Origin of the sequence: Nonomuraea sp. NPDC048826, from assembly GCF_043198225.1 — a bacterium.
Classification (GTDB): domain Bacteria; phylum Actinomycetota; class Actinomycetes; order Streptosporangiales; family Streptosporangiaceae; genus Nonomuraea.
This window is the reverse complement of record NZ_JBICUQ010000005.1, coordinates 224905-281749: the sequence shown is the minus strand read 5'-3', so window position 1 is coordinate 281749 and position 56845 is coordinate 224905. Positions and strand designations below refer to the sequence as shown.

General features: G+C 72.0%; 50 protein-coding genes and 1 pseudogene (2 of these 51 running past the window's edge). 22 read left to right on the top strand and 29 right to left on the bottom strand.

Annotated features, from left to right (window positions below; translation table 11 throughout):
• The 6 genes from ACGFI7_RS19625 to ACGFI7_RS19600 form a co-directional block, all read left to right on the top strand.
• A protein-coding gene (locus tag ACGFI7_RS19625) for an ArsR/SmtB family transcription factor (RefSeq protein ID WP_393406179.1) crosses the window boundary here: on the top strand, positions 1-625 show its 3' portion. 362 nt of this gene lie to the left of the window's left edge; the window shows 625 of its 987 coding nt (coding positions 363-987); its start codon lies off the left edge, out of view; it ends in the stop codon at positions 623-625.
• Positions 626-753: 128 nt separating this feature from the next.
• The gene (locus ACGFI7_RS19620; RefSeq protein ID WP_393406177.1) at positions 754-1704 is read left to right on the top strand and encodes a sugar-binding transcriptional regulator; all 951 of its coding nucleotides are present in this window, start codon (positions 754-756) and stop codon (positions 1702-1704) included.
• A gap of 224 nt (positions 1705-1928) precedes the next feature.
• Positions 1929-3401 carry an FGGY family carbohydrate kinase gene (locus tag ACGFI7_RS19615; protein ID WP_393406175.1) on the top strand — a complete coding sequence of 491 codons (1473 nt, stop codon included), beginning with the start codon at positions 1929-1931 and terminating at the stop codon, positions 3399-3401.
• Positions 3398-4864 (top strand): FGGY-family carbohydrate kinase, encoded by a 1467-nt coding sequence (locus ACGFI7_RS19610; protein WP_393406173.1) that lies wholly within the window; start codon positions 3398-3400, stop codon positions 4862-4864. Before ACGFI7_RS19615 ends, ACGFI7_RS19610 begins: the two co-directional genes overlap by 4 nt.
• Positions 4861-5487, top strand: coding sequence for a histidine phosphatase family protein (locus ACGFI7_RS19605; protein WP_393406171.1), 627 nt, complete (start codon positions 4861-4863; stop codon positions 5485-5487). The genes ACGFI7_RS19610 and ACGFI7_RS19605 overlap by 4 nt, the downstream gene beginning before the upstream one ends.
• A gap of 2 nt (positions 5488-5489) precedes the next feature.
• A complete protein-coding gene (locus tag ACGFI7_RS19600) occupies positions 5490-6527 on the top strand; it encodes a 2-hydroxyacid dehydrogenase (RefSeq protein ID WP_393407136.1) in 1038 nt (345 codons plus the stop codon).
• Here ACGFI7_RS19600 and ACGFI7_RS19595 read toward each other — a convergent pair.
• Positions 6490-6723: pseudogene (locus tag ACGFI7_RS19595) on the bottom strand (carbohydrate ABC transporter permease); the annotation flags it as partial. The gene ACGFI7_RS19600 and the pseudogene ACGFI7_RS19595 sit on opposite strands and share 38 nt — an antisense overlap.
• Before the next feature lie 70 nt (positions 6724-6793).
• On the opposite strand from ACGFI7_RS19595, the gene ACGFI7_RS19590 reads away from it, so the two are divergent.
• A complete protein-coding gene (locus ACGFI7_RS19590) occupies positions 6794-8656 on the top strand; it encodes an ABC transporter ATP-binding protein (protein WP_393406169.1) in 1863 nt (620 codons plus the stop codon).
• Between the two features lie 21 nt (positions 8657-8677).
• Here ACGFI7_RS19590 and ACGFI7_RS19585 read toward each other — a convergent pair whose 3' ends face one another.
• Together ACGFI7_RS19585 and ACGFI7_RS19580 are read right to left on the bottom strand one after the other, a co-directional pair.
• The gene (locus tag ACGFI7_RS19585; RefSeq protein ID WP_393406167.1) at positions 8678-9565 is read right to left on the bottom strand and encodes a hypothetical protein; all 888 of its coding nucleotides are present in this window, start codon (positions 9563-9565) and stop codon (positions 8678-8680) included.
• 112 nt (positions 9566-9677) lie between these two features.
• Positions 9678-10037, bottom strand: a complete 360-nt coding sequence (locus tag ACGFI7_RS19580) for a MerR family transcriptional regulator (protein WP_393406166.1) — start codon at positions 10035-10037, stop codon at positions 9678-9680.
• A 130-nt stretch (positions 10038-10167) separates the two neighbouring features.
• Here ACGFI7_RS19580 and ACGFI7_RS19575 point away from each other — a divergent pair, with 130 nt between their 5' ends.
• On the top strand, positions 10168-11088 hold the full coding sequence (locus ACGFI7_RS19575) for an aldo/keto reductase (protein ID WP_393406164.1): 921 nt from the start codon (positions 10168-10170) through the stop codon (positions 11086-11088).
• A gap of 63 nt (positions 11089-11151) precedes the next feature.
• Here ACGFI7_RS19575 and ACGFI7_RS19570 read toward each other — a convergent pair whose 3' ends face one another.
• Complete coding sequence (locus tag ACGFI7_RS19570) at positions 11152-12084, bottom strand: helix-turn-helix domain-containing protein (RefSeq protein WP_393406162.1); 933 nt, start codon at positions 12082-12084, stop codon at positions 11152-11154.
• 203 nt (positions 12085-12287) lie between these two features.
• Here ACGFI7_RS19570 and ACGFI7_RS19565 point away from each other — a divergent pair, with 203 nt between their 5' ends.
• Both ACGFI7_RS19565 and ACGFI7_RS19560 read left to right on the top strand, forming a co-directional pair.
• Complete coding sequence (locus ACGFI7_RS19565; RefSeq protein ID WP_393406161.1) at positions 12288-13181, top strand: ABC transporter ATP-binding protein; 894 nt, start codon at positions 12288-12290, stop codon at positions 13179-13181.
• Positions 13178-14026, top strand: a complete 849-nt coding sequence (locus ACGFI7_RS19560; RefSeq protein WP_393406159.1) for an ABC transporter permease — start codon at positions 13178-13180, stop codon at positions 14024-14026. The genes ACGFI7_RS19565 and ACGFI7_RS19560 overlap by 4 nt, the downstream gene beginning before the upstream one ends.
• Before the next feature lie 21 nt (positions 14027-14047).
• Here the strand turns inward: ACGFI7_RS19560 and ACGFI7_RS19555 are convergent, their stop codons facing one another.
• On the bottom strand, positions 14048-14686 hold the full coding sequence (locus ACGFI7_RS19555) for a TetR/AcrR family transcriptional regulator (protein ID WP_393406157.1): 639 nt from the start codon (positions 14684-14686) through the stop codon (positions 14048-14050).
• A gap of 78 nt (positions 14687-14764) precedes the next feature.
• Between ACGFI7_RS19555 and ACGFI7_RS19550 the strand changes: the two genes are divergently transcribed.
• Entirely contained in the window at positions 14765-16084 is a 1320-nt protein-coding gene (locus ACGFI7_RS19550; protein WP_393406155.1) for a GH1 family beta-glucosidase, read from the top strand.
• Here the strand turns inward: ACGFI7_RS19550 and ACGFI7_RS19545 are convergent.
• Complete coding sequence (locus tag ACGFI7_RS19545; protein ID WP_393406153.1) at positions 16073-16963, bottom strand: hypothetical protein; 891 nt, start codon at positions 16961-16963, stop codon at positions 16073-16075. The genes ACGFI7_RS19550 and ACGFI7_RS19545 overlap by 12 nt on opposite strands.
• Before the next feature lie 202 nt (positions 16964-17165).
• Between ACGFI7_RS19545 and ACGFI7_RS19540 the strand changes: the two genes are divergently transcribed.
• Both ACGFI7_RS19540 and ACGFI7_RS19535 read left to right on the top strand, forming a co-directional pair.
• Entirely contained in the window at positions 17166-20180 is a 3015-nt protein-coding gene (locus tag ACGFI7_RS19540) for a M14 family zinc carboxypeptidase (RefSeq protein WP_393406151.1), read from the top strand.
• Positions 20181-20291: 111 nt separating this feature from the next.
• Complete coding sequence (locus ACGFI7_RS19535) at positions 20292-21725, top strand: aldehyde dehydrogenase (protein WP_393406149.1); 1434 nt, start codon at positions 20292-20294, stop codon at positions 21723-21725.
• A gap of 196 nt (positions 21726-21921) precedes the next feature.
• Here the strand turns inward: ACGFI7_RS19535 and ACGFI7_RS19530 are convergent, their stop codons facing one another.
• Complete coding sequence (locus tag ACGFI7_RS19530; protein WP_393406147.1) at positions 21922-22683, bottom strand: alpha/beta hydrolase; 762 nt, start codon at positions 22681-22683, stop codon at positions 21922-21924.
• Between the two features lie 165 nt (positions 22684-22848).
• On the opposite strand from ACGFI7_RS19530, the gene typA reads away from it, so the two are divergent.
• A complete protein-coding gene (gene typA, locus ACGFI7_RS19525) occupies positions 22849-24699 on the top strand; it encodes a translational GTPase TypA (protein ID WP_393406145.1) in 1851 nt (616 codons plus the stop codon).
• A 320-nt stretch (positions 24700-25019) separates the two neighbouring features.
• Entirely contained in the window at positions 25020-27545 is a 2526-nt protein-coding gene (locus tag ACGFI7_RS19520; RefSeq protein ID WP_393406143.1) for a hypothetical protein, read from the top strand.
• Here ACGFI7_RS19520 and ACGFI7_RS19515 read toward each other — a convergent pair whose 3' ends face one another.
• The 4 genes from ACGFI7_RS19515 to ACGFI7_RS19500 form a co-directional block, all read right to left on the bottom strand.
• Positions 27546-28199, bottom strand: coding sequence for a DUF2461 domain-containing protein (locus ACGFI7_RS19515; protein ID WP_393406141.1), 654 nt, complete (start codon positions 28197-28199; stop codon positions 27546-27548).
• A 30-nt stretch (positions 28200-28229) separates the two neighbouring features.
• Complete coding sequence (locus ACGFI7_RS19510; RefSeq protein WP_393406139.1) at positions 28230-29063, bottom strand: polysaccharide deacetylase family protein; 834 nt, start codon at positions 29061-29063, stop codon at positions 28230-28232.
• Between the two features lie 30 nt (positions 29064-29093).
• Positions 29094-29399 (bottom strand): hypothetical protein, encoded by a 306-nt coding sequence (locus ACGFI7_RS19505; protein ID WP_393406137.1) that lies wholly within the window; start codon positions 29397-29399, stop codon positions 29094-29096.
• Between the two features lie 120 nt (positions 29400-29519).
• A complete protein-coding gene (locus ACGFI7_RS19500; protein WP_393406135.1) occupies positions 29520-30095 on the bottom strand; it encodes a helix-turn-helix domain-containing protein in 576 nt (191 codons plus the stop codon).
• Positions 30096-30187: 92 nt separating this feature from the next.
• On the opposite strand from ACGFI7_RS19500, the gene ACGFI7_RS19495 reads away from it, so the two are divergent.
• Together ACGFI7_RS19495 and ACGFI7_RS19490 are read left to right on the top strand one after the other, a co-directional pair.
• Positions 30188-31021: an EamA family transporter gene (locus ACGFI7_RS19495; RefSeq protein WP_393406133.1), complete on the top strand. Its 834-nt coding sequence runs from the start codon at positions 30188-30190 to the stop codon at positions 31019-31021.
• A 27-nt stretch (positions 31022-31048) separates the two neighbouring features.
• The gene (locus ACGFI7_RS19490; RefSeq protein WP_393406131.1) at positions 31049-31993 is read left to right on the top strand and encodes an anti-sigma factor RsbA family regulatory protein; all 945 of its coding nucleotides are present in this window, start codon (positions 31049-31051) and stop codon (positions 31991-31993) included.
• 3 nt (positions 31994-31996) lie between these two features.
• Here ACGFI7_RS19490 and ACGFI7_RS19485 read toward each other — a convergent pair whose 3' ends face one another.
• Positions 31997-32581: a sigma-70 family RNA polymerase sigma factor gene (locus ACGFI7_RS19485; RefSeq protein WP_393407133.1), complete on the bottom strand. Its 585-nt coding sequence runs from the start codon at positions 32579-32581 to the stop codon at positions 31997-31999.
• Between the two features lie 246 nt (positions 32582-32827).
• Between ACGFI7_RS19485 and ACGFI7_RS19480 the strand changes: the two genes are divergently transcribed.
• Positions 32828-33901: a PLP-dependent cysteine synthase family protein gene (locus ACGFI7_RS19480; protein ID WP_393406130.1), complete on the top strand. Its 1074-nt coding sequence runs from the start codon at positions 32828-32830 to the stop codon at positions 33899-33901.
• A 12-nt stretch (positions 33902-33913) separates the two neighbouring features.
• Here the strand turns inward: ACGFI7_RS19480 and ACGFI7_RS19475 are convergent, their stop codons facing one another.
• From ACGFI7_RS19475 to ACGFI7_RS19450, 6 genes are all read right to left on the bottom strand, one after another.
• Positions 33914-35500, bottom strand: a complete 1587-nt coding sequence (locus ACGFI7_RS19475) for a tetratricopeptide repeat protein (protein WP_393406128.1) — start codon at positions 35498-35500, stop codon at positions 33914-33916.
• A 375-nt stretch (positions 35501-35875) separates the two neighbouring features.
• On the bottom strand, positions 35876-37054 hold the full coding sequence (ftsY, locus tag ACGFI7_RS19470) for a signal recognition particle-docking protein FtsY (protein ID WP_393406126.1): 1179 nt from the start codon (positions 37052-37054) through the stop codon (positions 35876-35878).
• A gap of 52 nt (positions 37055-37106) precedes the next feature.
• Positions 37107-40784, bottom strand: coding sequence for a chromosome segregation protein SMC (gene smc / locus ACGFI7_RS19465; RefSeq protein WP_393406124.1), 3678 nt, complete (start codon positions 40782-40784; stop codon positions 37107-37109).
• Between the two features lie 199 nt (positions 40785-40983).
• Entirely contained in the window at positions 40984-41178 is a 195-nt protein-coding gene (locus tag ACGFI7_RS19460) for a hypothetical protein (protein ID WP_049556952.1), read from the bottom strand.
• 191 nt (positions 41179-41369) lie between these two features.
• Positions 41370-41645, bottom strand: a complete 276-nt coding sequence (locus ACGFI7_RS19455) for an acylphosphatase (protein ID WP_393406122.1) — start codon at positions 41643-41645, stop codon at positions 41370-41372.
• A 221-nt stretch (positions 41646-41866) separates the two neighbouring features.
• Positions 41867-42769, bottom strand: coding sequence for a LysR family transcriptional regulator (locus ACGFI7_RS19450; protein ID WP_393406120.1), 903 nt, complete (start codon positions 42767-42769; stop codon positions 41867-41869).
• 91 nt (positions 42770-42860) lie between these two features.
• Here ACGFI7_RS19450 and ACGFI7_RS19445 point away from each other — a divergent pair, with 91 nt between their 5' ends.
• Positions 42861-44039, top strand: a complete 1179-nt coding sequence (locus ACGFI7_RS19445) for an MFS transporter (protein WP_393406118.1) — start codon at positions 42861-42863, stop codon at positions 44037-44039.
• On the opposite strand, the gene mutM is transcribed toward ACGFI7_RS19445, so the two are convergent.
• The 8 genes from mutM to ACGFI7_RS19405 all read right to left on the bottom strand — a co-directional run bounded on the left by mutM (position 43987) and on the right by ACGFI7_RS19405 (position 51761).
• The gene (gene mutM, locus ACGFI7_RS19440) at positions 43987-44832 is read right to left on the bottom strand and encodes a bifunctional DNA-formamidopyrimidine glycosylase/DNA-(apurinic or apyrimidinic site) lyase (RefSeq protein ID WP_393406116.1); all 846 of its coding nucleotides are present in this window, start codon (positions 44830-44832) and stop codon (positions 43987-43989) included. The two genes, ACGFI7_RS19445 and mutM, sit on opposite strands and share 53 nt — an antisense overlap.
• Position 44833: 1 nt before the next feature.
• Positions 44834-45553 (bottom strand): ribonuclease III, encoded by a 720-nt coding sequence (gene rnc / locus ACGFI7_RS19435; RefSeq protein WP_393407130.1) that lies wholly within the window; start codon positions 45551-45553, stop codon positions 44834-44836.
• A 211-nt stretch (positions 45554-45764) separates the two neighbouring features.
• Positions 45765-45944 (bottom strand): 50S ribosomal protein L32, encoded by a 180-nt coding sequence (rpmF, locus tag ACGFI7_RS19430; RefSeq protein ID WP_082535183.1) that lies wholly within the window; start codon positions 45942-45944, stop codon positions 45765-45767.
• Position 45945: 1 nt separating this feature from the next.
• Positions 45946-46515: a YceD family protein gene (locus ACGFI7_RS19425; RefSeq protein ID WP_393406114.1), complete on the bottom strand. Its 570-nt coding sequence runs from the start codon at positions 46513-46515 to the stop codon at positions 45946-45948.
• Positions 46516-46565: 50 nt separating this feature from the next.
• Positions 46566-47042: a pantetheine-phosphate adenylyltransferase gene (gene coaD / locus ACGFI7_RS19420; RefSeq protein ID WP_393406112.1), complete on the bottom strand. Its 477-nt coding sequence runs from the start codon at positions 47040-47042 to the stop codon at positions 46566-46568.
• 28 nt (positions 47043-47070) lie between these two features.
• Positions 47071-47634 carry a 16S rRNA (guanine(966)-N(2))-methyltransferase RsmD gene (gene rsmD, locus ACGFI7_RS19415; protein WP_393406110.1) on the bottom strand — a complete coding sequence of 188 codons (564 nt, stop codon included), beginning with the start codon at positions 47632-47634 and terminating at the stop codon, positions 47071-47073.
• 355 nt (positions 47635-47989) lie between these two features.
• The gene (recG, locus tag ACGFI7_RS19410) at positions 47990-50176 is read right to left on the bottom strand and encodes an ATP-dependent DNA helicase RecG (RefSeq protein ID WP_393406108.1); all 2187 of its coding nucleotides are present in this window, start codon (positions 50174-50176) and stop codon (positions 47990-47992) included.
• 34 nt (positions 50177-50210) lie between these two features.
• On the bottom strand, positions 50211-51761 hold the full coding sequence (locus ACGFI7_RS19405) for a DAK2 domain-containing protein (protein WP_393406106.1): 1551 nt from the start codon (positions 51759-51761) through the stop codon (positions 50211-50213).
• Between the two features lie 192 nt (positions 51762-51953).
• Between ACGFI7_RS19405 and rpmB the strand changes: the two genes are divergently transcribed.
• Positions 51954-52139 carry a 50S ribosomal protein L28 gene (rpmB, locus tag ACGFI7_RS19400; protein WP_043618345.1) on the top strand — a complete coding sequence of 62 codons (186 nt, stop codon included), beginning with the start codon at positions 51954-51956 and terminating at the stop codon, positions 52137-52139.
• 233 nt (positions 52140-52372) lie between these two features.
• On the opposite strand, the gene thiD is transcribed toward rpmB, so the two are convergent.
• The 3 genes from thiD to ACGFI7_RS19385 all read right to left on the bottom strand — a co-directional run bounded on the left by thiD (position 52373) and on the right by ACGFI7_RS19385 (position 56391).
• Positions 52373-53158: a bifunctional hydroxymethylpyrimidine kinase/phosphomethylpyrimidine kinase gene (thiD, locus tag ACGFI7_RS19395; RefSeq protein WP_393406104.1), complete on the bottom strand. Its 786-nt coding sequence runs from the start codon at positions 53156-53158 to the stop codon at positions 52373-52375.
• Between the two features lie 65 nt (positions 53159-53223).
• A complete protein-coding gene (locus ACGFI7_RS19390) occupies positions 53224-54852 on the bottom strand; it encodes a hypothetical protein (protein ID WP_393406103.1) in 1629 nt (542 codons plus the stop codon).
• A gap of 300 nt (positions 54853-55152) precedes the next feature.
• A complete protein-coding gene (locus ACGFI7_RS19385; protein WP_393407127.1) occupies positions 55153-56391 on the bottom strand; it encodes an AIR synthase related protein in 1239 nt (412 codons plus the stop codon).
• A gap of 143 nt (positions 56392-56534) precedes the next feature.
• Between ACGFI7_RS19385 and ACGFI7_RS19380 the strand changes: the two genes are divergently transcribed.
• Both ACGFI7_RS19380 and ACGFI7_RS19375 read left to right on the top strand, forming a co-directional pair.
• Positions 56535-56768, top strand: coding sequence for an Lrp/AsnC family transcriptional regulator (locus tag ACGFI7_RS19380; protein WP_138708324.1), 234 nt, complete (start codon positions 56535-56537; stop codon positions 56766-56768).
• 11 nt (positions 56769-56779) lie between these two features.
• Positions 56780-56845: the 5' portion of a DUF3515 family protein gene (locus tag ACGFI7_RS19375; RefSeq protein ID WP_393406101.1), read on the top strand. It continues 363 nt past the right edge of the window; 66 of the gene's 429 nt are visible here — the first part of the coding sequence; its start codon is at positions 56780-56782; its stop codon lies off the right edge, out of view.

Here is a 56845-nt window from a genome sequence, read left to right as displayed (position 1 = left end):
GCCCGCGTACCGGGACCTGCTGCTCGGCCCGGACGTGGTGCGGCTGGTCGCGGACGCGTACGAGGCCCTCTGGACGGAGATCGTGTCCAGGACGTGGCCGCATTATCAGGCGATCCTGGAGCGTGACGTGGTGCAGCGGGCCGGGCGGCTGGCCGCCTACGGCTGGGCGGCGGCGCTCGACGGCCTGAGCGACCGGGTGCGCTGGCACCACGACGGCCACATCGAGGTGGCGATCGGCGCGGGGGTGGAGCGGCGCCGGCTGGGCGGCAGGGGCCTGCTGTTCCTGCCGTCGGCGTTCATCGGCAATCTGGGCGCCTACCTCGCGGAGGCGTGGCCGTACGCGCTGGTCTACCCGGCGCGCGGGATCGCGGTGGGCCCGTCCGCGCCGGGTCCCGGGCTGGCGCGGCTGATCGGGCGCACCCGGGCCCGCATCCTGGAGGAGCTGGCCGTCCCGGCGACGACCACCCAGCTGGCCGCGCTGCTCGGGCAGAGCCTGGGCAGCGCGGGCGGCCACGTGGCGGCGCTGCGCGAGGCGGGCCTGATCAGCGGCACCCGGACCGGCCGCAGCGTCCTGTACGCGCGGACCGCGCTGGGCGACGCCCTGTGCGCGGGCGCCGTTCCCTGACGAGCCGGGCCGGGCGGCCGTGATCCCGGACCCGCCCGGGATCGCTAGCCTTTCCTCGGGCGGCGCGGAGGTAGAGTCGAGCGCACCCGTTCAGCACAATCGTTCACAGGATCCCAGGGAGCGCGCGCATGAACGCCGACGCCGCACAGGAAGCCCGCTTCCCCCAGGAGTTGATGTACGCCGCGGCGTCGCAGTACTACCTCCACGACGCCACCCAGGCCGACATCGCCAAGCGCCTCGGCGTCAGCAGGGCGACCGTGAGCCGGCTGCTGACCGAGGCCCGCAGGCAGGGCATCGTCGAGATCAAGGTGCACCGCCCCGAACTCCTGTCCGGTGGTCACCTGGCGAGCCAGGTCGCCGACGTGCTCGGCCTGGAGCGCGTCCACCTGGCGCCCGGGGTCAGCGGCCCGGCGCTGGGCCCGTGGCTGGCCCCCGGCCTGGCCAGGGCGCTGGCGGCGGTGGGGCTGGAGTCGGGCGACGTGGTCCTGGTGTCGTCGGGAAGCACCGTGTACGAATGCGCGCGCGAGGGGCTCGGCCGCTTCCCCGGGGTGCGGATCGCCCCGGCGGTCGGCGGGCAGCAGGACCCGCAGCCCTGGTTCCAGACCAACGAGACCACCCGGCTGCTCGCCGAGCAGGTCGGCGGCGTGCCCCACTATCTGTACGCGCCCGCGCTGCCGGGCCCCGAGCTGTTCTACTCGCTGCAGCACGAGCCGTCGGTGCGCCGGGTGATGGACCTGTGGGCGCAGGCCCGGTGCGCGGTCGTGGGCGTGGGCTCGCCGCCGCTGATGCGCCAGGTGGTGCCCGCCTTCGTGCCGCGCGACGAGCCCAGCCTGCGCCGGGCCGTGGGCGACGTGTGCTCGCGCTTCTACGACCGCGACGGCGAGCCGGTCGGCTATCCGGGCAGCGAGCGCCTGGTCGCGGCCGGGCTGGAGGAGCTGCGGCGGATCCCGCACTCGATCGCGGTGGCGGTGGGCGCGGAGAAGGTCGTCTCGATCATCGCCGGGGCGAAGGGCGGCTACTTCAACCGGCTCGTCACCGACGCGCTGACCGCCGAGAGCATCCTCGCCGCGGCACGCTGACTCGCTCGCCGTGATGCCCGGCCCTCACAGATCACGCCGTGAACACTCGTGCTGGACAATTGTTCCGAGAGGGCGCTAGCGTGGACGCGCGTAGCGGGACATCGCATGGTGGAGGGGGCTCACGGCGAGGACATGGACGTGATGGCGCGGGCGCACGGCGAGGACATGGACGTGGTGGAGCGGGCACGCGACGGCGACCTCGGCGTCCTCTGCGGTGAGGTGTGATGGGGGCCATCTGTGTCGACGCCGGCACCACGGTGATCAAGGCGGTCGGCTACGACGGCGGCGGCGCCGAGTCGGCGGTGGCCAGGCGGCCCACGACCGTCTCCAGGCCCGCGCCCGGCCACGCCGAGCAGGACATGGCCGCGGTCTGGGACGCCGTCGCCGCCACCGTCCGCGAGGTGGCCGCCGCGCTCGGCGAGCCGGTCGACTTCGTGGCCGTGACCGCGCAGGGCGACGGCTGCTGGCTGGTCGACGCCGCCGGCGAGCCGACCGGCCCGGCCATCCTGTGGAACGACGGCCGGGCGGCCGCGATCGTGGACGACTGGACCCGGTCGGGGCGGGCCGCGCGGGCGTTCCGGGTGAACGGCTCGTCGGCCGCCTCCGGGCTGCCGCACGCGATCCTGACCTGGCTCAAGGAGCACGACCCCGAACGAACGGCCCGCTCCGCCGCCGGCCTGACCTGCGGCGGCTGGATCTTCGCGCGGCTGACCGGTGAGCTCGCCGCCGACGAGTCGGACGCCTCCGCCCCGTTCATGGACCTGCGCGCCCGCCGCTACGCGCCCGAGCTGCTGGAGCTGTTCGGGCTGGAGTGGGCCGGGCGGCTGCTGCCCGAGGTGCGCGACGACGCCCGGCGGACGGCCGGACTGTCGAGACCGGCTGCCGACCTGCTCGGGCTGGAAGAGGGCACGCCCGTGGTGCTGGCCCCGTACGACATCGTCACGACCGCGCTCGGGGCGGGCGCGGTGGACCCCGGGCAGGCGTGCGGCATCCTCGGCACCACGCTCTGCGTCGAGACCCTGGTCGAGCGGCCGGACCTGGACGGCGACCCGGTCGGCATCACGATCGCGGCGCCGGGCGGCTACCTGCGCGCCTTCCCCACCTTCGCCGGCACCGAGGTGATCCAGTGGGCCTGCCGGCTGCTCGGGCTGGACCGGCCGGACGAGCTGGGCGACCTGGCCGCGCGGAGCGAGCCGGGGGCGCGGGGGCTGGCGTTCCTGCCGTACTTCTCCCCCGCCGGTGAGCGGGCGCCGTTCTCCGACCCGCTCGCCCGGGGCGCCTTCCTCGGCATGTCCGTCGAGCACGGCCGCGAGCAGGTCGCCCGGGCCGTGCTGGAAGGACTCACGCTCGTCGTCCAGGACTGCCTGGCCGCCACCGGCGCGGCCCCGCGCGAGCTGCTGGTCTGCGGCGGCGGCTCGGCGAGCCGACTGTGGCTGCGGCTCATCGCCGCCGTCACCGGGCTGCCGGTGCGGCGTCCGGCCGACGCCGAGGTCGGCGCCCGGGGCGCCTTCCTCGTCGGCCTCGCCGCCACCGGCGCCGCGACCCTCCACGAGGCCGCCGCCCGGCACGTGCGGCTCGGGGACCCGGTCGAGCCCGAGCCCGGCCCGTACGCGGGCGCGTACCGCGACTTCCTCACCCTGCGCGAGCAGGCGGCCCGCTCCTGGCCGGTGCTCGCCGGGATGCGGGGCCGGTCATGAGCGCGTGGCTCGGCATCGACCTCGGCACGCAGAGCGTGCGCGCGATGGCGGTGGACGCGGACGGACGGGTGCTCGGCGCGGCCGTCCGCCCGCTGACCAGCCACCGCGACGGCGTCCGGCACGAGCAGGACCCGGAGGAGTGGTGGCGGGCGCTGGCCGCCGCCACCCGCGAGGCGCTGTGGAGGGTGCCCGCCGGGCGGATCGAGGGGGTCGCGGTCGACGCCACCTCCGGGACGATCCTGCTCACCGCGCCCGACGGGACGCCGCTGACGCCCGCGCTCATGTACGACGACCGGCGCGCCGCGGGCCTGGCCGACCGGGTGAACACGGTGGGCGCTGCGGTCTGGGAGCGGCTGGGATACCGGCGGATGCAGGCCACCTGGGCACTGCCCAAGCTGCTGTGGCTGCTGGGTGACGCCCCCGCGGGGGCGCGGGCGGTCCACCAGAGCGACTTCGTCAACCGGCGGCTGACCGGACACGAGGTGCCGACCGACCTGAGCAACGCGCTCAAGACCGGGGTCGACCTCGTGGACGAGCGCTGGCCGTCCGACGTGCTGTCCGCCCTCGGCGTGCCGGACGGGACACTCCCCGCCGTGGTGCGCCCCGGCACCCGCGTCGGCGGCGTCTGCCCGGAGGCGGCCGAGGCCACCGGCATCCCCGCGGGCACCCCGGTGATCGCGGGGACCACCGACGGGTGCGCCGCCCAGCTCGGCGCGGGCGTCCTCACCCCGGGGAGCTGGAACTCGGTGCTGGGCACCACGCTCGTGCTCAAGGGCGTCACCCGCGAGCTGGTGCGCGACCCGCTCGGCGTCGTCTACTCGCACCGGGCCCCGGACGGCTCCTGGCTGCCCGGCGGCGCGTCGAGCACCGGCGCCGGAGTCCTGTCCCGCGAGCTGCCGGGCCGCGACCTCGGCGCGCTCTCCGACCAGGCCGCCGGCCTCGGCGGGGATCCGGCGGCGCTGCCGATCACCTATCCGCTGGTCTCGCGGGGTGAGCGGTTCCCGTTCTCGGCCCCGGACGCCGAGGGGTTCACGCTCGGGGAGCCCGCCGACGACGTGGAGCGGTACGCCGCCGTCCTGCGGGGCGCGGCCTTCGTCGAGCGGCTCTGCTTCGACTACCTCGACCTGCTCGGCGCGCCCGTCGACGGCGAGATCGTGCTCACCGGCGGGGCGACCCGCGGCGGGTACGGGAACCGGCTGCGCGCCGACGTCCTGGGGCGTCCGGTGACCCTGCGCGAGAACGCCGAGCCGGCGCTGGGCATGGCCGTCCTCGCCGCCGGCGCCCCGGGAGCCGCCGCGCGCATGGTCCGCACCCGCGAGGTCGTCGAGCCTTCCGGCGCCGACCTGCGCGAACCGTACCTGCGTTTCGTCTCCGCCCTGGAGGAACGCGGCTGGCTCCCCGAGCCGGTCGCCGCCCACGCCCGGGAGAGGAGCGGCGCCCCCGCGACCAGGAGGCCGTCATGACCCCCATCCCCGCGACGCTGGTGCTGGCGCGGCACGGTGAGACCGGGTGGCACGCCGAGAACCGGTACGCCGGGATCAGCGACGTCGAGCTCACCCCGCGCGGTCATGAGCAGGCGCGGCTGCTGGCCGAGTGGGCCGCCGGGGCGGGGCTGAGCGCGGTGTGGTCGTCCACGCTGAGCCGGGCCGTGATCACCGCGCGGGCCGCCGCCGAGGCGGCCGGGGTGCGGCCGCGTACGGACGAGCGGCTGCGGGAGCTGGACTTCGGCCGGGGCGAGGGGCTGACCGCGCGGGAGATGCGGGAGCGCTTCCCCGAGGCCCGCGCCGCCTTCGAGGCCGACCCCGCCGCCCACCCGCTGCCGGGCGGCGAGGACCCGGCGGCGGCGGCCGAGCGGTTCACCGCCGCGCTGCGCGACCTCGCCGCCGCCTCACCCGGCGGCCGGGTGCTCGTGGTGGCGCACACCACCGCCATCAGGATCGCCCTGTGCCGGCTGATCGGCGTGCCGCTCGGCGAGTACCGGCGGCTGTTCCCGCGCCTGGACAACTGCGCGCTCACCGAACTGCGCCTGGACGGCCCCCGGACCGCGATCCTGCAGTACAACTCCCCGATCGGAGCCGTTCGTTGACCATCCGCGTGCTTGCCGCCGGCGACCATTTCGTCCGCAACGACCTGCTGGCGGACGCGCTGCGCCGCGAGGTCCCCGGCGACCTGGCGATCAGCGAGCTCACGCTGCCGTGGCCGGTCGTCCCGTTCGGGCGGGTGGGCGAGGTGGACGAGGCGTCGGACGTGGAGGAGGAGCTGATCGCCGCGCTGCGCGGGGTGGAGGTGTGCGTGACCCAGATGGCGCCGCTCACCCGGCGCGTCCTCGACGCGTGCCCCGAGCTGCGGCTGTTCTGCGTCGGCCGGGGCGGCCCGGTCAACGCCAACCTGGAGGCCGCCACCGAGGCGGGGGTGGCCGTCACCTTCGCGCCCGGCCGCAACGCGGTGGCCACCGCCGAGCACACGCTGGCGCTGCTGCTCGCCGCCACCCGCCGGGTCCCGCAGACGCACGCCGACCTGGCCCGCGGCGTCTGGCGGGGCGACTACTACGCCTTCGACCGGGTCGGCCCCGAGCTGGAGGGCAGCACGGTCGGCCTGGTCGGCTACGGGGCGATCGGCAGCCGGGTGGCCAGGATGCTGGCGGGCTTCGGGGCCGAGGTGCTCGTGCACGACCCGTACGTGGACCTGCCCGGGCGGGTGGAGCTGGACGAGCTGCTGCGCCGGTCGCGGTTCGTGTCGCTGCACGCGCGCGCCACGCCCGAGACGACCGGCATGATCGACGCCGGCCGGCTCGCCCTGATGCCGCGCGGCTCGGTGCTGGTCAACTGCGCGCGCGGCGCGCTGCTCGACTACGACGCGCTCTGCGACGCGCTGGAGAGCGGCCATCTGTTCGGCGCCGCCGTGGACGTCTTCCCGGAGGAGCCGATCCCGGCCGGCTCCCGGCTGCTCACCGCGCCGAACCTGGTGATGACCCCGCACCTGGCCGGGGCCAGCAAGGAGACGGCCGCGAAGGCCGCCGCCATCGTGGCCGCCGACGTGGCGCGGTACGTCCGCGGCGAGCCGCCGGCGCACTGCGCCAACCCCGAGGTCACCCCTTCAGCGCGCCGGCCATCAGGCCGCGCATGAAGAACCGGCCGAGCAGCACGTAGATGAGCATCGTCGGGATCGACGCCAGGATCGCCGCGGCCATCTGCTGGCTGTAGGGGGTGGCCTGGGCTCCGGCGATGTTGTTCAGCATCACCGTGGCCGGCCAGCTCTGCGGTCCGGTGCGGAAGACGGCGAACAGGAAGTCGTTCCAGAGCGAGGTGAACTGCCGGACGATCACCACCGCGATGACATGTGAAGGAACATCGCATGCGCAAGCACCGGTGCCGCAGGGAACACTTCCCGGCATGGCCGATGAGCCCCTCGAACTGGGCGAGATCTCGCTCTCCGACTGGCACGCGCACACCGACAAGATGGCCGAGGTCGGGTTCCTCACCATCGCCCGACGGCTCCCCTCCCTCATCCGCCAGGCCATGGGCATGGCCTGGCAGGCCAGCCCCCGCGACACCCTGGCCACCGTCTCGCTCAACCTGCTGGGCGGCGTCTTCACCGCGTTCGGGCTCCTGGCGACCACGGGCGTGCTCAACGCCCTGTTCAGCGAGGGGCCCACACCCGACCGGGTGATGGCGGCGCTGCCCAGCCTGATCCTGGTCGCCACCGCCGCCGCGCTGCGCACCGCTGTCACGGCGGGCGCCGGCTGGGCGCAGGCCCGCCTCGACCCCCAGGTCACCCGGCTCACCGAACAACGCCTCTACGGGCTGACCAGCCGCGTCGAGCTCGTCGCCTACGACGACCCCGAGTTCCACGACGCGCTCCAGCGGGCCCGGCTGCGCGGCGTGGCGATGGCCGACTCCGTGGTGACCTCCGCCATCGACGTGGTGACCGCCGCCGTGGGCATCGCCGCCGTGGCCGGCGTGCTCGGCGTGCTCCACCCGATGCTGCTGCCGCTGCTGCTGCTCGCGGTGGTGCCCGACGCGTGGGCGGCGGTACGCAGCGCCAGGATGCGCTACGCCACCATGTTCGCGCTGATCCCGGTCATCCGGCGCAAGTGGATCATCGCCGAGCTGCTGGCCGAGCGCGACCCGGCCGCCGAACTCCGCTCGTTCACCATGCGCGGCTTCCTGCTGCGCGTGTACGACGCGGTCGCCAAGGCGGAGCAGGAGGTGATGCTCCGGCTGGCCAAGCGGCAGACCATCGCCAAGCTGGTCGGCGAGGCGCTCGGCGGGCTCGGCAGCGGCCTGGTCTACGTCGCGCTGGGCATCCTGCTGGCCGCCGGCGCCATCCCGCTCGCCGTCGCCGGCACCGCCGTGCTCGCCATCCGCTCCGGCTCCCAGTCGCTGGGCAACCTCATGTACGCCACCAACCGGCTCTACGAGGAGGGCCTCTACTTCACCGACTTCGTGGAGTTCTGCGCCGACGCGGAGCGGCGCCAGCCCGACCCGAGCCGCTCCCCCGCTCCCGAACGCTTCGAGCGCGTCAACGCCCAGGACGTGACCTTCACCTACCCCGGCTCCGAGGAGCCCGCGCTGCGCGGCGTCAGCGTCGAGATCAAGCGGGGCGAGGTGATCGCCTTCGTCGGCGAGAACGGCTCGGGCAAGACCACCCTCGCCAAGATCCTCTCAGGCCTGTACGAGCCCGACACCGGCAGCGTGCTCTGGGACGACGTCGACCTGCGCGGCGTCAGCCCCGAAGACCTGCGCCTGCGCACCGCCGTGATCGCCCAGGACCACACCCGGTGGCCGCTCGCCGCCCGCTACAACATCACCATGGGCACCGGCAAGGGAGAGCCCGCCCTGCACGCGGCGGCCGCCGTGGCCGGGGCCGACGAGGTGATCGCCGGACTGCCCCACGGCTACCGCACCCTCCTCGACCGGCGCTTTAAGGACGGCCAGGAGCTGTCGGGCGGCCAGTGGCAGCGCATCGCCGTCGCCCGCGGCTTCCACCGCGAGGCCGAGCTGCTCATCTGCGACGAACCCACGGCCGCGCTGGACGCCCGGGCCGAGCATGCCCTCTTCGAACGCATCCGCAACCACTCCGACGGCCGCACGGTCCTGCTGATCACCCACCGCCTGGCCAGCGTCCGCTACGCCGACCGCATCTACGTCCTCCAGCACGGCAAGGTGACCGAGCAGGGCGACCACGAGACCCTCATGACCCTCGACGGCCTCTACGCCGAGCTCTACACCCTCCAGGCCTCCGCCTACCGCTGACCGGGCCAACGGCGCGCTGGTTCAGTCGTCGAACATGCCCTGGAGCGTCTGCGCGGTGGCCGCGCGGACCACCCATGCCTCCAGCCGAGCGAGGTCCGTGCAGGAGGAGATCCGGGCCCGGGCGTCGTCCGGAACCTCCAAGCCCCGGGCCTCCAGCACGAGCAGCACCGACCGAGCAGCCTCCTCGGCCTTGCCCTCGACCTTGCCCTCGACCTTTCCTTCGGCCTTGCCCTCGACCTTGCCTTCGGCCTTTCCTTCTTGGAGGCCGCGGCCGTAGTGTTCGCGGGCCCAGGGCGTGTAGACGGGCCAGTCGGTGGACGTCATGATCTCCTCCATGAGGCGACGAATCTCGGGGGCGGCCATGCTGTATGCGTATTCAGTGTACTGCGTAGCGTGATCATCGGAGGTGGCGGACATCCCCTGAGCGAAAGCCTCGACCACCTTGCGTTCACGACCGTGAACCATGAGCGACAAGGCCGCCATTCCGGGATCGGCGGCGACCTCCTGGGGATCGGTGATGAACGGGACGTTGTCGGGGCCCAGCACGTGGGGCCGGAAGCAGCAGCCCTTCAGCCCCGTCTTGATCGGCTTCGCGTAAAAGGCGGCGGTGCCGCGATCAGGACAGATAACCAGAACCGTGACATCGCAGCGCAGCTGCAGCCAGAGGGCGGCGGCGTACCGGGCGAGTTGCTGCGGATTCTTGGACTGGTCCTGCTGGATCTCCACGATGACGGCGTGCGCGATGTTCTGCGGAGGGCCCAGGGTGAAGACGAGGTCCGAGGCGATGTCCTCGGAGTTGCGCGTGTTGAAGCTGGCGTTCTCCCGCCGGATCAACGGCGTGTCAGGCAGATCGACCCCCAGAAGGTCACGCAGGATCTTCAGGACCAACTGGGGGCCGTCGGCGAACATCTTGACCAGAGAGTCATGTCGGGGGGACGGCATGACACGGAATGCTACCGGACGAACACGATACGTGATGCAGGTTCACGTAGCCGTACGGGCGGTCTCCGTCCGGGCGGCGTCAGAGGACGCTGCGGTAGTAGGAGACCTTGTTGCGGATGTAGCGCTTGCGTTCCAGGAGGTTCTCGATCTGACCCTCGACGCGGCGGTCGTGCTCCTCCAGGAGCCTGATGCGGTCCGGGATGGTGTGGTCGCCGGCCCGGGTCAGCTCCGCGAACCGGAGCATCTGGGCGATCGGCATGCCGGTGTCGCGCAGGCAGCGGAGCATGCCGAGCCAGCCGATGTCCTGCTCGCTGAAGCGGCGCTGGCCGGCGGCGTTGCGTTCGACGCGTTCGAGCAGGCCGATCTTCTCGTAGTAGCGCAACGTGTCCAGGGTGAAGCCGGTCTCCTCGACGACTTCGGCAGGTGTGTAGACGCTCACGGGCACGAGCATGTCACCTGGAGCGGACTCCAGGTCAAGCTCCAGGTCGATTCGTCCCGAAATATGCTGAGAAGTCAGGTTAAAAGGGGCGATTGACATGGAGTGCGCTCCAGACTCCATCGTCGTACGCATGAACATCGCACTCGGCACCATCCCGTTCGGCACGACCGTCAGCGAGAAAGACACCTTCGCCATCCTCGACCGCTTCGTCGAGGCCGGCGGCCGGATGCTCGACACGGCCGACAACTATCCGTTCTGGGTGCCCGGTCGCACCGGCGACGAGAGCGAGCTGGCCATCGGGTCCTGGCTCGCCGCCCGGGGCAACCGCGACCAGGTGTACCTCAGCACCAAGGTGGGCGCGCGGCCGACCGTGCCCGGCGACACCACGCTCGACTCGGCCGAGGGCCTGTCCGCCGCGGCGATCCGTACCGCGGCCGAGGGCAGTCTGCGCAGGCTGGGCACCGACCGGATCGACCTGTACTGGGCGCACATCGAGGACCGGTCGGTGCCGCTGGAGGAGACGCTGGGGGCGTTCCACGAACTGGTCGACAGGGGCGAGGTGATGGCGATCGGGGCCAGCAACCTGCCGTCGTGGCGGCTGGAGCGGGCCAGGAACGTCTCGGCCGCGCACGGCTGGACGCCCTACACGCACCTGCAGCTCCGGCACACCTACCTGCGCCCGCGCCCGTACACCAGGCCCGCCGAGGCCGGTCACACGCTCACCACGGACGAGCACCTGGAGTATCTGAAGGACACCGGGATGACGCTGTGGGCGTACAACACGCTGATGTTCGGCGCCTACACCCGCGAGGACCGGCCGATCCCGGACATCTACCACCACCCGGGAACCACCCACCGCCTCGACGTGCTGCACGAGGTGGCGCGGGACCTCGGCGCGACCCCGAACCAGGTCGTGCTGGCCTGGCTCCTGGCGGACGGCCACGTGCCCATCGTCGGCGTCAGCAGCCTGGCCCAGTTGGAGGAGGCCATCGGCGCGACCGGGCTCAAGCTGGACGACGACCTCAAGGCCCGCCTCGACGCCCCCCGCTGAGGATCGCCCAGGGGCGGGCCAGGGGTGGGCCAGGGCCTCGCGCTGGGCCGCGGTGAGGATCGCTCAGGCGTGGGCCAGGGCCTCGCGCTGGGCCGCGGTGAGGCGGCCCGGCCGCACGGTGAAGGTGTACGCGTCCGGGCCGGCCGGCTGGAAAGCGATCGGATCGGCGACGGCCGGATGGCGCCGGGCGTCGTCCAGCGCGGCGGCCACCCGCTCCGGCGGCCAGCCGAGCGCGCCGGCCAGGCGGCCGGAGGTGAGCGGACGGCCCGCGTGGACCAGGGCGGCCGCGAGGGTGAGCACGTCCTCGGCCGCCTGCGGGCCCAGGCCCCCGCTCATGTCCTGCCCGAGCTCGGCGAAGAACCGGCTCATCTGCCGCATCCGGCTCCCCGCGGGCGTGCCGGGGCCGAGCAGGGCGACGCCCTCACGCGCCGCCTCCGCCCAGTCGGTGACCTTGCGCGAGCTGGCCGACCAGGCGCCGAACCACACGTCGTCCTCGATGAGGTAGCGCTCCCGGCGCGGCCGGGCGTCACGCTCGCGCCGCACCATGCCCAGCCCTTCGAGATAGCCGATCGCCTTGGAGACCGACGCGGGGCTCACTTGCAGCCGCCGCACCAGGCCGGCGGCGGTCAGGCTGGCGGAGTCGGTGGCGAACAGGCAGGCCAGCACCCGCGCCGCCATCCGCGGCAGGCCCGCCTCCACCATCACCGCAGTGAACCGCTCGACGAAGCGCCGCACCGCCTCGGGATCGCGCCCGTGCGGCTCGTCGGCGGGCTCCCCCGGGGGCGTGGCGGGCCCGCGCCTGCGGGCCCGCCACCCGGTCGCCTGGTGGGCGTGGTCGGGCCGGTACGCGCCGGGACCGCCGTTGCGGGCCACCTCCCTGCTGACGGTCGAGGTGGGCCGGTCGAGCCGCCGGGCGATCTCCGCGTATCCGAGCCCTTCCGCCAGACCGGTGGCGATGCGCCTGCGGTCCTTCAAGGTCAGTCTGCTTCCCGGCATCCGCCCTCCCCGTGGCCAGTATGCGTTCGCCACCAGCTCATTGCAACACCGCACGGGTCTTGGCTTGCGTTCACCGTCATCGCCGTTGCAACGATCAGCGGGTTCGGCCCGATAAAAGGGCGAAATATCCGGCTGGTTCGTTGCCGTTGATGGAAACGCAACGTAGCTTCACGCCTGACTGAACGATCGGGAAGGGCGATGGGATGGACACAGCGGAAGAGACCGCGCTGGACGTGGAAGACCTGCGGATGCGCTACGGCGCCACCGACGTCCTGCGCGGGGTGACGTTCCGGGCGCGGCACGGGGAGGTGCTCGCCCTGCTCGGCCCGAACGGCGCGGGCAAGACCACGACGATCGAGATCCTCGAAGGGTTCCGGCTGCGCTCGGCGGGCCGGGTCGCGGTGCTCGGCGCCGACCCGGCGCGCGCCACCGAGGGCTGGCGGGCCAGGATCGGCGTGGTCCTGCAGTCGTGGCGGGACCACGGCAAGTGGCGGGTCCGCGAACTGCTCGCCCACCTGGGGACCTTCTACGCCGCCTACGCCACCGAGCGGATCGCGCGGCCGTGGGACGCCGACGAGCTGATCGCGGCGGTCGGCCTCACCGGACACGCGGACCAGAAGATCCGGATGCTCTCCGGCGGCCAGCGCCGCCGGCTGGACGTGGCGATCGGCCTGGTGGGCCGGCCCGAGCTGCTGTTCCTCGACGAGCCGACCGCCGGGCTCGACCCGCAGGCCAGGCGCGAGTTCCACGAGCTGGTCCGCGGGCTGGCCGAATCGCGCGAGACCACGGTCCTGCTCACCACGCACGACCTGGACGAGGCGGAGAAGCTGGCGGACCGCATCCTCATCCTCGACGGCGGCCGGATCATCGCCGACGGCACCGCCGAGGAACTCGCCCGGCGGATCACGGGCGAGGACGAGGTGCGCTGGACGCTCGACGGGCAGCGGTTCGCCCGGTTCACCCGCGACTCCACCGCGTTCGTGTTCGACCTGTTCCAGCGGCACGGGAGAGAGGTCGGCGAGCTTGAGGTCCGCCGGTCCTCGCTGGAGGACACCTACCTGGCCCTGGTCCGGCAGGCGGAAGGGGCGTCGCGATGAGCCCGGCGGCCACGGCGGTGCGCGCGGGGTGGACGCGCGGCCTGATCGAGCTGCGGCAGTCGTTCGCCAACGGCGCGGAGCTCGTCTCCCACTTCCTGTGGCCGGTGCTGACGCTGGCCGTGGCGTGGTGGCTGAGCGACGTGCCGTTCGGTGACAGCGGCTACCCGCTCGGGACCCTGATCCTGCCGAGCGTGCTGGGCATGAACGTGGCCAACGGCATGATCGCCATGAGCCAGCAGCTCACCGCCGAGCGCGAGGACGGGACGCTGCTGCGGGCGAAGGCGGTGCCGCACGGCATGCTCGGCTACCTGACCGGCAAGATCGTCTCGGTGGCGGGCGGCACGGTCGCCGATCTCGCGATCTTCCTGATCCCCGGCATGCTGATCATCTCCGGCCTGGTGGTCGGCGACCTGGACTCCTGGCTGACGCTGGCCTGGGTGGTGGCGCTGGGGCTGGTGGCGACCCTGCCGGCCGGGGCGGTGCTCGGCTCGGTGTTCGGCAGCGCGCGGGCACAGGGCCTGATCACGCTGCCGTTCCTCGGCCTGATCGCGATCTCCGGGATCTTCTACCCGATCAGCTCGCTGCCCGGGTGGCTGCAGGGCGTCGCGCAGGTCTTCCCGTTCTACTGGCTGGGGCTCGGCACGCGCTCGGCGCTGCTGCCCGACAGCGCCGCGGCCCTGGAGATCGGCGGGTCGTGGCGGCACCTGGAGACGGCAGGGGTGCTGGGCGTGTGGGCCGTGCTCGGCCTGGCACTGGCGCCGGTCGTGCTGCGCCGGATGGCCAGACGCGAGTCGGGGTCGAGCGTGGCCGAGCGGCGCGAGCGCGCGCTGCGCCGGATCGGCTGACCCCCGAGCTCGACGTCATGCTCAGGGCAGGTGGGCGCTCAGGTAGCCGCGGACGAGCCGTTTGCACTCGTCGACCAGATCGGGGTCGCCTTCGGGGTCGACCCGGAAGGCCAGTTTGAGCACCGCGTCGGCGGCCTCGACCGCGACCAGGATCGCGCGGTCGAGGGCCGGCCCGGCGGGGGCGTCGAGCAGGTCGACGGTGATGGCGCGCAGCCGGTCGGCGACGATCGCGTTGTTCTCCAGGGCGGCGTCGAGCATGCGGTTGGTGCCCTCGATGGCGGGGCCGCCGGGGGCACGCAGGATCTCGCCGAAGTCGACCACCGCGAACCCCGGCGTGGCCCGCTTCATCGCCACGAACTCGTCGATCGCCAGGTCGACCAGGTCGGTCCAGTGGCCGAGGTCGGCGCCGGTGAGACGCTCGGTGACGCGGCCGAGGAACGCTTCGAGGTTGCGCAGCGCCAGGGCCTTGACCAGCCCGTGCTTGTCGGGGAAGAACTGGTAGAAGGTGCCGATCGGCACCTCGGCGCGGCGGGCGACCTCCTTGGTCGTCAACGCCTCGTAGCCGATCTCGTCGAGGAGGTGCGCGCACTCGTCGAGCATCCGCTCCACCCGCTCCAGGCTGCGGCGCTGAGCCGGACGGCGACGCAAGGTACTCGTCATGCCCCCATCCTGACGCACTACCGGCAGGTAGCGAGCACCTCGGTTAACATGAGCCGGACTCAAGCAGAGGAGCACGGCATGTTCCTGTGGGGCACGGCGACGGCCGCGTACCAGATCGAAGGCGCGGCGGACGAGGACGGCCGGGGCCCGTCCATCTGGGACACGTTCTCCCGCGAGCCGGGCCGCACCAGGAACGGCGACACCGGCGACGTCGCCTGCGACCACTACCACCGCTGGCCCGAGGACGTCGCGCTGATGGCGGACCTCGGCGTGAACGCCTACCGCTTCTCCGTCGCCTGGTGCCGGATCCAGCCGTCCGGGAGCGGCCCGGTCAACCCGAAGGGCCTCGACTTCTACGACCGGCTGGTGGACGCGCTGCTGGCGGCCGGGATCACGCCGGTGCCGACGCTGTTCCACTGGGACCTGCCGCAGGCGCTGGAGGACGGCGGCGGCTGGCTCGCCCGGGACACCGCCCACCGCTTCGCCGAGTACGCCGCGCTGACCGCCGGGCGGCTGGCCGACCGGGTGCGCATGTGGATCACCCTCAACGAGCCGGTCGTGCACATGGTCTACGGGTACGCGATGGGGATCCACGCGCCGGGCCGGGCCCTGATGCTCGACGCGCTGCCGGTGGCGCACCACCAGTTGCTGGGCCACGGTTTGGCGGTGGGCGCGCTGCGGGCGGCGGGGGCCGGGCAGGTGCTGATCACCAACAACTGCACGCCGGTCTGGCCGGCGTCGGAGTCGGAGCAGGACCTGGCGGCGGCGGACGCGTACGACACCCTGCACAACCGGCTGTTCAACGACCCCGTCCTTACCGGCAAATATCCCGATCTGTCGGCGTACGGCGTGCGGACCCTCGACTGCGTGCGCGACGGCGACCTCGACGTCATCGCCACCCCGCTGGACGGGATCGGGATCAACTACTACAACCCCATCCGGATCGCCGCCCCCTCCTCCGACGGCCTGCCGTTCGAGGACGCCGGGATCACCGGCTACCCGACGACCGCGTTCGGCTGGCCGGTGGTGCCCGACGGGCTGCGTGAGCTGCTCGTACGGCTGAAGGACCGGTACGGCGAGGCGCTGCCGCCCGTCTACATCACCGAGAACGGCTGCTCGCAGGAGGACGTGCCGGGGCCGGACGGCGTGGTCGACGACCAGGGCCGCATCGCGTTCCTGGAAGGACACGTCGAGGCGGTGCGCCGGGCCGCCCGCGAGGGGGTGGACGTGCGGGGCTACTTCGTGTGGTCGCTGCTGGACAACTTCGAGTGGGCCGAGGGCTACCGGCAGCGGTTCGGGCTGGTGCACGTCGACTTCGACACGCTGCGCCGCACCCCGAAGGCCTCCTACGCCTGGCTGAAGGACTTCCTCGCGGCAGAACGGCGCTCAGAACACTGAGACGTGCACGTGGTCGTAGTGGTTGGCGGTGACGCCGCCTCGGTCCGACATGGGGTCCCAGCCGCCGCCCGACCTGATGTCGTAGTAGCGCTGCTTCCAGATGATGTACATGACGCCCAGCCGGTCGCCATTGCTGATCAGCCACTCGGCCAGGGCGTCGCCGCGGTCGGCCTCGCCGCCGGTGGCCATGCCGCGGGAGATCATGAAGTCGCAGGCCCGGCCCTTGCCGTGCTCGCCCGGGTCGCCGGGGCGCAGGCAGCCGACCCCGTACGGCATCGGGAAGTTCTGCATGACCTCGGCGCGCACGCTGACCATGCGCTGGGTCAGGCCGCCGGCGTTGCCGGGCTGCTGGAAGCCGTACTTGGCGAGCAGCCGGTCGAGGTCGCGGCGCTTGCTCTGGAGGGTCTTGATCTCCTTCTGGAGCTTCTTGATCTTGTCGTTGGCGCGCAGCTTGGCCTTCTGGGCGTCGCGGATGAGCTTCTTGACGCCCTCGACGCGGCTGGCCCGCTCCTTGACCATGTGGTTCATGTTGGCCGCCTGGCCGAGCGCCTGGTGGGGGTCGGCCTGGGTGCTGAAGAGCCGGGTGGCCTCCAGCGGGCCGAGGATGTAGGCGGTCTCGGCCATCGAGGCCAGGTCGGCCTGGGCGGCGGCCAGCCGCCGCTGCAGCGAGCCGGAGTCGTCGACGGCCCTCTTGGCCTGGATGCGGATCTCCTCCAGGCTCTGGATGGAGCCGCGGTAGCGGTCGTTGAGCTGGGAGGCCTGCTTGGTCAGTTTGCGCAGCTCGGCCGGGCTGGGATCGGCGGCCGCCGGCGCCGGGGCGGGAAGTGCGAGCAGCGCGGCGAGGACGATGGCGAACACGGCCACGCGTCCGGCTCTCACGCCCGTCCTCCCCTCATAGACGTCCGAAACTATAGAAGATGATCTTGAAAGCTGTCATCTCAACGCAGGAACTGGTGCCCGATTCAAGAGGATTGTCGGAATCTGTCCGAGATAAGACATGAATAAAGATTGGGTCTTGCCGAGATCGTCAAGCGCCGTTGAGATGGCGGTCGTACGCGTCTCTGCGAAGGGGCAGGAACCTGTGTCTCGTTCACTCACCCTCGTCACGGCCGTGATCCTCGGCTTAGGCACGTCCATGGTCGCGCTGGAAGCCCAGGCGTCCGTGGACCCCCTCCCGGCCGGTGACCGGATCGAGCTCTACCAGCTCGACAGCCCGCTCGGCACCGCCCAGAACCTCAGGGAACAGGGCTTCGACGTCGTCCACCAGGAGATCAGGAACGGCAAGGAGCACGTCGAGGTCACCGCCGCCCAGGACGATCTCGAAGGACTGGAGAAGCTCGGCCACAAGCCGGAACCGGTGCGCAACCCGCAGGGCCAGACCCAGCTCCAGGCGGCCAAGACCCAGGCGGCCGGCGGGTACACGGTCTTCAAGTCCTACTCCGAGCGCGGCGGCGTCGCCGACCAGCTCCGGAAGATCGCCGCCGAGCACAAGGACGTGGTCAAGCTCCAGTCCATCGGCAAGACGCTCCGCGGCCAGGACATCCTCGCCGTCAAGGTGACCTCGCTGGCCCGGGTGCTGCCCGACGGCATCAAGCCCGCGACCCTGTACTCCGCCACCCAGCACGCCCGCGAGTGGATCGCCACCGAGGTGAACCTGCGGCTGCTCAAGCACGTCCTGGCCAACAAGCGGCAGCTGGGCGACCTGCTGCACAGGACCGAGCTGTGGTTCGTGCCGGTGGCCAACCCCGACGGCTACGACTTCACCTTCACCGAGGGCAACCGCCTGTGGCGCAAGAACCTGCGCGACGTGAACGGCGACGGCCGGATCACCATCGGCGACGGCGTGGACCTCAACCGGAACTTCCCCACGAACTTCCACTACGACGAGGAAGGCTCCTCCTCGGTCCCGAGCAGCGACACCTACCGCGGCGCCGGCCCGGCCAGCGAGCCGGAGACCAGGGCCATGGACGGCCTGCTGCGCCGGGTGAAGTTCGAGATGCAGCTCAACTACCACTCGTACGGCCCGCTGCTGCTCTACCCGGCCGGCTTCCAGATCGCCACGGAGACCGCCGACCACCCGATCTACGAGGCGCTGACCGGTGACGACGAGCGGCCCGCGGTGCCCGGCTTCGACCCGGACCTCGGCGCCGAGCTGTACACGACGAACGGCGAGACCACGGACCACGCCCACTCCACCTACGGCACCCTCGCCTGGACGCCCGAGCTGAACGAGGGCTGCGACGGCTGCGGCTTCGTCTTCCCCGACGACGAGGCGCTGGTGCAGGCCGAGTTCGAGCGGAACCTGCCGTTCGCGCTCGACGTGGCCAAGTCCGCGGTCAACCCCGTGGAGCCGGTGACCCACCTGGGCAACACCACGCCGGACTTCGTCCTCGACCCGTTCGACGTCAGCTACGGCAAGAACCAGACCGTCCAGGTCAACGCCAAGCGCAGGCTCGGCCCGGTCCTGCTCAACTACCAGGTCAACAACGGCCGCACCCAGGTGAAGACCACCAAGGAGTGGAAGGGCGGCGAGCGGTACGGCAAGGGCTACGACCGCTACTACCACCGGCTGCGCGGCCAGGTCACCGGGACCAGGCCGGGCGACACGGTCAAGGTCTGGTTCAGCTCCCTGGGCAGGAAGAGCCAGGCGTTCACGTACAGGGTGCACGACGACATCGGCGGCAAGGTGCTCGTGCTGGCCGCCGAGGACGTCACGGGCCTGTCGCCGGTGGAGAGCGTGACCGAGGCGAAGTACGCCGACGACTACGCCAAGGCGCTCGGCGAGGCGGGTTACAGCTCCGACGTGTACGACATGGACAAGATGGGGCGCGAGGCGCCGCATCCGCTCGGCGTGCTCAGCCACTACAAGGCCGTCATCTGGGAGACCGGCGACGACATCATCCCGCGCAGCGCGGGCCAGGTGCCCGGCACCACCTCCAAGGCGGGCGTGGACACCGAACTGGCCGTCCGCGACTACCTGAACGAGGGCGGCAAGGTCATGCACGCGGGCAAGTACCCGTCGTACGCGGCCAACGCCAACGGCGCCTACTACTACGAGCCCGACCAGCCGGGGCAGCCGGAGTGCTCGGTGCCCGACGACCCGCCGTGCATCCCGGTGTTCAACGACTTCCAGCAGTACTGGCTGGGGGCGTACGTGTTCTTCGACAACTCGGGCAGCGACCCGGCCACCGGTCAGCCGTACCCGCTCAAGGGCGCGGGCGGCGGGTTCGACGGCTTCGCCGGCACACTGGAGCCGGACGTGCACACCAACGCGTTCGTGGCCACCTCGGCGATCCTGCCCGCCGACAAGTTCCCGCTGTTCGCCAGTTCGGCCCCGATCAAGTGGGAGCGGCCGGGCGCCCCGTTCGACCCGCACACCGGGTCCTGGGACGTCTACAGCGGCATCTCCGACGTCGCCTGGAAGCGGCTGAGCAAGACGGTCGACCTGACCGGCAGGTCGAGCGGCGAGCTGACGTTCTGGACGTCGCACGACACCGAGGCCGACTGGGACTTCCTCATGGTGGAGGCCCGCACGGCGGGCGGCGACGACTGGACGACGCTGCCCGACGCCAACGGCCACACCAGCCAGGACACCGGCAGCAGCTGCCAGTCCGGGTGGAGCGGCATCCATCCGTTCACCCAGCGCTACCAGGGCCCGGACTGCGAGCCGACGGGCACCTCCGGCTCCTGGAACGCGGCCTCGGGCAACTCGGCCGGATGGCAGCAGTGGCGGATCGACCTGACGCCGTACGCGGGCAAGCAGGTCGAGGTCTCGATCTCGTACGTCAGCGACTGGGCCACCCAGGGCGCGGGCGTCTTCGTCGACGACGCGGTCGTCACGCTGGACGGCGCGACGGCGGAGGAGACCTCGTTCGAGTCCGACCTGGGCGGCTGGACGGTGGCGGACCCGCCGGAGGGCACGTCGCCCTCGGTGAACAACTGGGCCCGCACGGACCAGGTGTTCGAGGAGGGCGCGGGCATCACCACCAGGGACACCGTCTATCTGGGCTTCGGCGCGGAGAGCCTGGTCGACCAGGCCACCAGGACCGACCTGGTGAAGCGGTCGATGGCGCACCTGCTCAACGGCCGGCGCTGACCGGCTGAGGAGGGGCACGGCACCGGGTGCCGTGCCCCTCTTGCATGCCCGGACAGAACATGATTCGGTCTGCTTGCGAAGAAGCATCGGTTCCGGCAGGAGGCTCACGACATGCGCCAGCACGACAAGCTGTTCATCGGGGGCGAGTGGGTGACCCCGGCGGGCACCGGCACGATCGACGTGATCAGCCCGCACACCGAGGAGGTCGTCGGCCGGGTGCCCGACGGCACCACCGAGGACGTGGACCGGGCGGTGGCGGCCGCCCGCGAGGCGTTCGACCACGGTCCGTGGCCGCGCATGACCTTCGCCGAGCGGGCGGCGGTCCTCGCCAGGCTGGCCGAGATCTACGCCGAGCGGCAGAGCGAGATGGCCGAGCTCATCACCGAGGAGATGGGCTCGCCGATCACGTTCTCCAACCTCGCCCAGGTGCCCCAGCCGCTGGGCATGCTGCAGTACTACGCCCAGTACGGCGCCACGTTCGAGCAGGAGGACCAGCGGCCCGGCATCTTCGGCCCGGTGACCGTGCGCCGCGAGCCGGTGGGCGTGGTGGCGGCCGTGGTGCCGTGGAACGTCCCGCAGTTCGTCACGATGACCAAGGTCGCGCCCGCGCTGCTGGCCGGCTGCGCGGTCGTGCTCAAGCCGGCCCCCGAGACGCCGCTCGACGCGTACGTGCTGGCCGAGATGGTGCGCGAGGCCGGGGTCCCGGCGGGCGTGCTCAACATCGTGCCCGCGGGCCGCGAGGTGAGCGAGCACCTGGTGTCGCACCCCGGCGTCGACAAGGTGGCGTTCACCGGTTCGACCGCGGCGGGCCGGCGCATCGCCTCCATCTGCGGCGAGCAGCTCAAGCGGGTCAGCCTGGAGCTCGGCGGCAAGTCGGCGGCGATCGTGCTGGACGACGCCGACCTGGGCTCCTCGATGGGCATGCTGGCCATCGCCTCGCTGATGAACAACGGCCAGGCGTGCGTGGCGCAGACCCGCATCCTGGCCTCGCGCAACCGCTACGACGAGGTCGTCGACGCGGTCGCGAACATGGTCGGCTCCCATCCCGTGGGCGACCCCGCCGACCCGGCGACCGGCATCGGGCCGATGGTGGCCAAGCGGCAGCAGGAGCGGGTCGAGGGCTATATCAAGATCGGCATGGAGGAGGGCGCGAAGGTCGTGCTCGGCGGCCTCGACCGCCCGTACGACCGAGGCTGGTACGTGGCCCCCACGGTGTTCGCGAACGTCACCAACGACATGCGCATCGCCCGCGAGGAGATCTTCGGCCCGGTCCTGGCGGTGATCCCGTACGAGGACGAGGCCGACGCCGTGCGGATCGCCAACGACAGCGACTACGGCCTGGCCGGCACGGTCTGGACGGCCGACGCCGACCACGGCATGGAGGTGGCGCGGCAGGTGCGGACCGGCACGTACGGCGTCAACTGCTACATGATCGAGACCGGCGCGCCGTTCGGCGGCTACAAGGCCAGCGGACTCGGCCGCGAGCTCGGGCCCGAGGGCCTGGGCTCCTACCTGGAGTACAAGACGATCGCCCGGCTGGGCTGAGCGCGCGAAGGGGCCCCGGTCGGTGACCGGGGCCCCTCGTCCTCGCGCGGTCGGCGACCCAGCGCGCCCCCGCGACGCTGGGCGACCGTACGGCTACCAGAAGTATGAACCATGCCCCATATCTTGGGTGGTTTAGTTCGCCCCGAGACTTCTCCCTACGGTTTGCTGCCGTCCGCCCTAGGTAGACGTGTTTTACTCAGGAAAAGTTCGAGGAGATCCACTTTCCGATCCTGCGGATCAGCTCGGGGGTCGCCGCGGACTCCGCGTGGCCGTACCCCGGCTCGATCCAGAGCTCCTTGGGCTCCCGGGCGCTGTCGTAGAGCTGCCGGGCGTGGTCGAGCGGGAAGAACGCGTCCGCGTCGCCGTGCACGATCAGCAGCGGCGTCGGTGAGATCAGCGCGGCGGCCTCGTGCGGCGGCATCGGGATCGGGTCCCAGCGGCCGACGGCGATCCTGGTCCGCTTCGCCACCCTGGCCGCCCAGCGGCCGAGCGGCTGCTCGATCGCCCAGTGGACCTGGCGCATCGGCTTGGTGCCCCGGTAGTACCAGCGGGCCGGGCCGCTGACCGCGACCACCGCGTCCGCGCCCTCGCACAGCGCCGCGTGCCGCACCGCCACGGCGGCCCCCATGGAGAAGCCGACCACCGCGATCCGGCGGTAGCCGATCACCCGCGCGTGGCGGACGACCGCCGCGATGTCCAGGATCTCCTGGTCGCCCACCGTGCTCTCGCCGCCCGACCGGCCGTGGCCGCGGAAGTCGAAGGCGATCACTCCCCCGAACCCGCTGAGCACGTGCACGATCCGCCGCGCCGTCCGCTCCCGCCACGAGCCGGTGAACCCGTGCGCCACCACGATGCCCACGTCAGCCGCCCCGGTGTCTCCTGGAGGGGTGTGCGCGGCGTCGATGCGCACGCCGTCGTCGGTCCTGAGCATGACGGGGAAGCTGGGCGCGAATGGCATACTCCGAGCTTAAATTCCTCCTCCGACCGGACCTCGCCCACCTCCCCCGCCGCGGGCGGCCGGGACGCGGCCGGGCGCCGCGCACGACACCGGAGGGGATCAACTAAACTTGTAAGGTCGCGAGTTCGCGCGGCCGGCCCCATCGATACAGAGCGAGAACTCATCATGCCTTTGAACAGCCGCGACGACCTGAGGAACATCGCGATCATCGCGCACGTCGACCATGGCAAGACCACACTTGTCGACGCCATGCTGTGGCAGTCGGGGGCGTTCCGCGCCAATCAGGACGTCGACGACCGGGTCATGGACTCCAACGACCTTGAGCGCGAGAAGGGCATCACCATTCTCGCCAAGAACACCGCGGTGCGCCACGGCGGCATGACCATCAACATCATCGACACGCCCGGCCACGCCGACTTCGGCGGCGAGGTCGAGCGCGGCCTTTCCATGGTCGACGGCGTGGTGCTGCTGGTCGACGCCTCCGAGGGCCCGCTGCCGCAGACCCGTTTCGTGCTGCGCAAGGCGCTGTCGGCCAAGATGCCCGTCATCCTGTGCATCAACAAGGTCGACCGGCCCGACTCGCGCATCGCGGAGGTCGTCGACGAGGTCTACGAGCTGTTCATGGACCTCGACGCGACCGACGACCAGATCGACTTCCCGATCGTGTACGCCTCGGCCAAGGCCGGCCGCGCCTCGCTGGAGCGCCCCGCCGACGGCGCCATGCCCGAGTCGCCCGACCTGGAGCCGCTGTTCGACATCATCAAGTCGACCATCCCGGCGCCCACCTACGACCCGAACGCGCCGCTCCAGGCGCACGTCACCAACCTCGACGCCTCCTCCTACCTCGGCCGCATCGCGCTGTGCCGGATCCACCAGGGCCGGCTGACCAAGGGCCAGCAGGTCGCCTGGTGCCGCACCGACGGCACCATCCAGCGGGTGAAGATCACCGAGCTGCTGATGACCGAGGCGCTGGAGCGCAAGCCCGCCGAGGAGGCCGGCCCCGGCGACATCATCGCGATCTCCGGCATCCCCGAGATCATGATCGGCGAGACGCTGGCCGACCCCGAGGACCCGCGCCCGCTGCCGCTCATCACCGTCGACGAGCCCGCCATCTCGATGACCATCGGCACCAACACCTCGCCCCTGGTCGGCAAGACCAAGGGCGCCAAGGTCACCGCCCGCATGGTCAAGGACCGCCTCGACCGCGAGCTGGTCGGCAACGTGTCGCTGCGCGTGCTGCCCACCGAGCGCCCCGACGCGTGGGAGGTGCAGGGCCGCGGCGAGCTGGCGCTGGCCATCCTGGTCGAGCAGATGCGCCGCGAGGGCTACGAGCTGACCGTCGGCAAGCCGCAGGTGGTCACCAAGGAGATCGACGGCAAGGTGCACGAGCCGGTGGAGCGGCTCACGGTCGACTGCCCCGAGGAGTACCTCGGCGCCGTCACCCAGCTCCTGGCCGTGCGCAAGGGCCGCATGGAGCACATGACCAACCACGGCACCGGCTGGATCCGGATGGAGTTCGTGGTGCCGGCGCGCGGGCTGATCGGCTTCCGCACCGAGTTCCTCACCGAGACCCGCGGCACCGGTCTGGTGCACCACGTGTTCGACTCGTACGAGCCCTGGTTCGGCGAGCTGCGCACCCGGGCCAGCGGCTCGCTGGTGGCCGACCGGAGCGGGCCCGTCACCGCGTTCGCGATGCTCAACCTGCAGGAGCGCGGCGCGCTGTTCATCTCGCCCGGCACCGAGGTCTACGAGGGCATGGTCATCGGCGAGAACTCCCGCTCCGATGACATGGACGTCAACATCACCAAGGAGAAGAAGCTCACCAACATGCGCTCCTCCACGGCCGACGAGACGGAGAAGGTCATCCCGCCGCGGGTGCTCTCGCTGGAGCAGGCGCTGGAGTTCATCCGTGAGGACGAGTGCGTGGAGATCACTCCCGACGCGGTGCGCATCCGCAAGGTGATTCTCGACGCCGCCACGCGGGGCCGCGCCGCGGCCCGCGCCAAGCGCGCCTGACCGTTCTGACTCCGGGTCACTCCGCCGTGTGGAGAAGCATTCTCCGGTACGGCGGAGTGACCTTGCGCATTTACCGGCCGGAAAATCGGGAGATTCCGGCGACAGGGCGCGGGTCGCCTGGTCGGAGGTGATGGGATGCGGAATTGTTGATTTCCGCATCATCTCTGCGGAGGTGTGCCGGGCCCGCCGATGGGGAATTCATGAGATTGGCGTGACTTTGCGCCCCGGAAATGACGGAAGCTGTCAAGGCCGGGGCAATGTAATCACACCGTTATCCCATCGGAGAGAACAATCCGCCGGACGAGTGAATCATCCAGACTGTGGAGAGGCTCCGGGCCGTCGTCGGGTTCGGGCTCGCCGTCCTGTCGATGGGCGCCATCGCCTGGTGCACCGTGGCGGCCGAGCCCGTGCCGCCGCCTGCCTTCCCGGCCTCGCCGGTCGAGGCCTACTCGTGGGACCTGCCCACCACCCGCACCGAGCCGGCCGTCGAGCGTGACCGGGAGGCGTTCACCGAGGTGACCGTCGCCCGGGCGGGCCCCGCCGACCTGGCCGGCGTGCCCGAGGGGCGGCTCGACGAGCGCCGCCGGCAGGTGAAGGTCACCGTCGTGCACCAGCTGCGCCTCGACGCCGCCGACAGCCTGGCCGGCACGCTCCGGCAGGGGGCCGAGTTCCCGCGCGGCATGCAGCGGTTCACCGACGACGGGTTCGGCGCCGTCAAGGTCAACGGCACCGTCCTGGCCCCGGCCGGCCGGCTCCCGCCGCTGCTCACCACCGCCGACGGCCGCACGACCGTGCGCTTCACCGTGACGCTGCTGCGCCAGGTGCGGCCGGAAGACCTGCTGCGCGTCGACTTCAACGCCCCCACGGCCAGGCCGCTGCTGGTCGTCAACCGCAAGATCACCCTGCTGCCGGGCGAGTGGACCGTGCTCCGGGCGGCCTCGATCGAGCCCGAGCGCGAGGAGCGGGAGCGGCTGGAGTTCACCGTCGGCCCCTACCCGGTGAGCGTCACGCTCGCGCAGGATCTCCACGGCTTCCCCGACGTGCAGGAGGAGGACGACTTCTCCTGGGCGACCGCGCTCGGCGTGCTCACCGCGATCGTGCTGACGGTGCTGCTGCTGCGCGCGCTCGGCGGCCAGTGGTGGCAGCGCCGGCCCAATCGTGAGCTGGCCGCGGGCCTGGCCCTGGTCGTGCCGGTGGTGCTGCTGCCGGCCGTGGCCGAGGAGTTCACGCTGCCCGCGTACCTGATGCTGTTCGTCGGGCTGCCGCTGCTCGCGCTGCGCCACGCCGTGCAGGTGCTGCCGAGCGGTCCGCAGTGGACCCCGCGCGACGCGCTCGGCGCGACCGGGGTGGGCGTGCTGCTGGCGATCGGCATGCTGTCGTGGTCCTACCGCTACGGCCAGCTCCCCGGCGACACGCTGATCACCGGGAGCTCCGTCGCGGCGGCCGCGGCGGCCGGGTCGGCGGTGGTGCTCAGCGCCGACCTCGGGGTGCGGATGGTGGTCGTGCGGCTGGCCGCCTTCGCCGCCGGATCCGCGATCGCGCTGCTGGCCCTGGCGCTCTGGGCCAAGGCGCTGGCCACCCAGGTCTTCCCGCCCGACAGCGTCCGGCTGCTGCTGGCGTTCTGCTGGGCGCTGATCCCGGTGGCCGCCGTCGCCGTCGCCATTAAGCAGTGGACCCGTGGCGCGGTCGTGGTCGCCGTCGTGGTGAGCCTGATGGTGCAGGGCTGGCCGATCGAGTGGCTCGACGCGGGTTCGTGGAGCCGGGCGCTGCCCGATCAGGCCGTGCCCCGCATCGGCGAGCTGGAGCTGACCCCGCTGGTGCGCGGGGTGATGGGGCTGCTGCTGCTCGGGTTCTTGCTGTTGGTGCTCCGGCTCAGGCGGCTCGGCTCCGGACTCGACGCGATGCAGCACTCGGCCGCCGAGGCCACGATGATCATCTGCCTGATGGTGGCCTACCTGACCCCGCAGGGCAGCGCCACCCTGGGCGACATCAACGTGCCGCTGCCGATGCTCTCCATCACCGCGCTCATCGCCTGGGCGACCGCGCGCTGGCTGCTGGCCCACCCGCACCCGTCGGTCGTCGAGCCGACCGACCAGGAGGAGCACCGCGAGCTGATCAGGGCCGCCCTGCACCGGCGGCTGCTGCTCGCCTCCGAGCAGGAGCTCTACCGCGCCGGCCGGGGCCGCATCGGCTCCGGCGAGCTGTCGGTGGAGGACTTCGACCGGCAGCGCGACACGCTCGACGCGGCGCTGCGCGGGCACGGCAGCCATCCCGAGACCGCCTTCGCCACCGCCGCCGGCTGCTCCCCCTGGCACAACGGCGTCTACGGCTTCATCGTCAGCCTGCTGCTGAGCCTGCCGTTCCTCGTCGTGTTCGGGGTGCCGTACGGGGTCGACCTGACCAGCTTCGTGTTCGAGGCCCGCTCGGTGATCGCGCTGCCGGCGTTCGGCTTCCTGTTCGGCTACTTCTACCCGCGCATCCGCGGCACCCAGCCGATGACGAAGGCGCTCAACCTGATGGCCGCCGCGCTCGCCACCGAGCTGTCGGGCTACCTGTCGGCCCTCGCCGAGCCCGACCTGGGCGCCATGGACAAGGTGCAGGTGGTGGCCATCATCGTGGGCAAGGTGGCGCTGGTCTCGATCGGCCTCGGCCTCTACTGGGAGTGGCGGATCATGCACCTGGCCGGCGAGCCGTGGGCGAGGGTGCGCAACGTCCGCAGCCTGCGCAGCCTGGCGACGCCGCTGCTGGCCATCGTCATCGCGGCGGTCACCACGGCCGCCACCTCGGCCGCCGGCCAGACCGTCGACCGCATCCTGAGAGGCGACGAGACGTCGCAGCAGCCGTGATCAGCGCCGGCCCGGCAGCTCGCTCCCCCGTACGTGCGCGCAGAGCCACTCGACCAGCGGGCCGAAGTCGCGCCAGCAGGCGCGCACCCGGTCCGCGGCCTCGGCGGTGTGCACCCACGGCTCCGGCTCGAAATGGCGTCCGGCGTACAACGACTTGTGGCGCAGCAGGTCGAGGCGGGGATGGTCGTCCGGCACGCCGCGCGGCCTGGTCTTGAGCCGTTCGCCGGCGCGTTCGTAACCCGCGGACTCCAGGGCGGCCACGATGCCTTCGAGCGGCTTGCCCGTCACGTCCTCGTCGACCGCCGCGCGGAAGCGGGCCACCTGGTCGGCGGCCTGCGAGTAGACGCCGCCCGCGGCGTAGAGGCCGTCGGCGCCGATCTCGGCGTAGAACCCGATGCCGGGCATCAGGCCGACGAAGGCGCCCTGATGGGTCTTGTACGGCGACTTGTCCTTGGCGTAGCGGACGTCCCGGTACGGACGGAAGAGCTTGGCCTGGCCGAACTCCGCCGCCAGCTCGTCGGCCAGGGCCTGCATCGGCGCCCGGACCGCTTCCTCGTACAGGTGCTTGTGCCGGGTGAAATAGGTCTTGGAGTTGTCCGCCTCAAGGCCCTCGTAGAACATGAAGGCCTCGTCAGGGATGCCGGTGAAACCCATGGCCTCCAGCCTGCCATGTCCCTGACCCGGTCACCGTTCCGGATCGGCCTCGCGGTAGCGGCGGCCCGGCCGCGGCGGTGTCCGGTAGAGCTCGCTCACGGTCACCAGCCGGAAGCCCTTGCGGGTGAGCGTCTCCAGGATGCGCGGCACCGCGTCGACGGTGGAGCGGTGGATGTCGTGCATCAGCACCACCGAGCCGGCCTTGGCCTGCGCCGCGCGCCTGGCCACGACGGAGCTCACCCGGTCGCGCCAGTCGTAGGTGTCGACGCTCCACAGGATCTGCGCCAGCCCGCGCTGCCGGGACTCGGCGGCGACCCTGCGGTCGGTGGACCCGTACGGCGGCCGCATCAGGTGCATCCGCACCCCGGTCAGCGAGCGCACCAGGTCACCGGTGCGCTGCAGCTCCTGCGCGATCAGCCGGGGCGGCAACGTGGTGAGCTCGGTGTGGGTCCAGGAATGGTTGCCGAGCTCGTGCCCGTCGGCGACGATGCGGCGCAGCCGGGCGTGCCCGCCCGGGGCCGCCACCATCCGGCCGACGACGAAGAACGTGGCCCGGGCACCGTACTCGCGCAGCGTGTCGAGCAGCCGGGCGGTGTCGTCGCCCGGGCCGTCGTCGAAGGTGAGCGCCACGCACCGGCCGCAGTCGGGGTCGGGCCAGTCGGGCTGCATCGCGGTCAGCCGCCTGGCCAGCGTCTCCGGATCGACGGCGGGCCGCTGGGGGGCGGCGACCGGCACCCGGGCCGGCGGCGGGGCCGCGCATCCCGCCAGCACCGCGCCCGTCACCGCCGCGCCCGTCAGCACCGCGCATCCTGTGAGCACCGCCAGGGCCGCCGTCGTCGGCGGCGCCACCCTCCACGCGCGCATGATCCCCCCGGCGGCATGCGTGCGAGGGCATCACGGATAGTCGCCGGCAGGCCGCCCCCGCAAGTCCCTGACCAGCTCTTCCCACCATGATGGGATATTCGCCTGCAACTCCTTGTAGCGACGCGCCACTCTTAGGGCACATCCGGCCGGATCGGTCCCGAGATGGCGACGTTTCACCGGGCCTTCACGCCAGCGGTAGAAACCGTCCCGGTAACGTACGACCAGCCCGATCCATACGGACAAGGTCGCGCCGTCCCCCAGCTCGTACGCGGTGGTCACGCCCATGCCGTGCAGCTCCGCATGGAGCTTCTCCGTCGCCGCACGGGACTCACTCACGCGCCACCCCCTGCCGACGATCCGCCGCACACGAAGAGGTGTACCCACCCACAGGCCACAGCCGTCAAGGACATGGAGTAATCATGAAACTCCGCCCGGTGATCAGGAGGGCATTCGGCGTTATTGGTCGGCCACCTCGCGCGGCTCCGCCACGACCATGATGAGCCGCAGGTCCTCGGTGCCTTCGTTGGCGTAGCGGTGGGCTCTGTCGGCGGTGAAGAGCACGGCGTCGCCGGCGTGGATCAAGTGGCTCTTGCCGTAAACGGTGAGGGTCAGCTCACCTTCGAGTACGGTCAGCATCTCCCTGGTGCCGGCCGGGTGCGGGTCGCCGTCGTGGTGCCCGCCGGGGGCCATCCGCCAGTCCCACAGCTCGATGATCGTCGGCGAGTCGGCGCCGACCAGGAGCCTGGCCTGCACGTCGCCCTGGTCGAAGGTGACCACGTCGGCCTGGTCGACGATCCTGACCACCGGCACGTCGCCGACCTCGACCAGCCGGGCCACGGTCACGCCCAGGGCGGAGGCGATCCGGGTGAGCGTGGACACGCTCGGGTTGGTCCTGCCCTGCTCGACCTGGACGAGCATGCCCCGGCTGACGCCCGAGCGGGCGGCCAGCGCGTCCAGCGTGAGCCCGCGATGGGCCCGCTGGGCCCGCACGTTGCTGGCGATGGCCTGGGTGATCAGCTCGGGATCTTCCACGCGGTGCAGTGTAGTGGAAAGCAGTTGCACTCCATTGCACCCTTCATGTTGTACTAGGAGTGCAATGGAGTGAACTACGGGAGAGGTGACACGTGACCGCGGTGATCCTGGCGACCGCCTGCGCGGTGGTGTACGGCACGGCCGACTTCTTCGGCGGCCTGGCCACCCGACGATCGCGGGTGCTCGCCGTGGTCGCGCTCTCGCAGCTGGCCGGGCTCGCGTTCATCCTCGCCCTGCTGCCCGTGCTGCCCGGCGCCTTCCAGGCCGGGTCGATGCTGTGGGGGCTCGGCGCCGGGCTGTCGGGCGCCGTCGGCCTGGTGCTGTTCTACCGGTCGCTGGCCACCGGCGTGATGTCCGTGGTCGCGCCGACGACCGCGGTCACCTCCGCCGCGCTGCCGGTCGGGTTCGGGCTCCTGCAGGGCGAGCGGCCCGAGCCCATGGCGCTGCTCGGGGTGGCGCTGGGGCTGGGCGCGGTGCTGCTCATCAGCCAGGACCGGTCCGGGGGCGGCGGCGGGTCGAAGGCCGCGGTGTTCACCGCGCTGGCCGCCGGAGCGGGTTTCGGCGGCTTCTTCGTCCTACTCTCCATGGCCTCGCCGGACACCGGGCTCTGGCCGCTGGCCGGCGCCCGGATCTCGTCCATCGGCCTGGTGCTCCTGCTCGCGCTGGCCACCCGGCGCACGCTGCGGCCGGTGTCCGGCTCGCTGCGGGTGATCGCCGCCGCCGGGGTCCTCGACATGGCCGCCAACGTGCTCTACCTGCTGGCCCAGCGCCAGGGCATGCTGAGCCTGGTCGCCGTGCTGGTCTCGCTCTATCCGGCGAGCACGCTCCTGCTGGCCAGGAAGGTGCTCGGGGAGCGGCTGCACGCGATCCAGCTCACCGGCGTGGTATGCGCGCTGGGTGCGGTCGCGCTCATAGCCGTTGCTTAGTATGCGAGCAATTGTTACGTTTCGCCCGTGCGCCCTGGCCGGGCACCTCGAAGCGGCGGGCCGTTCGAGCACGTGGGAGTGCCGTACGGCTCCGATGAGGGTTTCCTGGACCTGGCCGTGCCCCGCGTCCGGCACGCGCTCACCGAGGGCAGGCGGGTCCTGGTGGTCACCTGCCGGACCAAGGGAGCCCTGCTCGCCGAGGCGCTCGGCGACGACAGCCGGCGGGTCGACCTGCGCGACCGGACGGCCTGGTACGGCCATCCGCAGCGCACGCTGGCCACCGTGCACGAATACGCGCGTGGCAGGCGCACGCTGCTGATCGGCGAGCCGCCGTGGACGGGCCGCGACGAGATCGGCGTGCGCGAGTGGATCCGCTACGAGTCCGTGATCAACACCGCGCTGGCCGGCCTCACCGCCGGCGTGCTCTGCTTCTACGACGTACGCGCGACCCCCGGGCACGTGCTGCGCCACGTGGCCATGACCCATCCGCTGATGTTCGGCCCCGGCGGCGTCGAGCCGAGCCAGGAGTACGTCCACCCCGACGACCTGATACTCAACGGCGACACGGCGCCGCTGCCCGAGCCCTCGGGCGAGGTGATCGGCATCCCGTTCGACGCCCGGCTGCTCAAGGAGCTCAGGGGCGCGGTGGCCCGGCAGGCGGGCGCCTGGGGGATGGAGGACGAGCTCGTCACCTCGCTGGTGCTGAGCGTGTCGGAGATCGCCGCCAACAGCATCGAGCACGGGGCGGGCCACGGGCTGGTGCGGATGTGGCGCACCGGCGGCGGTCTGGTGTGCGAGATCACCGACTCGGGCGGCCCGCTGGAGGAGCCGCTCCCCGGCTACATACCACCGGAGCCCGAATCCCAGCGGGGATACGGGCTCTGGATCAGCAGGCAGCTCTGCGACCTCGTGGAGCTGCGTTCGGAAGGCGAGCTGGTCCGCGTGCGCCTGCACATGAGGCTGCGGAGCTAGCGGTCAGGCGGCGCTCGGCGCGGCCTCCCGCAGGGCGCCCTCCTCGCGGGCGTACTCCTCCAGCATCCCCCGCAGCTGCCTGCGCCCCCGGTGCAGACGGGACATGACGGTGCCGATGGGCGTGCCCATCCGCTCGGCGATCTCCTTGTAGGCGAACCCCTCGACGTCCGCCAGGTAGACCGCCACCCGGAAGTCCTCGGGCAGCGAGCGCAGCGCGTTCATCACCACGCTGTCGGGCAGCTGGTCGAGCGCCTCGGTCTCGGCCGAGCGCAGCCCGGTCGAGGTGTGGGACTCGGCGGCGTGCAGCTGCCAGTCCTCGACGTCCTCGGCGGCCGACAGCTTGGGCGAGCGCTGCTTCTTGCGGTAGTCGTTGATGAAGTTGTTGGTCAGGATCCGATGCAGCCAGGCCTTGAGATTGGTGCCCTCGCGGAACTGGTGGTAGGAGGTGTAGGCCTTGGCCACGGTCTCCTGCACGAGGTCCTCAGCGTCAGCGGTGTTGCGGGTCAGACGCATGGCCGAGGCGAACAGCTGCGACGTCACAGGCACGACATCGCGCTCGAACCAGTCTTGACGCTGCTCTTCGGTCATAGTGATCAAGTCATTCCCCCTTGCGCTATCCCCCGTTCGGCACCAGCCGGCTGACAGCGGTTCCATCGTCGCAGGCCCCGCGTAAGGGCGGCGTTAGGGGTTCCGCGCTGGTCAGAGAGGTGAACAGTCCCGGAGCTCGCGGCGTGCGGCATCACGTCCACGGCAGGACAAGTTTCGTAATCATAACACTATCTCCTCAATCTTGCGGAAAGAGTGGCATGAATCACATGAGATAGCGTATGGACCATGGATTTCGTGGACCGGCATGCTCCGGCGACACGCCGATGGGTGGCTGAGGCCGTCCACAAGGTGGAGGCCGACGCCAACCGGAGTTGTGATACGCACCTGCACGTTTTTCCGCTGCCCTCGGAGTGGGAGGTAAACCTCTACCTGAAAGACGAGTCAGTGCACCCCACCGGTTCACTCAAGCACCGGCTCGCTCGTTCTCTTTTCCTGTACGGCCTGGCCAACGGCTGGATCGGCCCCACGACCACGATCGTGGAGGCGTCCAGCGGATCCACCGCGGTGAGCGAGGCGTACTTCGCCCGGCTGCTCGGGCTGCCGTTCATCGCGGTCATGCCGGCCGCCACGTCACCGGAGAAGATCCACCTGATCGAGTTCTACGGCGGCAAGTGCCATCTGGTCGCCGACCCGGGCGCGATCTACGAGGAGTCCCGGCGGCTCGCGGCCGAGACGGGCGGCCACTTCATGGACCAGTTCACCTACGCCGAGCGGGCGACCGACTGGCGGGGCAACAACAACATCGCCGAGTCGATCTTCGACCAGATGCTCCTGGAGCCGCACCCCGAGCCCACCTGGATCGTCGTCGGCGCCGGCACCGGCGGCACCAGCGCGACCATCGGCCGCTACATCCGTTACCGCCGCTACGCCACCCGGCTGGCCGTCGCCGATGTGGAGGGCTCGGCCTTCTACCCCGGCTGGGTGTCCGGCGACCCCGAGGTCACCGCGCCGGGCTCGCGCATCGAGGGCATCGGCCGTCCCCGGGTCGAGCCGTCGTTCCTGCCGACGGTGATCGACCGGATGATCTCGGTGCCCGACGCCCGCTCGATCGCCGCCATGCACTGGGTGCGCGAGGTCACCGGCCGCGACGTGGGCGGCTCGACCGGCACCAACGTCGCCGCGTGCGTGGAGCTGATCAAGGAGATGCGCGAGTCCGGGGCGCGCGGCAGCGTGGTCACCCTGATCTGCGACAGCGGCGACCGCTACCGCGGCACCTACGGCAACCCCGCCTGGCTGGCCGGCCAGGGCCTCGACATCGAGCCCCACCTCGCCGACCTGCGCGCCTTCCTGCCGTCCTAGCGCGTCCTAGCGCTACGTCAGGTCGGCCAGGGCCTCGCGGATCTGGTCGTCGCCGGGGGCCAGGGCGGCCGCCCGCAGCAGGTCCGCCCGCGCCGCCGCCACCTCACCGAGCGAGCGCAGCGCGTACGCCCGGTTGAAGCGCACCTCGGCCCCGTCCTGGAGCTCGATCGCCCGGGTCAGGTCGGCCACCGCCGCGTGCGCGTCGCCCTCCTCGAACGCCAGCGCCCCCCGCCCGGCCCAGGCCGCCGCCAGATCAGGGGCCCGCTCCAGCGCCGAGTCGAACGCCTTACGCGCCTCGACCAGGTCGCCCCGCGCCGCCTCGATCTGGCCCCGGACGCTGAGCAGGAACGGGTTGCCGGGATCGCGCCCGACGTCCGCCTCGGCCCGGTCGAGCTCGTCCAGGGCCACCAGCAGCCCGGCCCGGTTCACGTACGCGTCGGAGAAGTCGGGGTCCAGCTCGATCGCGTGGTCGAGGTCGGCCAGCGCGCCCGCCGCGTCGCCGCGCGCGTACCGGACCTCGGAGCGGTTGTAGTACGGCTCGGGGAAGGGCGGCCCGGCCCGCATGGCGCTCTCGTAGTCGGCCTCCGCCTCGTCCGGACGGCCCAGCCGATACAGCAGGTTGCCCCGGTCCACGTAGTAGTCGGGGTAGCCCGGGTCGGCGGCGACGGCGGCGTCCAGGTCGGCCAGCGCCGCCTCCAGGTCGCCGCGCATGGCCAGCAGTTGCGCCCGGTTGGCCCGCAGCACCAGCCGGTGGATCGGCTGGTGCGGCGCGAGGTCGCGCTCGGCCAGGTCGACGGCCTCCTGGACGAGCCGCATGGCCTCCTCGGCGCGGCCCAGGCGAACCTGCACGAGCGCCTTGCCGTTCAGGTCGAAGCTCAGGTGGAACGCCCGCTCGCGCCGGTCGGGCAGCAGGGAGGTCAGCGCGACCGCCTGGTTGATCCAGGCCAGCGCCTCGTGCGGGTCCCGCCTGCCGGGGTCGTGGTGCCTGACCAGCAGCATCGCGGTCGCGTACGCGGCGGTCGCGAGGTTCTTGGGATCGGTGCTCGCCCGTCGGCCCCGGTCGAGCAGCTCGCGCGCCTCGTCCTCGCGGTCGAGCGCGGCCAGCGCGGTGGCGGTCCGGTGCGCGAGCGTCCACCACTCCTCGCCGCCTTCCGGCAGCGTGGGCAGCAGCGCCTCCCCCGCCTCGGCCATCGCGTGGTGGAAGCCCTCGTTGCGGTAACGGTCCAGCTCGGGCCCGAGCGTGTACGAGGGAGCCGGACGCGGCGGCCCCGACGGCTCGCGGACGATCTCCAGCTCCGGCACCCGCCGTTCGAGCACGTCCAGCAGTTGCAGGTCGGTGGGGTCGGCGTGGGCCGTGTTGGTCACCCGCAGCGCCAGCGGCCCGGCCGCCGCCAGATGACCGCGGACGAACTCCGCCAGCCCGTTCGCCAGCCGCAGCGTGCGCAGCGGCGCCGGCACCAGGATGCGCTCGTGCTGCGGCAGCCGGTCGGCCAGCGGCACCCGCCGAGCCGGCACCCGGTCACCGAGCCCGGGCGCCACGGCCCTGATCTCGATGTCGTACGCGGCGACCAGCTCGTCGCCCGCCTCGGGCACGAGCACGTCCAGGAATGCGGCCCCGAACGTGTAAGGCCCCCGGAGACCGCGATGAGCGTCAAAAGTGATCCGTCTCAGAAGCGTCGCTCCCCTTGGCGCGAAGAATTGACCGGAATCATGAAGCGACTAACAGGATTCCGGAGAAAAGGGGTGGGGCGGCGCCCCCATCCGCTAGCGCCGCACCCTCTGCCATGAGGAGGTCAGGCGGCGTGCTTAGGCGTCGCCGCCCCGGCCAATTTGACGGTCCCGGGCTTGTGGACCACGACCTTCTTCATGTTCGCCCTTTCAGATCAATGACAGACAGACCGTCCAATATCAGCACGGCATCCATCAAACGACAAGGGCTCGCATGAAAAGGATTATTTCCGGATTAGTGACTATTTAGTCGCCCAGGATGGCATCCACGAACACTTCTGGATCGAACGGCGCCAGATCGTCCGGCCCCTCGCCGAGCCCCACCAGCTTGACCGGAACGCCCAGCTCCCGCTGCACGGAGATCACGATGCCGCCCTTGGCGGTGCCGTCGAGCTTGGTCAGCGCGATGCCGGTGATGTTGACCACCTCGGCGAACACCTGGGCCTGGCGCATGCCGTTCTGGCCCGTGGTGGCGTCGAGGACGAGCAGCACCTCGTCGACGGTGGCCTTCTTCTCGATGACCCGCTTGACCTTGCCCAGCTCGTCCATCAGCCCGGTCTTGGTGTGCAGGCGGCCGGCCGTGTCGACGATCACCACGTCGACCTTCTCCGCCATGCCCCTGGCGGTCGCGTCGAACGCCACCGAGGCGGGGTCGCCGCCCTCGGGGCCGCGCACCACGTCGGCGCCCACCCGGTCGCCCCAGGTCTGCAACTGGTCGGCGGCGGCGGCGCGGAAGGTGTCGGCGGCGCCCAGCACGACCTTCTTGCCGTCGCCGATCAGCGAACGGGCCAGCTTGCCGGTGGTGGTGGTCTTGCCGGTGCCGTTGACGCCGACGACCAGCACCACCGCCGGCCGCTCGCCGTGCTTGGCGACGTGGAGGGTGCGGTCGAGGTCGGGGTTGACCTGGATGAGCAGCTGCTCGCGGAGCAGCGCGCGGACCTCCTCGGGAGAGCGGCTGCCGAGCACCTTGACCTTCGTCTGCAGCTCCTCGACCATGGCCCGGGTCGGCGCGACGCCGACGTCGGCCGTGATCAGCCGCTCCTCGATCTCGTCCCACACCTCGTCGTCGAGGCGGTCACGGGACAACAGCTCCAGCAGGCCGCGGCCGAGCGCGCTCTGCGACTTGGCCAGCCGCGAGCGCAGCCGCACCATCCGGCCGGCCGACGGCGGCGGGACCTCCACCTCGGGGGCCTTGACCATGGGCTCGGCGGGCTCGACGGGCTTGGCCGGCGGCGGGATCGTCGTGGTCGCGCCTTCGTCCGCCGCGGCCGGCGGCCGCTTCTCCTCCTCCTCGGGGAGGGGAGGCGCCTGCGGGGGCGGCGGCGGAGCCGCCTTGCCTCCCGGGCGGAAGAGGAGGAACAGGCCACCTGCCGCGATGAGGGCGACAAGGACCACGATCACGATCACGCCGAGGTAACCATCCACAAGGGTCAGTTTTCCAGATGGACCGGCATGGTCAGGACCAAGGGCGCGCCGATCAGGCGAGCTCTCGCTCCCGCAACCGCTGACTGACCACCTGTGTCACCCCGTCACCGCGCATCGACACGCCGTAGAGGGCGTCGGCGATCTCCATCGTGCGCTTGTTGTGCGTGATGACGATCAGCTGGGAGCTCTGCCGCAGCTCCTCGAAGAGCGTCAGCAGGCGCTGCGTGTTGGTGTCGTCGAGCGCGGCCTCGACCTCGTCCATCACGTAGAACGGCGACGGCCGCGCCTTGAAGATCGAGATCAGGAACGCCACCGCCGTGAGCGACCGCTCGCCGCCCGACAGCAGCGACAGCCGCTTGACCTTCTTGCCCGGCGGCCTGGCCTCGACCTCGATGCCGGTGGTCAGCATGTCGTCGGGCGCGGTCAGCACCAGCCGCCCCTCGCCGCCGGGGAACACCCGGGTGAAGATCTGCTCGAACTCGCGCGCCACGTCCTCGTAGGCGGAGGCGAACATCCGCTCCACCCGCTCGTCGACCTCCTTGACCACGGTCAGCAGGTCGCGGCGGGTCTTCTTCAGGTCTTCGAGCTGGGAGTTGAGGAAGGCGTGCCGCTCCTCCAGCGCCGCGAACTCCTCCAGGGCCAGCGGGTTGACCTTGCCGAGCTGGTTCATCTGCCGCTCGGCGACGCGGGCCCGCTTCTCCTGCTCCTCGCGCACGTACGGGACGGGCGGGTCACCGGGCACCGGCGCTTCGGGACCGTACTCGACGACCAGGGCCTCCGCCTCCACCCCGAACTCGTCCATCGCCCGCCGCTCCAGCTGCTCCAGGCGCATCCGCTGCTCGGTGCGGGCCACCTCGTTGCCGTGCACGCGGTTGACCAGCTTGTCGAGCTCCTGGCCCAGCTCGCGGACGTGCAGGCGCACCTGCTTCAGCTCGGCGTCGACGGCCACCCTGGCCCGGTCGGCCTCGTCGCGCTCGCGGGCGGCCAGCTCGATCGAGGCCGACAGCGCCGTCAGAACCTTCCTGGCGCCCTCGCTCACGGTCTGGGCCACCTCGGCCTGCTTGCGTCTCCTGGCGCGCTGAGCGGCCGCCTGAGCGCGCTCCTGGCGCTCTCGCTGCGCCGCCCGCATCAGGCCGTCGGCCCGGCCCTCGATGCCCTTGACGCGTTCCTCGGCGGTGCGGACCTGCAGCCGGGTCTCCATCTCGCGCCGGCGGGCGGTCTCGGACACGGTGGCCAGCTCGTCGCGCCGTTCGGTGGTCGGCTCGCTCTCCAGCTCCTGGGCGTATTCGGCCTCGGCCAGCCGGATCTCCAGCTCGGCCAGCTCCGACAGGCCCTCGGCGCGGGCCTCCTGGGCGGCCGTGACGCTCCTGGCGAGGCGCTCGGCCTCGTCGCGGGCGGCCTCGGCGGCGGCCTCCAGCTGGGCCAGCCGCCTGGCGACCGCGGCGGTGGCCTGGTCGGCCTCCCGCTGGCGGGCCCTGACCCGGTCGAGCTCCGCCCGGGCCGCGTCGGCCTGGCTCTGAGCTGCGCCGACGGCGCTCTGCGCCTCGCTCACCCCGGCCTGCGCGGCCTCCAGCGCCGCCTGCGCCGCGTGCTCGGCCTCGATCGCCGCGTCCAGCCCGGCGGCGGTCTGCTCGGCGCGCGTCTCGGCGTCCTCCAGATCGGCGACGGCGTCGTCGAGCGCGGCCCGCACCTGCAGCACGGACGTGCCGCCCTCGGACCCGCCGGCGGCGACGTGCGCCCCCACCAGGTCGCCGCCCGTCGTGACGGCCCGCAGCCCGGGATGCTCCAGCACCACCTGGCTCGCGGTCTCCAGGTCGCCCACGACCACGACTCCGGCCAGCACCCGGTCGAGCACCGCACGCAGGTGGTCGGGAACGTTCACCAGCCGGGCCGCCCACCGCCCGCCGGCCGGCGGCTCCCCCATCGCGTCCGGACTTCCCGCGCCGGCGGCCACCAGGAGGGTGGCCTGGCCCGCCTCCTTGACGCGCAACAGCTCCAGCGCCTCGACGGCGGTGGTGACCGACTTGACGGCGATGGACTCGGCCACGGGCCCGAGCGCCGCCGCGACGGCGAGCTCCGCCCCGGGCGTGACCTGCATGACCGCCGCCAGGGGGCCGAGAACGCCCGCCAGGTCGGTCTCCAGCAGGGCCGCACCCCCGTCGCCCTTGGCCAGGCCCAGCTCCAGCGCGTCGCGCCGGGCGCGCAGCGCGGCCACCGCCTGCTGCGCCTCCTGGTCGGCGGACCTGGCCGCGCCGACGCCCGCCCGGGCGGCCTGGAGAGCGGCGCGCGGGACCTCCAGCGCCCCCTTGGCCTCCTCGACCGCGGCGCGGGCCTCCTCGACCGCCGCCCTGGCCTCCTCGACCCGCGCCTGGGCCTCGGCCAGCTCCGCGGTCAGCGCCGGATCGATCTCCGGCTGCTCCAGCCGCTGCTCCTCCAGCTCCTCGCGGGCCAGCCGCTCACGCTCCGCGGCCTCGGCCACCGACCGCTCCAGCCGCCCGATCTCCTCCTCGGCCGCGCGAGCCCGGCTCCGTACGGAGTCGACCTGGCCGCGCAGTTTGGCCAGGCCCTCGCGGCGGTCGGCGGCGGCCCTGGCGGCCATCGCCAGGCGTCGCTCCTCGGCGGCGAGCTCGGACTCGGACTCGGCGCGCCGTCGCACGGCGTCTTCCAGCAGCTCCTGGGCCTGCTCCAGCTCGGCGCGCAGGATCAGCTCGCGCTCACGGACCTCGGCCGCCTCGCGTTCGAGGTCTTCCGGGTCACGGCCGCGGCGCTCGATGGCGGCGGCGTCGAGCGCGTGGCGGTGGCGCTCGGCGGCGAGCTGCTCCAGGCCGGAGATGCGCTCGCGCAGGGAGGACAGCCGGAAGTAGGTCTCCTGGGCCGCGGCCAGGCGCGGCTGGGCCTCGGCCTCGGCCGCGTCGAGCGCGGTCTCGCGCTGCTGGGCCTCGGCGAGTGCGGCCTCCACCTGGGAGCGCCTGGAGAGCACCGCGGCCTCGTCGGCGGCCTCGCGCTCCAGCCTGACGCGGAGAATGCACACGTCGTCGGCGAGCAGCCGCAGCCGCGCGTCGCGCAGGTCGGCCTGGATCACCGCGGCCTTGCGGGCGATCTCCGCCTGGCGGCCCAGGGGCTTGAGCTGGCGGCGCAGCTCGGTCGCGAGGTCCTGCACGCGGGTCAGGTTGGCCTGCATCGCGTCGAGCTTGCGCAGCGCCTTCTCCTTGCGCTTGCGATGCTTGAGCACGCCCGCGGCCTCTTCGATGAAGGCCCGCCGGTCCTCGGGGCCGGCGTGCAGCACGGCGTCGAGCTGGCCCTGGCCGACGATCACGTGCATCTCGCGGCCGATGCCGGAGTCGGACAGCAGCTCCTGGATGTCGAGCAGGCGGCAGGTGTCGCCGTTGATCGCGTACTCGCTCTGCCCCGACCGGAACATCAGCCGGCTGATCGTCACCTCGGTGTAGTCGATGGGCAGCGCGCCGTCGGTGTTGTCGATGGTCAGCGTGACCTCGGCCCGGCCGAGCGGCGGCCTGGACGAGGTGCCGGCGAAGATGACGTCCTCCATCTTGCCGCCGCGCAGGGACTTGGCGCTGTGCTCGCCCATGACCCAGGCGAGGGCGTCGACGACGTTGGACTTGCCGGAGCCGTTGGGGCCGACCACGCAGGTGATGCCGGGCTCGAACCGGAGGGCGGTCGCCGAGGCGAAGGATTTGAAGCCGCGCAGGGTGAGGGTCTTCAGGTACAACCGCGGACCCCCTTCTCCCTGGACGGACTCCGGGAAAGACTACTGGTCCCGACTGCCCGTCGCTTGCGGGCGCAGTCGGGACCAGCCGGAACCCTGTCGAGAAGGTACGAAACTGTCTCGTATCAGAACATTGTCTCGAATGACAAATAACAAGGGACGCCTCTTCGAGACGTCCCTAGATCTTGCGCTCCGATCACTCTCAGGTGAGTGCCGGCTCGCGCTCTTGCATACGGCTGATTGCCTCGTCGCGGGTTTGCGCCGCAAGAGCGTCATTCTGGGCCTGGAGTCGGATGAGTTCTGCCTCCAGGTCGCGGATGCGCTGCTGCAAGCGGCGCATTTCCGAGACCATACGAGGGTCAGGACCGCCGACGTGGCCGAGTAGAGCCTTCGCCATGGTAAAGGGTCCTCCACGCTGAGTGACCAGACTGGTTCGCGCACTTCTTATTCCGCGGGAGGGGTGCGCGTGGTACCTAACAAGAGTCGCACCGGCAGTGTGGGCGGTCAAGTCGAAGCACTTGTCGAAGCCCACCGGCAGGCACTCCCGACATATAACTATACCCTATTTGCACGGTTCAACGAAAGCGCCTACCTCTCCACAAAACCACCCAAACTACCTCGGGGTTCGCTCCAGCGTTCCACTACTCCATCGACTCTGCCCGGCGTGTCGCAACCTCTGAGCAGGTCCAGGAGCTTGACGCAGACCTCCCGGGGTCCTTCGGCCACCAATTCCACCCGGCCGTCGTCGGTGTTCCTGGCCCAGCCCACCAGGCCGAGCTCCAGCGCCCTGGCCCTGGTCCACCACCGGAACCCGACCCCCTGCACCCGCCCGCGCACCCAGGCCGTCAGCCGCACGTCGTCCATGTCACCCGCTGTGTCTCCACCAGTGTCCTCAGCCGCGTCACCCACGGCTCCTCCCACGCCTGGCCGTCAAGCCATACCGACTCGGCAACCCTCGCACCGGACCGTGGGGCCAGCATCGGCCCGGCCACTCCCGCTCGGGACCGTCAGGCCAGCATCGGCCCGGCCACTCCCGCTCGGGACCGTCAGGCCAGCATCGACCCGGCCACTCCCGCTCGGGACCGTCAAGCCACCATCGGCCCGGCCACCGCCGCTTGCCCGGCCGCCGCGGCGCCGAACGCCCGGATCGCCGCTGTTTCCGCCTCCTTGACCCAGGCCAGCCCGAGAATCGACGGAGGCAGCCCTCTGACGGGCACGAAGCTCACGTCGGGACGCCGGTGGTGAGCGGCCGTCGGCGCGCAGAACAGCATGCCACCCCGGCCGAGCGCCACCTGCGTCAACCCCTCCTGACCGGTGGACACCGCACCCGCCCTGGGGATCACCCGCCCGCGCGGGGTCAGGGACGGCGTGATCCGCTCTAGCCAGGCCCGGGGCGCGGGGCCGTCGAGCCCGATCAGGCGGATGCCGGCCAGCTCCTCGGCGTCGATCACGGCCCGCCCCGCCCACGGATGACGGACGGACACGCCGAGCTCGTAGGAGACCCGGTTCAGGCCCGGGCCCGTGGCCAGGTCCGGCTCGTCCACCGGCAGCAGCGTGAACGCCAGATCGACCCGCCCCTCGCGCAGCTTCCCGAACGGGTCGGAGAGCGGGAGCTCCACCAGCTCGACCTCGCACCCGGGATGGCAGCTCTCGAAAGCCCGCACGCTGCCCGTGACGACATCCGTGGGAGTGGCCAGGAAACCCACCCTGAGCACGCCGGTGACCTCGCGGGCGGCCGCCTTCGCCCGGCCCACCGCGCTCGTCAGCCCGTCGTAGGCGGGCCGCAGGTCGGTCAGGAAACGCTCGCCGAGCGGCGTGAGCCGCACCCGCCTGCTGGTCCGGTGGAACAGCCTGGCGCCGATCCGGCTCTCCAGCGAACGCATGAGCTGGCTCACCCGGCCCGGCGACACGTAGAGACGCTCCGCCGTACGGGCGAAATGCAGCTCCTCGCTGAGCACGACGAAGCACTCCAGCTCCCTGAACTCCATCCCGTCCTCCGCTGATCGCTTAGCCTGATTCAACCAAGGCTTCGGGCTTCGTCATTGTTCCCAGGGCGGGGCCGCGGCGAGTCTGAGCCGCATGACGACGACCGTTGATCCCACCTCCGACACCGCCGCCCGCCGGGCGCGGTGGCTCGCCGTGACCTCCTTGGCGGCGGGCACCTTCACCCTCGTGACCAGCGAGATGCTGCCCATCGGCCTGTTGACGTCGATCGGGTCCGACATGGACGTGTCCGACGGCACCGCCGGCCTGATGATGACCGCGCCCGGCCTGGTCGCCGCCGTCGCCGCGCCCGTGCTGGCGATCACCGCCCGGCGGCTCGACCGGCGGGTCACGCTGCCGGCGCTGATGGCCCTGCTGGGGGTCGCCAACCTGGCGGGCGCGCTGGCCCAGGACTATCTGGTCATGCTGGCCGCCCGGGTGCTGACGGGAGTGAGCATCGGCGGGTTCTGGGCCTTCGCGGCGGCTCTCGGGCCTCGGCTGGTGCCGGACCGGTCCGTCGGCCGGGCCACGTCGATCATCCTGTCGGGCGTGGCCGTGGCGTCGGTGCTGGGCGTGCCGGCGGCGGCGTTCGTGTCCTCGTTCGCGGGCTGGAGAGCGGCGTTCGCGGCCCTGGGGGTGGCCGCGCTCGCCCTGGTCGCCCTGCTGGCCGCGACGCTCCCGCCGCTGCCCGGCGAACCGCCCGCCGCGTCCGGCCCGGCCGACGGCTCCAGGAAGCTCTCCCGGCCGCTCAAGGTGGTCCTCGTCCTGACGGTGCTGATCGTGTCCGGCCACTTCGCCGCCTACACGTACGTGCGGCCGTTCCTGGAGCAGGTCGCGGGCGCGGGCCCCGCCTTCGTCGGCGCGGCGCTCCTCCTGTACGGGGTCGCGGGCGTGGCGGGGAACTTCGCCGCGGGCGCGCGGGCGGCGGGCGGGCCCAGGGCCGTGCTCGTCACGCTGGCCGTGCTCATGGCCGTCTCCACCGCGGCGCTGCCGCTGATCGGGCTGCCCCTGGTCGCGCTGGTGGTGTGGGGCCTGGGCTACGGAGGCGTGGGCGTGACCCTGCAACTGTGGATCATGCGGTCGGGCGGCGGTGAGCTCGGCACCGCGCTCTTCGTCTGCGCGTTCAACGTCTCCGTCGCGCTCGGCGCGTTCGCCGGCGGCCGGGTGGCCGACGGGGTCTCCGTATCCGCGGTGATGTGGCTGGGTGCGGCGCTCGCCGCCGTCAGCGTGGCCGTCGCTGGCATCTGGGGCAGAAGTACGAGGAACGGTTCATGAAGGGCTCACGCCTGATCGGCGTGCCGCACCGTGAACAGGGCTCCTCGCGCCTGCCGTAGACCTCCAGCGAGCGTTCGAAGTAGCCGCTCTCCCCGTTGACGTTCACGTACAGGCTGTCGAAGGACGTGCCGCCCTGCAGCAGCGCGGCGCCCATGACCTGGCGTACCGCGGCCAGCAGCTCGGCGATCTTGGGGCGGGTCAGCGTGCCGGTGGGCCGCGCCCAGTGGAGACGGGCCAGCCAGAGCGCCTCGTCGGCGTAGATGTTGCCGACCCCGCTGATCAGCGACTGGTCGAGCAGCGCCCGCTTGATCTCGGTGCGCTTCCTGCGCAGGGCGGCGGCGAAGCGGTCGTCGTCGAACGCGCTCTCGAAGGGGTCGGGCGCGATGTGCGCGATCGGCTCGGGCACGCCGCCGACCAGCGGGCTGACCATGACGTGGCCGAACGTCCGCTGGTCGACGAAGCGCAGGTCGGGGCCACCGTCATGGAAGCGGATCCGTACCCGCAGATGCTTCTCCTGCGGCGCGTCATGCGCCACGACGAGCAGTTGGCCGCTCATGCCGAGATGCGCCATCAGCGCCTCGTCGGGGCCCGACAGCGGCAGCCACAGGTACTTGCCGCGCCGCTCGGCCGAGACCGGGACGCGGTCCTGGAGCCGGGCGGTCAGCTCCGACGCCCCGGGCAGATGACGCCTGATCGCCCGCGGGTGGAGCACCTCGGCAGAGGCGATCTCCCGCCCGGTCACCCACTGTTGGAGACCGCGGCGGACGACCTCGACCTCGGGCAGCTCAGGCAACCTAGCCCGCCGGCTGGCTCTCGCGCTGCTCGCGGCCGGCCCTGATGCGGGTCCAGGCGGCCTCGGCGGCCTGCTGCTCGGCCTCCTTCTTGCTGCGACCCGTGCCGGAGCCGTAGGACTCGCCGCCCACCCGCACCTCGGCGGTGAACGACTTGGCGTGGTCGGGGCCGCTCTCCTCGACGTGGTATTCGGGCACGCCGAGCGCCTCGGAAGCGGTCAGCTCCTGCAGCGAGGTCTTCCAGTCGAGCCCGGCGCCGAGCGAGGCGGAGCGCACGATCAGCGGGTCGAACAGGTGGTGGACGACCCGGAACGCCTCGTCCAGGCCCTTGTCGACGTAGACGGCGCCGATGAGCGCCTCCAGCGTGTCGGCCAGGATCGAGGACTTGTCGCGCCCGCCGGTGCCTTCCTCGCCCCTGCCGAGCCGCAGGAACCGGCCCACGCCGAGCCCTCTGGCCACGTCGGCCAGGGCACGCATGTTGACCACCGCGGCCCGCAGCTTGGCCAGCTGGCCCTCGGGCAGGTCGGGGTGGTTGTGATAGAGGGTGTCGGTGACCACGAGACCGAGCACCGAGTCGCCCAGGAACTCCAGGCGCTCGTTGGTCGGCAGGCCGCCGTTCTCGTACGCGTAGGAGCGGTGGGTCAGCGCCCGCTCCAGGATGTCGGGATCGAGGGTCACCGACAGGACTCGATCGAGCTCGTCTCTGGCGACCTCCACGGCCACCGGCTTAGGACCTGCGCCCACGTGCTTTCCTCCTCGGACATCTCCACGGCGCGACGGCTGCGGAAGATGCCCGAAAACGTGGTGGGCGTCGGGGGATCGGATCCCCGGCGTCCACCACGGCCGCGGGCGAAACCGCCACCGCACACGTCTCAGACGGTAACGCCGACCGGGGCACAATGGCACCCGGCCGGAATCACGTCAACTCGGCGGATCAGGCAGACGGCTCGACGACCTGACGACGGTTGTAGGTGCCGCAGGTGGGGCACGCGATGTGCGGCTGCTTCGGAGACCGGCACTGCGGGCAGCTCACCAGGGCGACAGCAGTCGTCTTCCACTGGGAGCGACGGGCGCGGGTGTTGCTCCGCGACATCTTTCGCTTCGGGACGGCCACGTCACTTCTCCTGATCGTTATCGTTCTCGGTCATCAGACCCTGCAACGACGCCCAGCGGGCGTCGATCTTCTCGTGCCGGTGATCGTCGCCGGCCTCGGCCAGCTTGATCCCGCATTCCGTGCACAGCCCCGGGCAGTCGTCCTGGCAGACGGGGCTCAACGGGAGTGCGAGCACCACCGCGTCGCGGAACGTCGGCTCGAGGTCGAACAGCTCTCCGTCGAGCAGCGAGTCGTCCTCCGAGGCGTCCTCCGCGGAGTAGAAGAACAGCTCCTGCAACTCGACCTCGATGTCGGAGGACACCGGATCCAGGCACCGCGCGCACTCCCCGGCGAGCGGGGCCTGCGCCGTGCCCGAGACGAGCACGCCTTCCATCACTGCTTCGAGCCGGAGATCCAGCTCGACTTCGGCGTCTTTGGGGACACCGATCATGTCGACGCCGAGATCTGCCGGTGCCGGGAGGACCAGGGCGAGCTCGCGCATCGTGCCCGGCCGCTTGCCCAGGTCGTGGGTGGATATCACCCAGGGGGAGCGGGGGTCGAGGTGCTGAGTCATCCTGCTCTCGCTAGGCATGGCGATAACGCCGTCGTACAAGGCCGAAATGAAAGAATACCAGGTCGCCGTCAGCCCTTGAGCCGCTCGACGAGCAGCGTGTGGACCAGGTCGGGGACCAGGCCGGACACGTCCCCGCCGTACCGGGCGATCTCCTTCACCCGGCTCGACGACAGGAACGAGTATTCGGGGTTGGTCGGCATGAACAACGTCTCCACGCCGGAGAGCCGGTAGTTGAGCTGTGCCATCTGGAGCTCGTAGTCGAAGTCGCTGACCACCCGGATGCCCTTGACGATGGCCGGGATGTCGTTCTGCTTGCAGAAGTCGACCAGCAGGCCGTGGAACTTCCGCACCTTGACGTTGGAGTACTCCTTGGTCACGGTCTGCAGGATGTCGATCCGCTCGTCGACGGTGAACAAGCTGCTCTTCTCGATGTTGATCAGCACGGCGACGACGACCTCGTCGTACAGCCGGGCGGCTCTGCCGATGATGTCGAGGTGGCCGTTGGTGATGGGGTCGAACGACCCCGGGCAGACTACGCGGCGCAAAACGCCTCCTCTGGTCTACGAGCGGTCATCATTCCCCGGCGGCGCGACCGTACCAAACGGACGCTTCGCCGTAACGGCGGACCCTCTCCTCAACGAAGCCATCTGGCCACACCAGGGGTTTTCCCCTGCTTTCCCGCTCAAAAGCCACCAAAGCCCCCGGCAACAGCCATCCGTTGTCCCGCAGCGACTCCAGCACCCGGGCCACCTCCTCCTCGCCCACGGCGTACGGAGGATCGGCGAACACGATGTCGAACGGCTCCGCGCACGGCTTGGCCAGCACCCGCTCCACCCGGTCGGCCAGCACCGCCGCGCCGTCGAGCCGGAGCGCCGCCATGTTGGCCCGGATCGTGCGCACCGCCTTCGGGTCGGACTCCACCATCAGCGCGTGCGCCGCCCCCCGCGACAGCGCCTCCAGCCCGACCGCCCCCGAACCCGCGTAGAGATCCAGCACGCGCGCCCCGGCGAGCCCGTAGAGCGAGTCGAGCGTCAAGAGAACGCCTTCACGCGCCCTGTCGCTCGTCGGCCTCGTGCCGCGGCCTGGCGGCACCTCAAGCCGCCGTCCACCTGCGGCGCCCGCGATGATCCGAGTCATGGGAGCCATTGTTCCGCATGTCGGCGCAGGTCAAGAGTGGACAAGTGTCGGCCTCGACTGCGCAAGGGTGATTCACACCGGTGAGCTCAGTGAGCAAGATGAGTTCTGCGGCCTTCGAGGTGACCCAAAGAAGGCCGACCGGCGTGATCGTGAGCCCTTCCGCACGCCGGTACCCTCGGCACCTGACCCGGGGGATGGGCCCAGCCGGGGACGGCATTCGGGGGGAGGCCGTCCCCGCGGCTGGGCCCAACATTCATTTCTCCGGAGCCCGCGCACGGCAATTTCTCCGGGAGCCCGCGTACGGCGCCGATGCGCCGCAGCCCTCCCGCCCGCCAGGTCTTCCGCCGCTCCCCCGTCAGGCCTTCTCCAGGTATTCGGCCTTCTCGTCCTCCAGGAGCCTGTCGATCTCCGCGCCCAGCGCCGGATGCGAGGCCAGATCGGGATCCGCGTCCAGGATGGCGGCGGCCTCCTCCCGAGCCGCCGCGATGACCTCCTCGTCCCTGAGGAGCTGCAGCAGCTTCAGCGACGAGCGCTTGCCCGACTGGGCGGCGCCCAGGACGTCGCCCTCGCGCCGCTGCTCCAGGTCGACCCGGGAGAGCTCGAACCCGTCGAGCGTCGCGGCGACCGCGTCGAGACGGGCGCGGGCGGGGGTGCCCTCGGCGAAGTCGGTGACCAGCAGGCACAGCCCCGGCAGGCCGCCCCGTCCGACCCGGCCGCGGAGCTGGTGGAGCTGGGAGACGCCGAACCGGTCGGCGTCCATGATGATCATGACGGACGAGTTGGGCACGTCCACGCCGACCTCGATGACCGTGGTCGCGACCAGGACGTCCAGCTCGCCGCGGGTGAAGCTGCGCATGACCGCGTCCTTCTCCTCCGGCGGGAGCTTGCCGTGCAGGACGCCCAGCCGAAGGTCGTGGAACGGCCCCTCGCCCAGCAACTCGGCCACGTCGAGCACCGCGAGCGGCGGGCGGCGCTCGTCGTCGGCCGCCTGAGGAGCCAGGTCGCCCAGGTCGCCCTCGTCGCCTTCGAGGTCGCCGATGCGCGGGCAGACGATGTAGGCCTGCCTGCCGAGCCCGACCTCCTCACGCACCCGCTCCCACGTGCGCTCCAGATAGTGGGGCTTCTGCGCGGCCGGCACCACATGGGTGGTGATGGGCGCGCGCCCCGAGGGGAGCTGCGAGAGCGTGGACACCTCCAGGTCGCCGAAGACCGTCATGGCGACCGTGCGCGGGATCGGGGTGGCGGTCATCACCAGGACGTGCGGCCGGGCCTCGCCCGCCTTCTCACGCAGCGCGTCGCGCTGCTCGACGCCGAAGCGGTGCTGTTCGTCGACGACCACCAGGCCGAGGTCGGCGAACTGGACGTGTTCCTGCAACAGGGCGTGGGTGCCGACGATCACCCCGGCCGTGCCGGACGCGGCGTCGAGCAGGGCCGCCCGGCGGGCTTGGGCGCCCATCGAGCCGGTCAGCAGCGTGACGGCCGTGCCGCCGAACATGCCGCCCTGGGCCAGGTCGCCCAGCATCGAGGTGATCGAGCGGTGGTGCTGCTGGGCCAGCACCTCGGTCGGGGCGAGCAGCACCGCCTGCCCGCCCGCGTCGACCACCTGCAGCATGGCCCGCAGCGCCACCACGGTCTTACCCGCGCCGACCTCGCCCTGCAGCAGCCGGTGCATGGGATGCGCGGCGGCCAGGTCGGCGGCGATCTCCTCGCCGACCGTGGCCTGACCCTCGGTGAGCGCGAACGGCAGCCGGCCGTCGAAGGCGGCCAGGATCCCGTCGTCGCGGCGCGGCCGCGGTTTGGCCGGCCAGGCGGTGGCGGCGTGCCTGCGCCGCAGCAGCACCGACTGGAGCACGAACGCCTCGTCGAACTTCAGCCGGTTGCGCGCCCGCTGCACGTCGGCGAGGTCCTTCGGCCGGTGGATCGCCTCCAGCGCGTCGGCCAGGCCGGTGAGCCGGTGACGGGCGCGCAGCTCGCCGGGCAGCGGATCGTCCAGCGGCCCCAGCGTGTCGAGCACCACCCCGACGGCCCGCCTGATCGCCCAGGGCGTGATGTCCTTGCCCGCGGGATAGATCGGCACCGGCGCGGCGGCGAACTCCGCCGCGTCGGCCTCGCCCTCCTCGAACAGCTCGAACTCCGGGTGGGCGAGCTGCCAGCGCGGTTTCGTACGGGCCCCGAACAGCCCCACCTTGCCGGCGAACATCCCGCGCCGCCCCGGCTTGAGCCGCGACTCGGCCGCGTGGGAGCCCTTGCCGAAGAACGACAGATAGATCTTGTTGCCGGTGCCGTCGACGACCTCGACCTCCAGCCACGTGCCGCCGCGGTTGCGCATCGGCTTGCGCATCAGCCGGGTGACCTCGCCCACCACGGTGACGTGCTCGTCGACCGCGAGGGCGTCGAGCGAGGTCAGCTCGCCGCGCTCGGCGTAGCGGCGGGGATAGTGGCGCAGCAGGTCGCCCACCGTCTCCAGGCCGAGCACGCCGCCCAGCAGCTTGGCGGTCTTCGGGTCGAGCGCCTTCGTCAGAGGCTCGTCGAAACGGCTCACGGCACCTAGTTCTACCTCGTACGACCGACAGGAATCACTCGACACCCACCAGCAGCGGGTAGCCGCCTTGCTCGCCGCCGTAGACCACGAGGTCGGCGTCGGGCCTGACGCGGCGCAGGTGGCCGGCGACGCCGGGGGCGAGCCCGTCGGGCGCGTCGGCCCCGGTCACCAGCGTCACCAGCTCGCCGCCGCCCGCCAGCATCCGGTCGACCACCAGCGCGGCGACCTCCTCCAGCGTCCGCCCGATCACCGCCACGTCGCCGTCGATCAGCCCCAGCACGTCTCCCGGGTGGCACAGGCCCGCGCTGGTGACCCCCTCGCGGTCGGCGACCACGACATGGCCGTAGCGGGTGTGGCCCGCCGCGTCGGTCATGGCCACCACGTCGTCGTCGTAACGTCGCATCGGGTCGTGCACGGCCAGCGCCGCCAGCCCCTGCACGGTCGCCCTGGTGGGCAGCACGGTCACCGCCACGCCGTCCTCGCGGGCGATCTCCGCCGCCGCCACGGCCACCGCGCCGGCGTCCTCGTCGTTGGGCAGCACCACGACCTCGCGGCCCGCCTGCCGGATCGCGGCGAGCATGGCGGGCAGGGCCGGCCGCCCGCCCGGCTCGCGCCGGACCACGACCGCGCCGCACTCCTCGAACAGCCGCGCGATGCCCTCGCCCGCCGCCACGGCCACCACTCCCCTGCCGTCGCCCGCGACGCGGGCGCGTTCGGCGAGATAGGTCACCCTGATGCGGTGCGGCCGGCCCACCCGCAGCGCCGCCTCGATGGCGGGGCCGGCCTCGTCGACGTGCACGTGCACGTTCCACAGCCCGTCGCCGCCGACCACGACCAGCGAGTCGCCCATCGCGTCGAGCTCCTCGCGCAGCTTGCCGACCGCGCCGTCGTCGGCGTCGAGGAGGTACATCACCTCGTAGCCCGCGCCCACCTCGGTCATCGGCGCGACCCGCGCCGTGGCCGGGGGCACCTCGTAGCGCTCGCGGTGGCTGCCGGTGATCGCCGCGGCCAGCGACTCCAGCACGATCGCCAGCCCCGCGCCGCCCGCGTCGACCACGCCGCTGCGGGCCAGCACGTCGAGCTGGTCCGGCGTCCGGCGCAGCGCCGCGCGCGCCTCCTCGGCCGCCCGCCGCGCCACCTCCGCGGGCCCGCTCTCGACCTCCTGCGCGGCGGCCGCCGCCGCGGCCAGCACGCTCAGCACCGTGCCCTCGACCGGCCTCGCCACGCACCCGCGCGCCAGGGTGGCGGCCCTGGCCAGCGCCGCGCGCAGATCGGCGCCGTCCTTCAACACCTCGGCCAGCCCGCGCAGCGCCTGGCTGACGATCACCCCGGAGTTGCCGCGCGCCCCCACGAGCGCCCCGTACGACAGCGTCTGCCACACCACGGCGACGTCCACGTCGTCGGGCAGCGACTCCACCGCCTCGGCGGCCGAGAGCATGGTGAGGTGCAGGTTGGTGCCGGTGTCACCGTCGGCCACCGGGAACACGTTGAGCGCGTCGATGTCGGCCCTGGCCCTGCCGAGCGCGTCGGCCGCCAGCCGCGCCCACCGCCGCACCGAGGGCGGATCCAGAACGTCCACGGGCACGCTCCGACCTCCCCGGTGCTACAGTTCGACACAGAGGAGAATATCGTCGTGCCGGGTCCGGTCCAGTGATCGGTTCGCACGCACCCGTGGCGATCCGATATTCTTGCCTGGCTGGCCGGTTGTCCCGGCATGCCCTCCGCCCTCACAGCATCAGCGGACAGGGCTACATCGACTGTTTTAAGGAGCGATACCGTGGCTTCCGTCTGCGATGTCTGCCGCAAGGGGCCGACTTTCGGCAACAACGTTTCCCACTCCCACCGCCGCACCCGCCGCCGCTGGAACCCCAACATCCAGACGGTCCGCGCCGTCGTCGGCGGGACGCCGAAGAAGCTCAACGTGTGCACCTCGTGCATCAAGGCCGGCAAGGTCACCCGCTAGGGTCACACGTCACGTCAAGCCCGCGCTCCGCGAGGAGCAGCGGGCTTTTCGCTTTCATGGGGACGCGCTTACGCCGGCGCTCTCACGCGCGCTCGCGCCCGTACGGGTCAGCGCCCTTTCGTTCCGTACGGGTCAGCGCCCTTCCAGAGGTACCGGGGCAGCGCGCTTTCAGGTGGTACGGGGCAACACCCCCATTCGGGTGGTACGCGTCAGCGCCCTTTGGGTGGTACGGGTCAGCGCCAGCGCCAGGCGTGGTCCACGGGACCGATGCCGGAGCCGAGCGGGAAGCCGCGGGCGATCGCGCCCGTGACGTACTCCTTGGCCTTGCCCACCGCCGCCGGCACGTCGTCGCCCAGGGCCAGGTACGAGGCGATCGCCGAGGCGAGCGTGCAGCCGGTGCCGTGCGTGTGCCGGTTGTCGTGCCGCTCCGCGCTGAAGCGGTGTTCGGTGTCGCCGTCGGTCAGCAGGTCCACCGGTGCGCCCGGCAGGTGGCCGCCCTTGATCAGCGCCCACCGGGGCCCCAGGGCCAGGACGGCGTCGGCGGCGCGGCGCAGGTCGTCCTCGCCCTCGACCTTGACGGAGGTGAGCTGCTCCACCTCCCACAGGTTCGGGGTCACCACGGTCGCCACCGGCAGCAGCCTCGTCCGTATCGTCTCCACGGCCTCCGGCGCCAGCAGCGAGTCGCCGTGCTTCGACACCCCCACCGGGTCCACCACGACCGGCGCCGCATATCCGCCGAGCGCCTCGGCCACGATCTCGACCAGGGCCGGTGACGCGAGCATGCCGGTCTTGATCGCCTGGGCGCCGATGTCGCCCAGCACCGAGTCGAGCTGGGCCCGTACCGCCTCGGCGGGCAGCTCCCAGTAGCCCTGGACGCCGACCGAGTTCTGCGCGGTCACCGCCGCGATCACGCTCATGCCGTGCACGCCGAGGGCCATCATCGTCTTCAGGTCGGCCTGGATGCCCGCGCCGCCGCCGGAGTCGGATCCGGCGACGGTGAGAACGCGTGCGGGACTCATGGGGGAAGCTGAATCCGTCATATCCCCCATCCAACCACTTGACCAAGCGGCCGGCGGCTCCTGGCTCAGGTGACCGCGCACTCCCCGCCGACGAGGCCGCAGCTCTTCGGCATGCCCGCCCGTCCCTTGGCCGAGATCGTCAGCTCGGCGGTGTCACCGGTGGCGATCGGTGTGGAGATGTCCACGATCAGCAGGTTGCCGTCCTGCGTCCACTCCACGCCCTCCACCTTCAGGACCTTGCCCCGGACGGGCATGGACAGGGTGAAGGAGTTCAGCGTCTGCGCCGAGTCGTTGGTCACGCTCATCGTGGCCGTGTAGCCCGCCAACTGCTGGCGCTCGACGTTGAACCGGACGTTGACCGCGGCGGCGCCGCCTGACAGCGGGCGGCTCTGGCTCGCCGTCTCGCTGGTCGGCGTGGCGGTCGGCTGGGGCACGCCCTGGGTCGGGACGGTGCCGTTGCCGACGTCGTCCAGCGTGGACTCCTCGTCGGTCGGCTCTTCGGTGACCTCGTCCTCGGTGATCTCGTCGACCGCCGGCTCGTCGATCTGCTCGTCCTCGGCGGGCGCCTTGGACTTGGTCCTGGTGGGCTTCGGCGTCGGGCTGGTGGTGCGGCGCGGGGCGGGCGAGTAGGTGTTGGACCGCGTCGGCTCCGGCCGGGTCTCCTCGGTGGCGTCGTCGGCCGGCGCCTCCTCGTCCTCCACCGGCTCGGGCTCCTCGTCCTCCACCGGGTCGGACACCTGCGGGCCCGGCTGGCCGGAGCCCTGCACGGCGGCACACCGGCCGCCGGGACAGCCCTCCTCGCCGCCGGAGCCCAACATCTTGACGCCGGCCACGGTGCCGCCCAGCACGACCGCGACGGCGGCCACGGACAGCAGGGCCAGCCGTCCCCTGCCACCGGACGGGGCGTCCAGCTTGTCGGGGTCCTTCGGCGGCTTGCGCCGGCCGCGCCCGCGGCGGGGCTCGGGGTCGCCCTGCCCGTCGCCGGACCAGCCGGAGTCGAGGAAGCCGGTCTCCGCCTCCGCCCACGCCGGGGTACGGGCGACCATCGTGGGCTCACCGGCGACCTTGACGTCGCCGGGCTCGGGCGGCAGGCCGGGCGGGTCGAACCGGCCCGTCGCCTCCTGCTCGAACGGGTCGGCCTGCTCCCCCGGGAAGCCCCGGGTGTCGCCGCCGAAGGGATCTTCCTGGGGCGCGCGGAAGGCGGCGTGCGCGTCGGCCTGCCCGAAGGGGTCGGTCTGCGGCGGCCCGAAGCCGTCGCGCGCCTCTCCCCCACCGAACGGATCACCCTGGCGGAACCCGGGCTCCCCGAACCTGTCGTCCTGCGGGAACCCGGGGGTGCCGTACTGGTTGTCGGACCGAGCGCCGGGGTCGCCGAACCGGTCGTCCTGCCGGAAACCGGGGTCGCCCTGGGCGAACGGGTCGTGCTGCGGCGGGCGGAAGGCGCTGTGCGGATCGGCGGGGCCGTATCCGGGGTCGCGGCCCTCGTCGGGGAGGCGGTTCAAGGTCTGGGTGCTGTCCGGGACGTCGTCCCAGGACTGCGGGCGGGCGAACGCCCCGGTGGTCTCGAACGGCTGGTCGTCCTGCGGACGCCCGTGATCGGCGCCGGGACGCGGGGGCACCGCGAAGGCGCCGGTGGTCTCGAAGGGGTCGGATTGCCGGCCGTCGGCCTGGGGCGGGGTGTCCCGCTTCGGCATCGGGGCCCACTGGCCGGTGACTTCGGGCTGGTCAGGCAGGGAGGGCCAGCCCGGAGGCTCCGGCTTCTCGTCTCTGCCCCAGAAGCTGTCGGACTGCTGGTTGTCAGGCCCCCAGAAGGCGCTGTCCCCCCGATCATTCGCGTCTTCGGATCCACCTGTCCCGTGGCGGCCCATAACAGCCCTTTCTGCCGGTTACAGTTGGCCGCCAATCTTCATAACACCTCGGCTACGTCCTTGTCCCATCAATCCCCATAGTCACAGCCTAAATCCGGAACTTTTCACTCAAATCGGGACAGTCGGTCACCGAAAGTGATCCCATCCGCCGGGGCCGGGCGCGCGTCCCCGCACGTGGACACCATCGCCTTCCGACACCTTCCCGACGACCCGCCACGAGGCCGGCAACGCCACCTCCGGAGGGAAGGCCGCGGCCAGCGCGTGATCCTCGCCGCCGGTGAGAATCCAGTCGAGCGGGTCGGCCCCGACCTCCTTGGCGGCCGCGGCCACCGCGTCAGGCACCACGAGGGCCTCCGGGTCCAGGTCGATCCGCACGCCGGCGGCCTTCGCGACGTGCCCCAGGTCCTGGAGCAGCCCATCGCTCACGTCGATCATCGCGCTCGCCCCCAGCCGCGCCGCCTCGGGCCCGCACCCGTACGGAGGCCGCGGCCGCAGATGCGCCCCGACGGCCTCCCTCAGCAACGCGTCCAACCCCTCGGAACCAGACGGCCGCGGCCCGTCCGAAAAGTCCTCGTACGCCCCAGAAGCGGAGGGAGACGCAGCCCGACCCGAGGTCGTGCCACCGGCCCCGGGCGAGGGGGGTGCGTGGCTTTCCCCGGACCCGGAGAACGCCGTAGGTGCTTGATCATCCCCGGGCGCGGGGCGCGCCGGGTCTCCACGGCCTTCCCGGGGCGCGGAGGGCAAAGAGGATCCTGGGGCTTCCCCGTACGCGGAGGGTGGCAGGGATCCGCGAGCTTCCCCGGACGCGGAGGACTCCGGTGATCTGCGATCTTCTCCGGACGCCGCGGGCGGCGGGGATCCGGGGGCTTCCTCGTACGGGTCGCGGTCCGGGGACAGGTGGACGCGGCCGGAGTCGAGGAGGGCGAGGCCGGCGGCGGAGCGGCCGAGGGTGCCCGCGACCGCGATGACGTGCCCCGGCCGGGCGCCGGAACGCTCCACGGGCGCGCGGCCCTGGAGGTCGCCGAGCACCGTCACCCCGATCACGACCAGGTCGCACCGGGTGATGTCGCCCCCCGCCACGCTGGCCCCCACCAGGGCGCACTCGTCGCGGAACCCGTCGGTCAGCGCGTCCAGCCACGGGATGGGCAGGTCGGCCGGGATGCCCAGGCCGACCACGATGGCCGTCGGGACCGCGCCCATGGCGGCCACGTCGGCGAGGTTCTGGGCGGCGGCCTTGCGTCCGACGTCGTAGCCGCTGGACCAGTGCCGCCGGAAATGTCTACCCTCGATCAGCACGTCCGTGGACACCGCCACCCGCCCGTCGGGCGCGCTCACCACGGCGGCGTCGTCGCCCGGGCCGAGCATCACCGTCTCGCCCTGGGGCAGCCGTCCGGAAACACGCGCTACAACACCGAACTCGCCGAGATCTCCGACTGTGATGACGCACCTCCTGACGCACACAGGGTACGGTGGCCCTTCGGCGTGATCCAATCGCCTGGGAGGACGTAATGGTGCAGGCCTACATCCTTATTCAGACCGAGGTCGGCAAGGCCGCCGCAGTGGCTCACGAGATCTCCGGCATCCCGGGGGTGACCCAGGCGGAAGACGTGACAGGGCCGTACGACGTGATCGTCCGCGCCGAGGCCCGCAACGTCGACGAGCTGGGCAAGCTCGTGGTGGCCCAGATTCAGGCCGTGGAGGGCATCACGCGTACGCTTACGTGTCCGATCGTCCACATCTGAGGTTTCCATCGATGCGCGCGGCCCCCGTCCTGTTCGTCCTTCTCGCGCTCGCCGGGTGCGGCGCCGTCCAGGTGGAG

Coding starts and splice junctions, on each gene's coding strand:
- ACGFI7_RS19620 (WP_393406177.1), top strand. CDS start 754: ATGAACGCCGACGCCGCACAGGAAGCCCGCTTCCCCCAGGAGTTGATG.
- ACGFI7_RS19615 (WP_393406175.1), top strand. CDS start 1,929: ATGGGGGCCATCTGTGTCGACGCCGGCACCACGGTGATCAAGGCGGTC.
- ACGFI7_RS19610 (WP_393406173.1), top strand. CDS start 3,398: ATGAGCGCGTGGCTCGGCATCGACCTCGGCACGCAGAGCGTGCGCGCG.
- ACGFI7_RS19605 (WP_393406171.1), top strand. CDS start 4,861: ATGACCCCCATCCCCGCGACGCTGGTGCTGGCGCGGCACGGTGAGACC.
- ACGFI7_RS19590 (WP_393406169.1), top strand. CDS start 6,794: ATGGCCGATGAGCCCCTCGAACTGGGCGAGATCTCGCTCTCCGACTGG.
- ACGFI7_RS19585 (WP_393406167.1), bottom strand. CDS start 9,565: ATGTTCGCCGACGGCCCCCAGTTGGTCCTGAAGATCCTGCGTGACCTT.
- ACGFI7_RS19575 (WP_393406164.1), top strand. CDS start 10,168: ATGAACATCGCACTCGGCACCATCCCGTTCGGCACGACCGTCAGCGAG.
- ACGFI7_RS19570 (WP_393406162.1), bottom strand. CDS start 12,084: ATGCCGGGAAGCAGACTGACCTTGAAGGACCGCAGGCGCATCGCCACC.
- ACGFI7_RS19565 (WP_393406161.1), top strand. CDS start 12,288: ATGGACACAGCGGAAGAGACCGCGCTGGACGTGGAAGACCTGCGGATG.
- ACGFI7_RS19560 (WP_393406159.1), top strand. CDS start 13,178: ATGAGCCCGGCGGCCACGGCGGTGCGCGCGGGGTGGACGCGCGGCCTG.
- ACGFI7_RS19555 (WP_393406157.1), bottom strand. CDS start 14,686: ATGACGAGTACCTTGCGTCGCCGTCCGGCTCAGCGCCGCAGCCTGGAG.
- ACGFI7_RS19550 (WP_393406155.1), top strand. CDS start 14,765: ATGTTCCTGTGGGGCACGGCGACGGCCGCGTACCAGATCGAAGGCGCG.
- ACGFI7_RS19535 (WP_393406149.1), top strand. CDS start 20,292: ATGCGCCAGCACGACAAGCTGTTCATCGGGGGCGAGTGGGTGACCCCG.
- ACGFI7_RS19530 (WP_393406147.1), bottom strand. CDS start 22,683: ATGCCATTCGCGCCCAGCTTCCCCGTCATGCTCAGGACCGACGACGGC.
- typA (WP_393406145.1), top strand. CDS start 22,849: ATGCCTTTGAACAGCCGCGACGACCTGAGGAACATCGCGATCATCGCG.
- ACGFI7_RS19515 (WP_393406141.1), bottom strand. CDS start 28,199: ATGGGTTTCACCGGCATCCCTGACGAGGCCTTCATGTTCTACGAGGGC.
- ACGFI7_RS19510 (WP_393406139.1), bottom strand. CDS start 29,063: ATGCGCGCGTGGAGGGTGGCGCCGCCGACGACGGCGGCCCTGGCGGTG.
- ACGFI7_RS19485 (WP_393407133.1), bottom strand. CDS start 32,581: ATGACCGAAGAGCAGCGTCAAGACTGGTTCGAGCGCGATGTCGTGCCT.
- ACGFI7_RS19480 (WP_393406130.1), top strand. CDS start 32,828: ATGGATTTCGTGGACCGGCATGCTCCGGCGACACGCCGATGGGTGGCT.
- ACGFI7_RS19460 (WP_049556952.1), bottom strand. CDS start 41,178: ATGGCGAAGGCTCTACTCGGCCACGTCGGCGGTCCTGACCCTCGTATG.
- ACGFI7_RS19455 (WP_393406122.1), bottom strand. CDS start 41,645: ATGGACGACGTGCGGCTGACGGCCTGGGTGCGCGGGCGGGTGCAGGGG.
- ACGFI7_RS19450 (WP_393406120.1), bottom strand. CDS start 42,769: ATGGAGTTCAGGGAGCTGGAGTGCTTCGTCGTGCTCAGCGAGGAGCTG.
- ACGFI7_RS19445 (WP_393406118.1), top strand. CDS start 42,861: ATGACGACGACCGTTGATCCCACCTCCGACACCGCCGCCCGCCGGGCG.
- ACGFI7_RS19425 (WP_393406114.1), bottom strand. CDS start 46,515: ATGCCTAGCGAGAGCAGGATGACTCAGCACCTCGACCCCCGCTCCCCC.
- rsmD (WP_393406110.1), bottom strand. CDS start 47,634: ATGACTCGGATCATCGCGGGCGCCGCAGGTGGACGGCGGCTTGAGGTG.
- thiD (WP_393406104.1), bottom strand. CDS start 53,158: ATGAGTCCCGCACGCGTTCTCACCGTCGCCGGATCCGACTCCGGCGGC.
- ACGFI7_RS19390 (WP_393406103.1), bottom strand. CDS start 54,852: ATGCCGAAGCGGGACACCCCGCCCCAGGCCGACGGCCGGCAATCCGAC.
- ACGFI7_RS19385 (WP_393407127.1), bottom strand. CDS start 56,391: ATGCTCGGCCCGGGCGACGACGCCGCCGTGGTGAGCGCGCCCGACGGG.
- ACGFI7_RS19380 (WP_138708324.1), top strand. CDS start 56,535: ATGGTGCAGGCCTACATCCTTATTCAGACCGAGGTCGGCAAGGCCGCC.